The 57,671-nt window shown below is 35.0% G+C and carries 60 protein-coding genes, 1 pseudogene and 1 riboswitch (1 of these 62 running past the window's edge); of the genes and pseudogenes, 21 read left to right on the top strand and 40 right to left on the bottom strand.

What is annotated here, in order from left to right; all coding sequences use genetic code 11:
* From ACZ2V4_RS06335 to ACZ2V4_RS06320, 4 genes are all read right to left on the bottom strand, one after another.
* Positions 1-771, bottom strand: the 5' portion of a protein-coding gene (locus ACZ2V4_RS06335) for a YibE/F family protein (RefSeq protein ID WP_490514650.1). 321 nt of this gene lie to the left of the window's left edge; 771 of the gene's 1,092 nt are visible here — the first part of the coding sequence; its start codon is at positions 769-771; its stop codon lies beyond the left edge, outside the window.
* A 129-nt stretch (positions 772-900) separates the two neighbouring features.
* Positions 901-1,776: an SDR family oxidoreductase gene (locus ACZ2V4_RS06330; protein WP_219493530.1), complete on the bottom strand. Its 876-nt coding sequence runs from the start codon at positions 1,774-1,776 to the stop codon at positions 901-903.
* 125 nt (positions 1,777-1,901) lie between these two features.
* Complete coding sequence (locus tag ACZ2V4_RS06325) at positions 1,902-3,239, bottom strand: sensor histidine kinase (RefSeq protein ID WP_490514637.1); 1,338 nt, start codon at positions 3,237-3,239, stop codon at positions 1,902-1,904.
* Positions 3,232-3,903: a response regulator transcription factor gene (locus tag ACZ2V4_RS06320; RefSeq protein WP_219493528.1), complete on the bottom strand. Its 672-nt coding sequence runs from the start codon at positions 3,901-3,903 to the stop codon at positions 3,232-3,234. The genes ACZ2V4_RS06325 and ACZ2V4_RS06320 overlap by 8 nt, the downstream gene beginning before the upstream one ends.
* A 78-nt stretch (positions 3,904-3,981) precedes the next feature.
* Here ACZ2V4_RS06320 and ACZ2V4_RS06315 point away from each other — a divergent pair, with 78 nt between their 5' ends.
* Entirely contained in the window at positions 3,982-5,004 is a 1,023-nt protein-coding gene (locus ACZ2V4_RS06315; RefSeq protein ID WP_219493527.1) for an FtsX-like permease family protein, read from the top strand.
* A gap of 2 nt (positions 5,005-5,006) precedes the next feature.
* Positions 5,007-5,678, top strand: a complete 672-nt coding sequence (locus tag ACZ2V4_RS06310; protein WP_419956626.1) for an ABC transporter ATP-binding protein — start codon at positions 5,007-5,009, stop codon at positions 5,676-5,678.
* A 79-nt stretch (positions 5,679-5,757) separates the two neighbouring features.
* Here ACZ2V4_RS06310 and ACZ2V4_RS06305 read toward each other — a convergent pair whose 3' ends face one another.
* The 4 genes from ACZ2V4_RS06305 to ACZ2V4_RS06290 form a co-directional block, all read right to left on the bottom strand.
* Positions 5,758-7,305 carry a solute symporter family protein gene (locus tag ACZ2V4_RS06305; RefSeq protein ID WP_219493526.1) on the bottom strand — a complete coding sequence of 516 codons (1,548 nt, stop codon included), beginning with the start codon at positions 7,303-7,305 and terminating at the stop codon, positions 5,758-5,760.
* Positions 7,302-7,613: a DUF485 domain-containing protein gene (locus ACZ2V4_RS06300; RefSeq protein ID WP_086037847.1), complete on the bottom strand. Its 312-nt coding sequence runs from the start codon at positions 7,611-7,613 to the stop codon at positions 7,302-7,304. Before ACZ2V4_RS06300 ends, ACZ2V4_RS06305 begins: the two co-directional genes overlap by 4 nt.
* 134 nt (positions 7,614-7,747) lie before the next feature.
* A complete protein-coding gene (locus ACZ2V4_RS06295; RefSeq protein WP_219493525.1) occupies positions 7,748-9,313 on the bottom strand; it encodes an alanine/glycine:cation symporter family protein in 1,566 nt (521 codons plus the stop codon).
* Positions 9,314-9,411: 98 nt separating this feature from the next.
* Entirely contained in the window at positions 9,412-9,582 is a 171-nt protein-coding gene (locus ACZ2V4_RS06290; protein ID WP_219493524.1) for a hypothetical protein, read from the bottom strand.
* A gap of 75 nt (positions 9,583-9,657) precedes the next feature.
* Here ACZ2V4_RS06290 and ACZ2V4_RS06285 point away from each other — a divergent pair, with 75 nt between their 5' ends.
* Entirely contained in the window at positions 9,658-10,140 is a 483-nt protein-coding gene (locus ACZ2V4_RS06285; protein ID WP_219493522.1) for a pyridoxamine 5'-phosphate oxidase family protein, read from the top strand.
* A gap of 76 nt (positions 10,141-10,216) precedes the next feature.
* On the opposite strand, the gene ACZ2V4_RS06280 is transcribed toward ACZ2V4_RS06285, so the two are convergent.
* From ACZ2V4_RS06280 to ACZ2V4_RS06255, 6 genes and pseudogenes are all read right to left on the bottom strand, one after another.
* Positions 10,217-12,217 (bottom strand): catalase, encoded by a 2,001-nt coding sequence (locus ACZ2V4_RS06280; protein ID WP_283722065.1) that lies wholly within the window; start codon positions 12,215-12,217, stop codon positions 10,217-10,219.
* Between the two features lie 240 nt (positions 12,218-12,457).
* Positions 12,458-13,795 (bottom strand): sodium-dependent transporter, encoded by a 1,338-nt coding sequence (locus ACZ2V4_RS06275; RefSeq protein WP_219493519.1) that lies wholly within the window; start codon positions 13,793-13,795, stop codon positions 12,458-12,460.
* A 346-nt stretch (positions 13,796-14,141) separates the two neighbouring features.
* Positions 14,142-14,879, bottom strand: coding sequence for an SDR family NAD(P)-dependent oxidoreductase (locus ACZ2V4_RS06270; RefSeq protein WP_219493516.1), 738 nt, complete (start codon positions 14,877-14,879; stop codon positions 14,142-14,144).
* 12 nt (positions 14,880-14,891) lie between these two features.
* Positions 14,892-15,329, bottom strand: a complete 438-nt coding sequence (locus ACZ2V4_RS06265) for a MarR family winged helix-turn-helix transcriptional regulator (RefSeq protein ID WP_219493515.1) — start codon at positions 15,327-15,329, stop codon at positions 14,892-14,894.
* A gap of 403 nt (positions 15,330-15,732) precedes the next feature.
* Positions 15,733-16,096, bottom strand: a pseudogene (locus ACZ2V4_RS06260) (hypothetical protein); the annotation flags it as partial.
* A gap of 420 nt (positions 16,097-16,516) precedes the next feature.
* Entirely contained in the window at positions 16,517-18,286 is a 1,770-nt protein-coding gene (locus tag ACZ2V4_RS06255; RefSeq protein WP_219493514.1) for an oleate hydratase, read from the bottom strand.
* Between the two features lie 156 nt (positions 18,287-18,442).
* Here ACZ2V4_RS06255 and ACZ2V4_RS06250 point away from each other — a divergent pair, with 156 nt between their 5' ends.
* Positions 18,443-19,027: a TetR/AcrR family transcriptional regulator gene (locus ACZ2V4_RS06250; RefSeq protein ID WP_219493512.1), complete on the top strand. Its 585-nt coding sequence runs from the start codon at positions 18,443-18,445 to the stop codon at positions 19,025-19,027.
* Positions 19,028-19,073: 46 nt separating this feature from the next.
* Here the strand turns inward: ACZ2V4_RS06250 and ACZ2V4_RS06245 are convergent, their stop codons facing one another.
* From ACZ2V4_RS06245 to ACZ2V4_RS06235, 3 genes are all read right to left on the bottom strand, one after another.
* Positions 19,074-19,613 carry a hypothetical protein gene (locus tag ACZ2V4_RS06245; protein WP_490514636.1) on the bottom strand — a complete coding sequence of 180 codons (540 nt, stop codon included), beginning with the start codon at positions 19,611-19,613 and terminating at the stop codon, positions 19,074-19,076.
* 20 nt (positions 19,614-19,633) lie between these two features.
* Positions 19,634-19,927 (bottom strand): HesB/YadR/YfhF family protein, encoded by a 294-nt coding sequence (locus tag ACZ2V4_RS06240; protein WP_219493508.1) that lies wholly within the window; start codon positions 19,925-19,927, stop codon positions 19,634-19,636.
* Between the two features lie 430 nt (positions 19,928-20,357).
* Complete coding sequence (locus tag ACZ2V4_RS06235; RefSeq protein WP_219493506.1) at positions 20,358-20,705, bottom strand: DoxX family protein; 348 nt, start codon at positions 20,703-20,705, stop codon at positions 20,358-20,360.
* Positions 20,706-21,192: 487 nt separating this feature from the next.
* Between ACZ2V4_RS06235 and ACZ2V4_RS06230 the strand changes: the two genes are divergently transcribed.
* The 3 genes from ACZ2V4_RS06230 to ACZ2V4_RS06220 all read left to right on the top strand — a co-directional run bounded on the left by ACZ2V4_RS06230 (position 21,193) and on the right by ACZ2V4_RS06220 (position 23,597).
* Positions 21,193-22,185, top strand: a complete 993-nt coding sequence (locus ACZ2V4_RS06230) for a D-2-hydroxyacid dehydrogenase (protein WP_283722063.1) — start codon at positions 21,193-21,195, stop codon at positions 22,183-22,185.
* A gap of 147 nt (positions 22,186-22,332) precedes the next feature.
* A complete protein-coding gene (locus ACZ2V4_RS06225) occupies positions 22,333-23,223 on the top strand; it encodes a TIGR01777 family oxidoreductase (RefSeq protein ID WP_283722062.1) in 891 nt (296 codons plus the stop codon).
* A complete protein-coding gene (locus ACZ2V4_RS06220; RefSeq protein ID WP_283722061.1) occupies positions 23,220-23,597 on the top strand; it encodes a DUF1722 domain-containing protein in 378 nt (125 codons plus the stop codon). Before ACZ2V4_RS06225 ends, ACZ2V4_RS06220 begins: the two co-directional genes overlap by 4 nt.
* A gap of 150 nt (positions 23,598-23,747) precedes the next feature.
* Here ACZ2V4_RS06220 and ACZ2V4_RS06215 read toward each other — a convergent pair whose 3' ends face one another.
* Together ACZ2V4_RS06215 and ACZ2V4_RS06210 are read right to left on the bottom strand one after the other, a co-directional pair.
* A complete protein-coding gene (locus ACZ2V4_RS06215) occupies positions 23,748-24,920 on the bottom strand; it encodes an amidohydrolase (RefSeq protein WP_283722060.1) in 1,173 nt (390 codons plus the stop codon).
* Positions 24,921-24,953: 33 nt separating this feature from the next.
* Complete coding sequence (locus ACZ2V4_RS06210; RefSeq protein ID WP_283722059.1) at positions 24,954-25,481, bottom strand: hypothetical protein; 528 nt, start codon at positions 25,479-25,481, stop codon at positions 24,954-24,956.
* Between the two features lie 132 nt (positions 25,482-25,613).
* Between ACZ2V4_RS06210 and ACZ2V4_RS06205 the strand changes: the two genes are divergently transcribed.
* Positions 25,614-26,102, top strand: a complete 489-nt coding sequence (locus ACZ2V4_RS06205) for a GNAT family N-acetyltransferase (RefSeq protein ID WP_219493497.1) — start codon at positions 25,614-25,616, stop codon at positions 26,100-26,102.
* A gap of 26 nt (positions 26,103-26,128) precedes the next feature.
* On the top strand, positions 26,129-26,446 hold the full coding sequence (locus ACZ2V4_RS06200; protein ID WP_283722058.1) for a thioredoxin family protein: 318 nt from the start codon (positions 26,129-26,131) through the stop codon (positions 26,444-26,446).
* A gap of 104 nt (positions 26,447-26,550) precedes the next feature.
* Here ACZ2V4_RS06200 and ACZ2V4_RS06195 read toward each other — a convergent pair whose 3' ends face one another.
* Complete coding sequence (locus ACZ2V4_RS06195) at positions 26,551-27,069, bottom strand: hypothetical protein (RefSeq protein WP_219493495.1); 519 nt, start codon at positions 27,067-27,069, stop codon at positions 26,551-26,553.
* Positions 27,070-27,230: 161 nt separating this feature from the next.
* On the opposite strand from ACZ2V4_RS06195, the gene ACZ2V4_RS06190 reads away from it, so the two are divergent.
* The 7 genes from ACZ2V4_RS06190 to ACZ2V4_RS06160 all read left to right on the top strand — a co-directional run bounded on the left by ACZ2V4_RS06190 (position 27,231) and on the right by ACZ2V4_RS06160 (position 34,631).
* Positions 27,231-28,013: a catalase family protein gene (locus ACZ2V4_RS06190; protein WP_101040405.1), complete on the top strand. Its 783-nt coding sequence runs from the start codon at positions 27,231-27,233 to the stop codon at positions 28,011-28,013.
* 74 nt (positions 28,014-28,087) lie between these two features.
* A riboswitch (SAM riboswitch) is annotated at positions 28,088-28,183 on the top strand.
* Between the two features lie 63 nt (positions 28,184-28,246).
* Positions 28,247-29,524, top strand: coding sequence for an O-acetylhomoserine aminocarboxypropyltransferase/cysteine synthase family protein (locus ACZ2V4_RS06185; protein ID WP_283722056.1), 1,278 nt, complete (start codon positions 28,247-28,249; stop codon positions 29,522-29,524).
* A gap of 1 nt (position 29,525) precedes the next feature.
* Positions 29,526-30,290 carry a homoserine O-acetyltransferase/O-succinyltransferase family protein gene (locus ACZ2V4_RS06180; RefSeq protein WP_490514635.1) on the top strand — a complete coding sequence of 255 codons (765 nt, stop codon included), beginning with the start codon at positions 29,526-29,528 and terminating at the stop codon, positions 30,288-30,290.
* A 112-nt stretch (positions 30,291-30,402) separates the two neighbouring features.
* Complete coding sequence (locus ACZ2V4_RS06175; protein ID WP_219493485.1) at positions 30,403-31,323, top strand: 3-hydroxyacyl-CoA dehydrogenase; 921 nt, start codon at positions 30,403-30,405, stop codon at positions 31,321-31,323.
* 132 nt (positions 31,324-31,455) lie between these two features.
* Entirely contained in the window at positions 31,456-32,406 is a 951-nt protein-coding gene (locus tag ACZ2V4_RS06170; RefSeq protein WP_219493483.1) for a 2-hydroxyacid dehydrogenase family protein, read from the top strand.
* A 215-nt stretch (positions 32,407-32,621) separates the two neighbouring features.
* The gene (locus tag ACZ2V4_RS06165) at positions 32,622-34,109 is read left to right on the top strand and encodes a catalase (RefSeq protein ID WP_490514634.1); all 1,488 of its coding nucleotides are present in this window, start codon (positions 32,622-32,624) and stop codon (positions 34,107-34,109) included.
* A 33-nt stretch (positions 34,110-34,142) separates the two neighbouring features.
* Positions 34,143-34,631 carry a CHAP domain-containing protein gene (locus tag ACZ2V4_RS06160; protein ID WP_219493479.1) on the top strand — a complete coding sequence of 163 codons (489 nt, stop codon included), beginning with the start codon at positions 34,143-34,145 and terminating at the stop codon, positions 34,629-34,631.
* 18 nt (positions 34,632-34,649) lie between these two features.
* Here the strand turns inward: ACZ2V4_RS06160 and ACZ2V4_RS06155 are convergent, their stop codons facing one another.
* The 9 genes from ACZ2V4_RS06155 to ACZ2V4_RS06115 form a co-directional block, all read right to left on the bottom strand.
* Positions 34,650-35,582 carry a ketopantoate reductase family protein gene (locus tag ACZ2V4_RS06155; protein ID WP_283722054.1) on the bottom strand — a complete coding sequence of 311 codons (933 nt, stop codon included), beginning with the start codon at positions 35,580-35,582 and terminating at the stop codon, positions 34,650-34,652.
* Between the two features lie 54 nt (positions 35,583-35,636).
* Positions 35,637-36,827 (bottom strand): NAD(P)/FAD-dependent oxidoreductase, encoded by a 1,191-nt coding sequence (locus tag ACZ2V4_RS06150; protein WP_283722053.1) that lies wholly within the window; start codon positions 36,825-36,827, stop codon positions 35,637-35,639.
* A gap of 195 nt (positions 36,828-37,022) precedes the next feature.
* Positions 37,023-37,721, bottom strand: coding sequence for a cytochrome c oxidase assembly protein (locus ACZ2V4_RS06145; protein ID WP_257886439.1), 699 nt, complete (start codon positions 37,719-37,721; stop codon positions 37,023-37,025).
* A gap of 52 nt (positions 37,722-37,773) precedes the next feature.
* Positions 37,774-38,220 (bottom strand): DUF2243 domain-containing protein, encoded by a 447-nt coding sequence (locus ACZ2V4_RS06140; RefSeq protein WP_420496265.1) that lies wholly within the window; start codon positions 38,218-38,220, stop codon positions 37,774-37,776.
* 183 nt (positions 38,221-38,403) lie between these two features.
* Positions 38,404-39,774, bottom strand: a complete 1,371-nt coding sequence (gene brnQ / locus ACZ2V4_RS06135) for a branched-chain amino acid transport system II carrier protein (RefSeq protein WP_219493472.1) — start codon at positions 39,772-39,774, stop codon at positions 38,404-38,406.
* Positions 39,775-39,864: 90 nt separating this feature from the next.
* Positions 39,865-40,347 (bottom strand): pyrimidine dimer DNA glycosylase/endonuclease V, encoded by a 483-nt coding sequence (locus ACZ2V4_RS06130; RefSeq protein ID WP_219493469.1) that lies wholly within the window; start codon positions 40,345-40,347, stop codon positions 39,865-39,867.
* Between the two features lie 197 nt (positions 40,348-40,544).
* Positions 40,545-41,546: an NADP-dependent oxidoreductase gene (locus ACZ2V4_RS06125; protein WP_219493467.1), complete on the bottom strand. Its 1,002-nt coding sequence runs from the start codon at positions 41,544-41,546 to the stop codon at positions 40,545-40,547.
* A gap of 3 nt (positions 41,547-41,549) precedes the next feature.
* On the bottom strand, positions 41,550-42,215 hold the full coding sequence (locus ACZ2V4_RS06120; protein WP_219493465.1) for an SDR family oxidoreductase: 666 nt from the start codon (positions 42,213-42,215) through the stop codon (positions 41,550-41,552).
* A gap of 22 nt (positions 42,216-42,237) precedes the next feature.
* Positions 42,238-42,921: a type 1 glutamine amidotransferase domain-containing protein gene (locus ACZ2V4_RS06115; RefSeq protein WP_490514633.1), complete on the bottom strand. Its 684-nt coding sequence runs from the start codon at positions 42,919-42,921 to the stop codon at positions 42,238-42,240.
* 76 nt (positions 42,922-42,997) lie between these two features.
* On the opposite strand from ACZ2V4_RS06115, the gene ACZ2V4_RS06110 reads away from it, so the two are divergent.
* The gene (locus ACZ2V4_RS06110; RefSeq protein WP_283722050.1) at positions 42,998-43,348 is read left to right on the top strand and encodes a MerR family transcriptional regulator; all 351 of its coding nucleotides are present in this window, start codon (positions 42,998-43,000) and stop codon (positions 43,346-43,348) included.
* A 222-nt stretch (positions 43,349-43,570) separates the two neighbouring features.
* The gene (locus ACZ2V4_RS06105; RefSeq protein ID WP_157820802.1) at positions 43,571-43,714 is read left to right on the top strand and encodes a hypothetical protein; all 144 of its coding nucleotides are present in this window, start codon (positions 43,571-43,573) and stop codon (positions 43,712-43,714) included.
* Positions 43,715-43,760: 46 nt separating this feature from the next.
* Here the strand turns inward: ACZ2V4_RS06105 and ACZ2V4_RS06100 are convergent, their stop codons facing one another.
* On the bottom strand, positions 43,761-44,114 hold the full coding sequence (locus tag ACZ2V4_RS06100) for a DoxX family protein (protein ID WP_420494048.1): 354 nt from the start codon (positions 44,112-44,114) through the stop codon (positions 43,761-43,763).
* Positions 44,115-44,240: 126 nt separating this feature from the next.
* On the bottom strand, positions 44,241-44,732 hold the full coding sequence (locus tag ACZ2V4_RS06095) for a TspO/MBR family protein (protein WP_490514632.1): 492 nt from the start codon (positions 44,730-44,732) through the stop codon (positions 44,241-44,243).
* Positions 44,733-44,885: 153 nt separating this feature from the next.
* On the opposite strand from ACZ2V4_RS06095, the gene ACZ2V4_RS06090 reads away from it, so the two are divergent.
* Positions 44,886-46,214 carry a sodium-dependent transporter gene (locus tag ACZ2V4_RS06090; protein ID WP_219493459.1) on the top strand — a complete coding sequence of 443 codons (1,329 nt, stop codon included), beginning with the start codon at positions 44,886-44,888 and terminating at the stop codon, positions 46,212-46,214.
* A 148-nt stretch (positions 46,215-46,362) separates the two neighbouring features.
* Here ACZ2V4_RS06090 and ACZ2V4_RS06085 read toward each other — a convergent pair whose 3' ends face one another.
* The 9 genes from ACZ2V4_RS06085 to ACZ2V4_RS06045 all read right to left on the bottom strand — a co-directional run bounded on the left by ACZ2V4_RS06085 (position 46,363) and on the right by ACZ2V4_RS06045 (position 56,285).
* Complete coding sequence (locus tag ACZ2V4_RS06085) at positions 46,363-48,624, bottom strand: ATP-binding cassette domain-containing protein (RefSeq protein WP_283722048.1); 2,262 nt, start codon at positions 48,622-48,624, stop codon at positions 46,363-46,365.
* Between the two features lie 40 nt (positions 48,625-48,664).
* A complete protein-coding gene (locus ACZ2V4_RS06080) occupies positions 48,665-49,057 on the bottom strand; it encodes a hypothetical protein (protein WP_283722047.1) in 393 nt (130 codons plus the stop codon).
* Between the two features lie 163 nt (positions 49,058-49,220).
* On the bottom strand, positions 49,221-50,267 hold the full coding sequence (locus tag ACZ2V4_RS06075; protein WP_283722046.1) for a glycosyltransferase family 2 protein: 1,047 nt from the start codon (positions 50,265-50,267) through the stop codon (positions 49,221-49,223).
* The gene (locus ACZ2V4_RS06070; protein WP_283722045.1) at positions 50,264-51,745 is read right to left on the bottom strand and encodes a phytoene desaturase family protein; all 1,482 of its coding nucleotides are present in this window, start codon (positions 51,743-51,745) and stop codon (positions 50,264-50,266) included. Before ACZ2V4_RS06070 ends, ACZ2V4_RS06075 begins: the two co-directional genes overlap by 4 nt.
* Before the next feature lie 8 nt (positions 51,746-51,753).
* Entirely contained in the window at positions 51,754-52,617 is an 864-nt protein-coding gene (locus ACZ2V4_RS06065; protein WP_283722044.1) for a phytoene/squalene synthase family protein, read from the bottom strand.
* Positions 52,618-52,625: 8 nt separating this feature from the next.
* Complete coding sequence (locus ACZ2V4_RS06060) at positions 52,626-54,122, bottom strand: phytoene desaturase family protein (RefSeq protein ID WP_490514631.1); 1,497 nt, start codon at positions 54,120-54,122, stop codon at positions 52,626-52,628.
* 11 nt (positions 54,123-54,133) lie between these two features.
* On the bottom strand, positions 54,134-55,153 hold the full coding sequence (gene fni, locus ACZ2V4_RS06055) for a type 2 isopentenyl-diphosphate Delta-isomerase (RefSeq protein WP_283722042.1): 1,020 nt from the start codon (positions 55,151-55,153) through the stop codon (positions 54,134-54,136).
* A gap of 20 nt (positions 55,154-55,173) precedes the next feature.
* On the bottom strand, positions 55,174-55,653 hold the full coding sequence (locus ACZ2V4_RS06050; RefSeq protein ID WP_120786309.1) for a glycosyl-4,4'-diaponeurosporenoate acyltransferase CrtO family protein: 480 nt from the start codon (positions 55,651-55,653) through the stop codon (positions 55,174-55,176).
* Between the two features lie 272 nt (positions 55,654-55,925).
* Complete coding sequence (locus ACZ2V4_RS06045; RefSeq protein ID WP_012655949.1) at positions 55,926-56,285, bottom strand: winged helix-turn-helix transcriptional regulator; 360 nt, start codon at positions 56,283-56,285, stop codon at positions 55,926-55,928.
* A gap of 102 nt (positions 56,286-56,387) precedes the next feature.
* On the opposite strand from ACZ2V4_RS06045, the gene hxlA reads away from it, so the two are divergent.
* Both hxlA and hxlB read left to right on the top strand, forming a co-directional pair.
* Positions 56,388-57,023: a 3-hexulose-6-phosphate synthase gene (gene hxlA, locus ACZ2V4_RS06040; protein WP_099482777.1), complete on the top strand. Its 636-nt coding sequence runs from the start codon at positions 56,388-56,390 to the stop codon at positions 57,021-57,023.
* On the top strand, positions 57,010-57,558 hold the full coding sequence (gene hxlB / locus ACZ2V4_RS06035) for a 6-phospho-3-hexuloisomerase (protein ID WP_219494790.1): 549 nt from the start codon (positions 57,010-57,012) through the stop codon (positions 57,556-57,558). The genes hxlA and hxlB overlap by 14 nt, the downstream gene beginning before the upstream one ends.
* The last annotated feature ends 113 nt before the right edge of the window (positions 57,559-57,671 follow it).

The raw sequence follows: 57,671 nt of genomic DNA, 5'->3' as shown, positions 1-57,671 counted from the left end.
CGCTATATCCATAACAGCTCCAAGGGTTCCGATAAGGATGGTCGTCAAAAATACTTTCTTTGGCGGAATCGTCAAGTAAGACATTGTTTCATAGCGAATTCCTTCAGCTGAGGTTAAATATATCACGCTTTGCACAACGAGCAATGTTACTAAAGTGGCTGCGAGTGTGCTGACAATCGCAATCCATGTTTTCCTCGTAAATCCATTAATGAATGTGAGTGTGAGTATTGTACATAATACAACTGCAACACTCGCTATTAGTATCATCGGAATATGTTTATGTGATAAATAGAAATTAAATACAAATAACGTAATACAGAAATTTAAAATTAAACTGATTAATGAATAGAATCCTTTCTTACCGACCATAATGATAAGCAGTAGCGTAAACACAGAAAGCGCAGTCACTAAAACTGTATCCCTCTTCTCACCTATAATTTGCGATTTATCTCCGGCTTTTATAAATACTTTCTGACCTTTTTTATATTGCTCATCATAAGCACTACTTTTAGTATATGTATTCGTAACAATGAACCTTTCACCTTTATGGTTATGATTCGTACCTATCATTTCTACAACTTGCTTATATACAATATCTTTGCGGTGATTCGCATCAATTGTACTTTCTTTCGATATAACTTCCACATGAGTCACCTTCGCAATTGTTTGCTTGTAAAGTGCATCATTATTAAGCGTGAATACAATTACTCCAATACATATGATTAAAGTCAAACTGTATGAAAACCACTGTAATCCTGAGCGTTTCAACATATTTTTCATTAAGACCATAGGGTGTTCCTTTCAAATCAATAATGGTTTGATAATACAGTATATCGCAAAAAATCAAAACTGATACTATATAAGTATATTTGACAAAAAAATCTCCCTTAACGGGAGATTTTAGTTGATTGGTGAGCCACCGGTAATACCATAAACTTGTCCGGTAATATAGCTTGCATTGTCACTTGCAAGTAAAACATAAACATCTGCGAGCTCTACGGGTTGCCCTGCTCTACCAAGCGGTTCTTTTTTACCGAATTCTGGGATATTATCCTGTGGTTGACCTCCACTTATTTGAAGTGGTGTCCACACTGGCCCAGGCGCTACACTATTCACTCGAATGCCTTTAGGTCCAAGTTGCGCTGCCAAACTCTTTGTCATAGATATGCTACAGCTTTTCGTCATAGCATAATCAACAAGATGTGCACTTGGTTTTACACCTTGAATTGAGCTTGTCATGATAATGCTGGCACCAGGTCTTAAATGTTTTAATACACTTTGGATTGTAAATATATTTGAGAAAACGTTCACTTCAAACGTATCTCGTACTTGCTGTTCATCTAATTGCTCAATATCATATTCGAACTGCTGCATACCTGCATTTAATACTAGTATATCTAATCCGCCTAATGCTTCATATGCTTTAATTGCTACTTCACGCGCAAATGTTGCCTCGCGTAAGTCACCGGGCAATAACACACACTTTCTGCCTACAGCTTCAATGACACGCTTTACATCTTCTGCGTCTTTTTGTTCATCTGGATGATAGTTGATTGCGACATCTGCACCTTCTTTAGCATAAGCAATTGCAGCTGCTCTACCAATACCTGAGTCTCCTCCGGTAACGAATGCTTTCTTGTCAGTAAGCTTATCTGTCCCTTTATATGAATGTTCGCCACAATCTGGTACCGGCTTCATTTCACTCTGAATACCTGGGTATGCTTGTGGTTGCTTTTCATAAGACGTATTATAATATTTATTTAATGGATTTGACATAGTATGACCTCCTTGATTTGTATAATTACCTATACCCTATCGTTGCTTGTTTAATTATCCAGGGTATAAAACTATACATCAAAGAGATAGAGAAAGTACCAGATTATTTATCAATCTGGTACTCTTTATGAGAGCTTAATCGTAATTATTGTCCCTTTATCTAATTCACTCTCCACTTCTATTTCAAAGTCATGTAGATCAGCAATTTCTTTTACAATTGCCATCCCAAGACCATTAGACGGTGCTTTATCTTCATGTACTTCAGCTTTATAAAATCTTTCAAACAATAATTCCTTAGTTTTATCAGACATACCGTAACCTTCATCTGAAATCTTTATGTATTTGTACGTTCCCTCTCCTAATTCAAACTTAATTTGAGTATCTTCAGGGCTGTATTTAATCGCATTAGAAAGTAGGTTGCTTATCATTTGATAACATAAATCTCGATGACCAAGTATTTCAATATCTTTAAGTTTCGTTGTAACAAAAATTTCTTTTTGATCAAGAGCATACATATGATTACGTATAACTTCCTGAATGAGTGTTTTTCCATTGAAAGGTTCTTTGTCGATTATAGTATCAGTCTTCTCAAGAGAAGCGAGCATCAGCAATTGTTTCGTTAGTCCACTTAAACGTTGTGACTGGTGTTCAATGTCATCTAACAAACTAAAGTCTTTCGTTTGTCTGAGTTGTTTAATTTGTCCAAGTAAATTAGTTATAGGTGATTGAATTTCATGACTGACATTTGCAACAAAACGTTGATTCATTTCTTCGTGATGCAGTATTTTAGCACTCATTATGTTCATCTCATGTGCTAATACACCGATTTCATCCTTACGTTTTACTTGCGTCTGATAACCACTCTGATCTCCAATTTTGCGGGCTGCTTCCTTTAGCTGAACAACAGGACGCACGATATATTTAGATGAAATAAATACAAATAAGATGGAAAATACAATAATACATAGAAACAGTATTGCAAGAAAAATTCTAAATTCATGCATACTCGCTCCGACATCTGGTCTAATGTAAACATCATATATTTCATTATTAACTTTCATCGGCATACCGACTGTATTTCTAGTCTCATTATCAAAGAATCCCGTAATAAATACATTAAATGGCCGTTCTTTAATTCCATGATACGTTTCCGTTAACGGGCTATTATCCGGTAAATTTTTCACTCTAAACGGTGTACCATAGAAAGCTTTCTTATCATCCTTGACTGTTACTACTTGAAAATTTAAATTTGCGAGTTGTGTGAAAAATGCTTCCGGTTTTATTTCTGGATGTGATTCGATATATTTCTTCTGTGTTATTAAAGTGTTCGTTATACGTGTGTCGTTCTGTTCTTTTAGCGTTAAGTGATAATAAATGTTTGCGATGATAAACGAAAGTAATGAGCTGACGAGAATGACATGGAATGTACCCATTATAAATCGGGTAGACAGTCTTTTAAACATGATGCACCTTATACCCTACACCGCGTACAGTCTGAATTTCTACACCACTGTCAAATGCACCTAACCTTTTACGAATACGTTTCACATGTACATCTACTGTTCGTTCATCTCCATCAAAGTCATATCCCCATATCTCTTCTATAAGCTGTTCTCTCGTTGCAACTTTCGGATAATGTCTGACTAAATAATATAGAAGTTCAAATTCTTTTCTTGGAAGATATAAAGACTCGTCTTCCATCATCACTTCATAACTTTCTGCATCGATTATCAGCTCGCCGAATTCAATCTTCTCTACCGCCTTCTCATAACGCTTTAATATTGCTTGTGCTCTAAAGATAACTTCCTCTATCTCAAACGGCTTAGTAACATAATCATCACTTCCTGCTTGAAACGCAATCCTCTTATCCCCCAATGCATCTCGTGCAGTAAGCATTATAACAGGCAGTTGATAGAGCTGTTTAATTTGCTCGCACAGCTGGAATCCGTCAATACCTGGCATCATAATATCGACGATACATAAATCGATACTTTCATTATCCAGCAGATTAATCGCTTCATCACTGTTCCTAGCCTCATACACTTGAAAATCATGGTGCAAAAAACCTTCTTTAACTTCGCGACGAATAGCCATTTCATCATCTACAACTAATATATTATTTTGCACAATATGTCCTCCGTTCATATTCCGTTCATATTCAACCTTTAATATATGTATTACAAACAAAGCGAAAGGTTGATCATTATGAACTTAGCATTAAAAGAAATTAAATATTATAAAGTGAAATACTTGCTGATTGCAGCAATTATCTTCTTACTCTCATTCTTAGTATTATTTGTATCTAGTTTAGCACAAGGACTTGGAAAAGATAACGTATCATTCATCGAACAAATCGATGCAAGTCATTATGTAATATCTAAAGATGCAGATAACAATCTAATGAATACACCTTTGTCTAAACATGACCAAAAAGTATTAGAAGATAAAAATATACCGTTACTTAAGTTACAACCGGTAAAGGCACAAAAAAACGAAAAGTTTCTATTAGCAACAGTAACTGAAGACTATATGAAGCTACCTGCTGACAACACAGTTAATCTTGATTCACATGCTTCAAAGACATTTAAAGAAAACGATACTTTAAAACTTAAAGATCAAGACAAACAACTAAAAATTTCAGAATTCACACGTCACCAAATGTTTGCACATATGCCTGTCGGACTCGTTTCACAGGAAACTTATAACAACTACTTCAAAGAGGCCCCAGTAAATGCCGGTATTATCAAATCAATGTCAAAGTCTGATATGAATCAGCTTAATGATGACTTAAAAGATGCAAAACTGATTACACCTGATACAGCGATGAAAGGAATACCAAGTTATGAAGCAGAACAAATGCCGTTAAACTTAATGGTTATCTTCTTATTCTTAATCTCAGCAATCGTGATTACTGTATTCTTCTATGTCATCACAATTCAAAAAACAACAGAGTACGGTATCTTAAAAGCCATTGGCACAAGTAATAGAAAGCTTATCTTCAAACTTATGCAGGAAGTTATCGTTGTTGTAATGGTTAGTGTGCTCATAAGCATCGGCGTTATTTATATCATCAACATGAATTTACCGGCAACAATGCCGTTTTTCCTGAATCCTAACCTTATTTTCTTACTTATCGGTTTATTCTTAGTGGTCGCATTAATCGGTGTAATGCTTTCAATATATAAAGTACTAAAAATTGATCCAATTCAAGCAATCGGAGGAGAATAATTATGATAGACGTAAAACATATATCTAAATCCTTTAAACAAGGAGATACTACAACCGAAGTACTAAAAGATATTAACTTTACAGTAAATGATGGGGAAGTTGTATGCTTGTACGGACCCTCTGGTTCTGGTAAAAGTACACTACTTACGATTATCGGTGCACTCCTTCAACCCACGAGCGGTGAAGTAATTATCAATGATAAATCGTTATCACACTTATCAAAAACCGAAATTACAAAGATGCGCCTTGATGATATTGGATTTATCTTTCAGGCCTCTCATCTTGTCCCCTTCCTTACTGTGAAAGAACAACTCTTACATGTGGCATTAGAAAATGGTATGGATAAAAAAGAAGCGATGAAAAAAGCAGATGATTTGCTCGAAACATTTGGGTTATCACATCGTGCGAAAGTTTACCCTAAGAGCTTATCAGGCGGAGAGAAACAACGTGTCGCGATTGCACGTGCGTTTATGAACCATCCTTCTCTCATCTTAGCAGATGAACCGACAGCGAGTTTAGATTTTGAACGTGCTGTACAAGTTGTTGAAGTAATCAGAGAACGTGTGAAAGAGAATAACAGTTCATGTATTATTATTACACATGACGAACGTATCTTTAAATATGCAGATCATATATTAAGATTAGAAGGCGGAAAATTAGTAAAAGAAAGATAAAGTATAAGGGTGAAATTGGCATGGCGCCAAATTCACCCTCTTTTTCTTGCTCGAAATTGGCACGGTGCCAAATTTACGCTTAATGTGTCACTTCAGAATGAGCAATACCTGTCACAGACTTTACTTCAACTTCTCTAAACTTATCTTCAGATTCCGCTTTACCTAAATACGTTCCTAAGAACGCTCCGATAAATCCTGCAGGTACAGATATGATTGCAGGGTTTGCTAACGGAAATATAGGATTCGCTGTAATAAATGCTGTTCCATCAGGATTCATAACATTCGGGCTCAATATTACTAAAATCAAAGAAGTAATCAATCCTGTCAGTAATCCTGCAATCGCACCTTGAGTATTAAACCTCTTCCAGAAAATCGTAAATACAATTACCGGTAAGTTTGCACTTGCTGCCACACAAAAAGCAAGTGATACTAGAAAGGCAACATTCATATTTTGAGCAAACAAGGCAAGTAATATCGATAATACGGATACAGCTAAAGAAGCAATTTTTGCTGCTTTCATCTGTTCACGTTCTGATATATTACCTTTCTTAATAATTTCGCCATAAATATCATGTGCAAAAGCAGAAGCACCTGATAATACAAGTCCTGCAACTACTGCAAGAATTGTAGCAAACGCAACAGCACATACAAATGACATCAAGATATCTCCACCTAGCTTATCCGCAAGAAGGGGTGCCGCCATATTTCCTGCAGGGTTTGCTGATATGATTTCTTCACGTGTTAGTAAGCTTGCTGCGCCAAACCCTAAAAATATTGTAAGGATATAAAAAATACCAATAAGCCATGTTGCCCACATAACCGAAGATCGTGCGGTCTTTGCGTCATTTACCGTGAAGAAACGCATGAGAATATGCGGTAATCCTGCTGTACCAAATAATAAAGCAACGATTAAAGAGATATTATCTAATGGCGATTTCCCTTGTGACCCCGGATTAATATAGTCACTCTTAAGTTCAGGTGCATCAATGGACTTCATCGCACCAAACATGTTGGCGATACTAAAGTTAAAGTGCTTTAATACAAGGAAAGAAATAATAATCGTTCCAATCATTAATAAAACTGCTTTGACCATTTGAACCCAGCTCGTTGCTGTCATGCCACCAAATAGTACATAAATTGTCATCATAATTCCAACGATAATAACCGCCCATGTATAAGGTATATTGAATAAGAGCTGAATCAGTGCACCAGCACCTACAAGCTGTGCAAGCATATAGAAAATAACAATCGTAATCGATGATATTGCAGCCGTTGCACGTACTTTCTTCAGTTCAAATCGAGCAGCAATCATGTCTGCTAGTGTATACTTCCCTAAGTTTCTTAAAGGTTCTGCAACGATATATAATACGATTAAATATGCCGTTAAATATCCGATACTATAGAAAAATCCATCAAATCCCCATAATGCAATAGCTCCAGCGATCCCTAAAAATGAGGCTGCTGAAAGATAATCTCCTGCAATGGCCAGCCCATTTTGCCAGCCTGTCAGTCCTCCTCCTGCTGTGTAGAAATCTTCAGCAGAATTTGTTCTTTTTGAAGCAAAGTAAGTAATAATTAATGTTAAACTCACAAAAAACAAAAACATAATAATTACAGTTGTATTCATAGCTCATTCCCCTTTCGATATTCATTGATAATTGCTTCTGATTGAATATCAAAGTGTTTCGCTCTAGACATGTAGAGTGTTACAAGCGTCCACACCATAATAAATAGCATAAATGCATAGATCCATGCCCAGGAAATATTCCAGAATGCTTCTTTATTCAGAAATTTCGTATAGCCTGTAAGAATTGGAAATAAAATTGTCGCTACAATAAAAAATAATGAGATTGGAAATATAAAAGATTTACGTTCTTTCTGCAATTTCTTGAAACTTTCACTTTGTGCAATCATATTATACTCATGTTGTTCCATCTACTCATCCCCTTATACATTGTGTAATTATGCACCCTATTTCATTCTATTGATTTGTCAGAATATTGTCAATATTTAATTAATAAATTTATGCATAAAAAGAAAGGAGTATAAATACTCCTTCCCTTCTCTAACTACTCTTCAATCTTCTCTTCTTTTAAACGTTTCGGATAATCTTCTAACCAGAATTTCGCATTCGGTAACTCATTTGGATTCGGTTTATAAATCGCATATTTACCAGAACCTTTCTCTTTCTTCTGCATCTCAAAGTCTTTTAGCGCACGTATTGCAGGTTTGTGTAAAATCCAGATCGCAATAATGTTACACCATGCCATAAGTCCTACACCTAAATCACCCATCGCCCAGGCAACGTCTGCTGTTTTTATTGCACCATAGAATGTTGCACCAACAATAATTAAACGTGTGACGTTAATTAAAAACTTATTTAAAGATACACTACCATTTTTCGTCAAATAAGATACATTGGTTTCTGCTATATATGCATATGCTAATATGGTCGTAAATGCAAAGAAGAACAGTGCAATAGCAACAAAATATGAACCAATACCCGAATATGCCGGATCAAATTGATAACCACTTCCATGGAATGCTTTATCAATACCCGCTTGAACATACATTGCTGTTCCAGAGTAGTCCTTCTCTCCATCAGCATTTAGTGCATATACACCGCCATCTTTAATTAAGTTCGGCATATCACCCTTCATCGAGCCGTCCGTTGTATTGAATGTACCTGATAATAAAATAATTAATGCTGTTGCTGTACATACAAACAGCGTATCAACATATACCGAGAAAGCTTGAACTAAACCTTGTTTAGCAGGGTGTGATACTTCTGCTGCTGCCGCCGGATGAGGCCCTGTACCTTGACCAGCTTCATTAGAATAAAGTCCACGTTTAACACCGATTTCAATCATTGCACCAAGTATCCCACCAAACGCTGATTCCATATTGAATGCTGACTTGAATATTAATGCAAATAAACCAGGGACTTTATCAATATTAAGAACAATAATAACAACCGCTAATAAAATATATAAGATTGCCATAAAAGGGACTACTGCAGTCGCTACAGATGCAATCCAGCGAACTCCTCCAAAAATAATTAATGCTAAAACCACTACAAGCGCTATACCGATAATCCATCCTTCGAATCCAAAAGCATTCTTCATAGAACTTGCAATGGCGTTAGATTGAATACCAGGTAATAATAATGCTGTTGATACTATTGCCAGTATTGCGAATAATATCGCATAACCTTTCGCAAATCCGCCTTTCATTCCTGCTTCAATATAATATGCGGGACCCCCTCGATACTCACCGTTAATCTCTCTCTTATAAATTTGAGCTAGTGTAGATTCGATGAATGCTGAACTCGCACCCAAAAATGCAGTCATCCACATCCAGAATACAGCTCCCGGGCCACCGATATAAATTGCTGTTGAAACACCGACTATATTACCCGTCCCTACACGTCCAGCAAGCGATAAAGCAATTGCCTGGAAACTAGAAATTCCTGTAGGTGACTTCTCCCCTTGAAACATCAGTCGGATCATCTCTTTTAGATGCCTGACTTGAAAGAACTTCATTATTAATGAAAATGAAATCCCTGTAATTAACAAGCCGTAGACTAATGGTTTACTCCATACAATCTCGTTTAAAAAGCTTATAATCCCTTCCATACATCCAACCCCTTAAATATAATAGTGAAGTGATACACTTATTAATTATATATTCACTAAAGACGTATGGCAATGTATTTATAGATTATTCTGAAAATTTAATTTATGTATTCCCTTTTTAACTTCTCTATATCCTTTTTCCAGAAAAATCGTTCTTTCTTTGATTGGTAAGCAACCTCAATCAGACTATTCGTCATCCACATCGAAAACAACGGATAAGGAACTCCCATCTCAATAATGTCGTCAATCGTTACAAATTCCCTTTCCATATTTAACCTCTTTCTATGCATAAAGTACTAATCTTAAGGGTAGTTATAATATATAAAGATAATGGAGGCGATAATATGAATCAAAAAGAAATCTATGATAAGTTATTTGAACTGATTGAAAAGAATGATATTGCAATGATGACAACCATTCAAGATAATAAACTCGTTTCACGACCAATGAGTTATCAAGATGTAGATGCGAATGGGGATATTTGGTTTATGTCAACACGCACTGAAAAAACTGAAGAAATTGAGCAAGATAATCGTGTGAACTTATCATTCGCTAATAAAGGATATGTATCAATCTCAGGAAATGCCTTTATCGTAAATGACAACGACAAGATTAAAGAATACTGGAGTAAAGGAATAGAAGCTTTCTTAAAAACAAATCCTGAAGATCCAAATGTCGTGCTTATTAAAGTAGTTCCAGAAACTGCTGAATACTGGGCAACAGATGAATCAGTGAAAACTGTTGTTGAAGGCATTAAATCACTTTTTTCCAAAGAAAAAGGTAGTAGAGAAAACAGTTCATTGAATGAATCACTTAATCTTAAATAATATGTAAACACAGTAGATTGCTCTACTGTGTTTTTTAAATTCAAAATTAAAAAGACCTCACGTAGAGGTCTTGAATTTATGGTTGTCTATCCCAATGTCTTTGTTTTACTAATGCATCAAGATAATTGTTTGCAGAGGCATCAATTTCAATGATACCTGGCTCATCTTTTTTCACAGATGTTGCATCGATTGCTGCTTCAGCTTGTTTACTAAAACCAATTGTCTTAAAGTGGCGATTTGCTGCTTCAATATAGTCTTTCGCTGGTGGCAAGAGGGGTACTTTTGCATCCAGTACGATAATACCGTCAAAGAATGTAGAGTGCACTGTATCAAATGTTTCAGATACTTTAAATGCTCCAATTGTCATTGCTTTCTCAGCAACAAGTTTAAAATTAACCTTGTTATCGCTTAAGTTTTGCACGATGTCTTTAATCTCTGCTTCTTTTGAACTTGCAGTAACCATAATAGCGACAGATAATGTGTCTAACTTCTTAATTGTGTTTTCCATGCTAAGTGCCGGTGATTTCTTATCTGATTTCACTTCTTCATCTGTTGTAGGGGCTTGAACGCCAATTTTATCTGCAATTTGAGTCGCTAAGTCTTTATCGACTTTATTAATATTGGCAATTGCATTTTCTTTAACGAAATCATGCTTACATTTACCTAATTCAAAAGCAAATCCATCTCTTAGATGCTCTTTTTCAGGCTGCGTTAAGCTATTATAGTATAACTTTGCTTGTGAGTAGTGATCTTTAAAACTTTCACTTCTGGCACGCACTTTATGTGCATCAATCTTCTCATGGTAAGATTCAAATCCACCTTCTTCAACGGGTGTCGTATGGGGATTATTATTATTGATTGCATTCTTATGGTAGGATGTTTGTCCTTTATGCACAAATGATTGGTGCATACCATCACGTTGATTATTCGCAAACGGGCATACAGGTCTGTTGATAGGAATTTGGTGGAAGTTTGGTCCACCTAAACGAGATAACTGTGTATCAGTATATGAGAATAATCGCCCTTGTAATAATGGATCGTTACTAAAGTCAATTCCCGGTACAAGATGTCCTGGATGGAATGCAACTTGCTCTGTTTCTGCAAAGACATTATCTACATTGCGATTTAAAGTCATTTTACCCACACGTTTAACTGGCACTTCTTCTTCTGGCCATAATTTCGTTGGATCTAATATATCGAAATCAAACTTAAATTCCTCTTCTTCTGAAATAATTTGTAGTCCTAATTCCCATTCTGGATAGTCACCTTTTTCGATTGATTCATATAAATCTTCACGGTTAAAGTCAGAGTTTTTCCCCGCGATAATTTGCGCTTCATCCCATACTAAAGAATGTGTGCCGAGTAGAGGTTTCCAATGAAATTTCACAAAGTGTGACTTTCCTTCTTTATTGATTAAACGGAATGTATGCACACCGAACCCTTCCATTGTACGGAAGCTCTTCGGAAGGCCTCTATCACTCATCGTCCACATCGTCATATGTGTTGACTCGGGGTTTTGTGCAAAGAAATCCCAAAACGTGTCGTGAGCTGTTCCACCTTGAGGAATTTCATTATGTGGTTCTGGTTTTATTGCGTGTACTAAGTCCGGGAATTTGATTGCATCCTGAATAAAGAATACAGGAATATTGTTACCTACTAAATCATAATTACCTTCTTCAGTATAGAATTTAGTCGCAAATCCGCGTGCATCACGTACTGTATCATTTGATCCTTTAGAACCTTGCACTGTCGAAAAACGTACAAATACAGGTGTCTTTTTAGATGTATCTGTTAAAAATTTCGCTTTAGTATAATTACTTAAATCTTCATATACTTCAAATTCTCCATGTGCACCATAGCCACGAGCATGTACAATTCTTTCAGGAATTCTTTCATGGTCAAAATGCGTCATTTTTTCTCTGAAATGGAAGTCCTCTAATAAGGTTGGTCCACGTTCTCCAGCTTTAAGCGAGAATTCATCTTCTGCCATCTTTAATCCTTGGTTTGTCGTAAGTGCAGTATCTTCTGAGTGGTCTCTACGAAATGCTTCTAATTGCTCATCTTTTTTATTAGTCATTATCGTTCCCCCTATAAGTTTTTATACATTTGACAATTCCCTATTTAATGCATTCAAAACATTAAGGAATACTAATATTAAGCAAAATAATGCACAAAAATATTCTCTGAAATGAAATTTCAGAGAATAAACCAATAAAAAACTATTTAAGAAGCTGGTTACCTTATGTCTAGCGGTCGTGCCAAGAAGAAACGAAACGTTATATCATCGTTCAACTTACATAAAGAAATGGCTAAGCATTTACTGCACCAATTGATTGATAATCACCAATAATATGACCAGTGGAATAACATATCGCAGTAATATGATCCATACATTAAACAGTTTATTCTGATATGGCTTCTGGACGAAGTATGCTTTCATTATCTTTTTATCTAATACGTAACCTGAGAACAACGTATAGCATAATACACCAATTGGTAACATGATATTGGATACAAGGAAGTCCATATTATCAAAGAATGTTCCTTTTAGGAACTTCATGTCACTTATCGGTCCAAATGATAGTGCGCATGGAATACTTACAATGAAGATACCTAAAATAATCACAAGAACAGACTTCAGACGTTTCGTATTATCATTCTTTGTCATATTTGAAACATTGATTTCTACAAGATTGATGGATGACGTAATTGTTGCAAAGAAAAATAGCAATAAAAAAATTAAATAGAACATCGAACCAAATGGTAGCTGATTAAAGACATAAGGTAACACGATAAAGAGTAAACCTGGGCCTTGTGCATTATCTATGCCCAAAGATGCCGTGGCTGGAAATATCGCCAATCCCGCTAATAACGTTACTAAAATGTTAAGTAATACAATATATCCTCCTGCTTGCACAAGATCAGTTCCTTTTTTCATATAAGAAGCATAAGTCAACATCCCCCCAAACCCTACAGATAAAGAGAAGAACGATTGTCCTAACGCAAATAAAACGGCTTCTTGATCTAGTTTATTAAAGTCTGGATTTAAAAAGAATGATACACCTTCCATCGCATTTGGTAATGTTATTGATCGAATGATCATAATGAGAAACATTACAAATAACATCGGCATCATAAACTTAGAGACACGTTCAATACCATTTTGCACCCCTTTAATAACAATAATGCCCGTTAATGCCAGGAACAAAATAACCCCTGCAATTGTATTCAATGGATTTGATATGATACTACCAAATAACACTGTATAATCTTTGGTCGCATCTCCAGTAAAAATCACTTTTATCGTACGAATAATATATATTAAGATGAAGCCGCCGATAACGCTGTAAAAACTCATTAATAAAAATACCCCGATATTACCAAGATAGCCGATTAAATCATACTTCTTCTTACCAGATAACTTACTAAATGCTCGTGTACTATAAGTCTCCCCAGCGACGCCCATCACAAATTCACTCATTAATATTGGTAATCCAATAAATAAAGTGAAAATGATAAACAAAATAAGGAATGCTGCTCCTCCATTATCAGCCATCACATAAGGGAATTTCCACATCGCCCCCAACCCTATCGCTGAACCTGCACTTGCTAGTATAAAACCTAATTTTGATGTGAAACCTGATTGCCTCTCCATATAAATCCCTCCTAAAATAAATATAAAAATAAAAAAGAGACCGTGTGTACACACGATCTCTTAAGTATAGAGACCGCTCATACATCGGCCTCTTAAGCGAATGCTAAGGAAGCCGTCATAGATACTTATACCTATGACGGTTATAAGTATCAGGACAGCTGCCACCAATTATTTAACTGTAGCTTTGTGTTTGTCATAATACTAACTCCTTTAGCGTTGAATTGATTTAATATTATCAGATTTCATTTTTTATGTCAATTTATTTTCTGAAAATTCTGTGCGATATTTATAATCAAGTTAGCCACCTGAGATGGAAGTAAATCAAACAATTTTATCAAAATTTCTTCTAAACAGTGGCTGTTACACCACCGTCAATGACAAATTCTGAGCCTGTTGAATATCTTGCTTCATCTGATGCCAAGAATATGATCATATTTGAAACTTCTTCAGCTTGCGCTACACGACGCATTGGAATCATTTGTTTAAATTTATCCACCGCTTCTTTTACGCCAGGTTGTTCAAGCATCGGTGTATGAATAACACCAGGGTGCACAGAGTTTACTGTAATATTAAACGGTGATAATTCTCTTGCTGCTGCCTTTGTCATACCTCTTACCGCAAACTTCGTATCTGTATATCCAATTGCGCCGCCGGCAAGACCATTCATAGATGATATATTAATAATCGCACCTGAATTTTGAGCTTTCATAGTTGCGGTTACTGACTTAATACCTAAGAACACAGAAACTTGATTAATATTTACAATCTTCATATAGTCATCTAAAGTAATTTCTTCAATTTTCATATTATATGTAATACCAGCATTATTAACAAGCACATCAATCTTACCCCAATATTCAAGTGTCGTCTGTACAACATTTTCCCAATCTGATTCACTTACAACATTATGTTTGATAAACAATGCATCTGAGCCTAATGTCACTGCTACAGCTTGCCCCTTTTCCTCATTTATATCTGTAATCACTACTTTAGCGCCTTCTGCAATTGCACGCTCTGCATGCACTTTCCCCATACCCTGAGCTGCACCCGTAATAATAATTACTTTGTCTTTTAAACGTTCCATTTTATTTCCTCCTTACAATGTTTTGATTGATGCTACATGATTTAATAATTTTTCCTGAATCTGTTTCATTTGTTTAAGTTCTTCTTCAGATAATATATCATATACTGCATTACGTACTTGCTTTCCAACACTTTCTGCTTCTTCCAACACTTTCAAACCTGTTTCAGTTATATTGAGCATTACGACACGTCTGTCACCTGAATGATTAATACGCACGACATATTCCATTTCTACAAGCTTGTTTGTCATTGTCGTAATTGCACCATATGTAAAACCTAATGCTTTTGCAATGTCTGAAGGCTTTGCATGACCATTTCGCTTAATATATTCGAGTAATATTACTTGGGAAATGTTAAGTTTATGGTCAAAGTGCTTTAAAAATAACGATATCATCTTATAGCTAAGTTGATTCCCATCATGAACAAGTCTGAAGAAGTTAGATTCTTCCATATATACACCTCTATATCATTAATTTATTATTAAATAATTTAACACTAAACTATTTAATAGTAAATTAAAATACTCAAAAATAAAGATACTTGCCCACCTCTTACGTTAATTACATCTACTCCTTGTTACTGCACGCTTACCTCTCATACCTGATTGGTAAATCATATATATTTTCTGTGCCTTTGTAATTCTCAATGTAATTTAGTGGCACATTCTTTGCGCCTTTAATGTAACCTATCTTAAATTCACCTGGTATTCATGGATATTTATAAGACAATCGGAAATAAAGATGAGAATATTAAACAAAATGAACAACTCCTCAATCTCTACAACAAAGACAAACAATAACCGAAGCATACATTATGTACTCCGACTATAAATTCAACCATTTTTAATTAGCTAATTATTTCGTACGCGCAACAAATTCATAAAATCTTCTACATTGTCTAAGTTTTGGTTACACTTCACAGTATTGTGACAAATACAATCCCCTTTCTTCGTGTAAGTCTCATCACTCTTATTATGTTTCGTTTTATTTAAAACTAGCACAACATCTAATTCCGCATTACATATATTACAGAACCCTTTCACTTTATTCGTTGAAATTTCACTATAAATATCTTCAAACTGATCCGTTTTATTTTTATATACAATATATTTTCTATTCGTCGATACATCATTACATTCAAGGCAAGATGTTTCTTCAGCATAATCGCATTGATATCAAGAGTTTTTTGTTTCTTCATTTTACTAAATAGTTTACTTAATTATGCTGGTGTCGGCATTTCAAAGTCTTGAACATGCACTTTAACAGTTTCTAATAAATAATCTGCGTTCTTCTTCGTAAACTATACATCGTCAATTGATTGAATGAACAGATTGGCATCTATTCTATACGATTGAAATATATCTTCTATTTCAGGTATTGATTATATTCAAATAGCAACAAATGATTATAAATTTCACAACAGATTATTTATAAACTTATAGGAATATGAAAGTGCGTTCTCCAAACAAAATAAATAGAGGCCTATTACTTTAGGCCTCGTTAAAAGATGTTATACAGATTTTCATATTATGATCTCAATAGCAAACATACCAAGGAAACCCTCATAGATGCTTACCCATTTTTATAATCACTGTAATGAAACCAGTTTTCACTAGAGATATCAAACGATAAAAATCTATTATATTAATTTAGCTTCTTCTAATAATTCTTCAATGAATGTACCAGATGCTTTCTTCAATAAGCGTTTTTCTACCAATCTTTCATAGAATGGCATATCAATTTCATCTAGTTTCTTGCCATCATTCAGTACAGATAACGCATGTAATAAAATTCTCACATCGTATACTGAAGCGAATACTTCAGGCACTCCACGGTCTACTTCTAGAAGTTTATACACCGCTTCCATAGCAGTTCTTACTGAATATTCTGTTGTAAATACGGTATCTCTTTCTGTTTCTGCAAAGTTACCTATAAATGCAATATTCTTTGAACCATGTGGTACTACTAAAGGACGGTCTCCTTCTTTACGTGGCATAAAGTAAGCAGTAATGTACGGCATATAGCTTGGAATTGTATTACATTCTGCTGCTAGTGCTGAAATTTCTTCTTCAGGAACACCCATATGATAAAGCCATTCTTCACAAATTTCTTTACCAGAACACTCAACAATTGTTTTATTCGTACGTTCTCCACGTTCATCTGAATAAAGTGCGTAAATCCACACACTCACTTGATCATCCGGTTGATTTTTAAACTGCTGTTGTCGGTTTAACGTAAAGCTTAACTGCCACTTTGAATCATCTACAGTAACGATACCACCAGTTACTGTACGGCCTGATAATGGATCACGTTTACAAATTTTTTGAATATAATCTATAACTTTTTTATTATTTGTTGTTGCTGTAGCAGAAACGAACCAACTTTTCTCTGGTAAATCTTTATAGAATTTAGACGGATTACCGAACTCATCACATTGTGCACTTAAATTTTCCCATAATTGCCATGCACCTCCAGGTTTTGTTGTAGGTGGGGCAGGTGTATCGTTATCTCCATAAGTAGTACTTTCAGTGATGCTGCCATTTGTTACAAATACTAAATCATTTTCTGTTAAAGGAATTGATTCTTCATTACCTTTACGCACGATGTCTATTGCCTTTGCAACTTTTGACTCTTTTGAACATTCAACTTGTATATTCTTAACGGTTACACCATATTCAAATGTTACATTGTTCGCTTTAAGATGCTCGATCAAAGGCATAACAAGTGATTCAAATTGATTGAACTTCGTAAATTTTAGAGCTGAAAAGTCTGCAAGTCCACCAATATGATGGATAAAACGCATTAAATATCGACGCATCTCCATAGCAGAATGCCAAGGTTCGAATGCAAACATCGTTTTCCAGTAAATCCAGAAATTTGAGTCTAAGAAGTCTTTACTGAAGACATCAGATATCTTCACATCATTCAGCTGTTCTTCTTTCATTAAGCAAAGCTCGACGATTTCTTTATTCGCTTTTTTTGTTAGAGTCATTTTTCCATCTGATTCTAGGCGTTGTCCACGATTTTCTATTACGCGGCACTTCGAATAGTTTGGATCTTCTTTATTTAACCAGTAGAATTCATCAAGGACAGAAGCATCTTCGACTTCCAATGATGGCACCGAACGGAATAAATCCCATAAACATTCAAAATGATTCTCCATTTCACGACCGCCACGCATTATATAGCCACGTTCAGGATTCAATATTCCATCCAAACTTCCTCCAGGAAGATCAAGCTCTTCTAATATATGGATATTTTCACCTTTCATTCGCCCGTCTCGTATTAAAAAACTCGCTGCTGCTAATGACGCTATACCAGAACCAACTAAGTATGCAGACTTATTATCTACCCCTTCTGGCTTTTTCGGACTTGCAAATGCTTCATAGTTTCCATTACTATAATACATAAATACCACTCCATTCGATATATATAATTTAAAGTTGCATGCTTGCTTTATATTCATTACTCTATCGCATTATTTTTCATATTCAGAGAATTTTATAAATAGTTTTGTCACTTATGTGACATTATGTATAAATATGTCTCAAAAGAAGGTGTACATATGGATAAAAAAGACTTAAGAGTTATCAAGACTGAACAGGCGTTACGGAATGCACTACTTGAATTAGGAAATGCTAAAGATTTTGATTCCATCACCATTAACGAAATTTGTGAAAAGGCATTAGTCAGACGTTCTACATTTTATCGTCATTACGAAGATAAATATGATTTTTATCAATGTACAATCATTCATCTCCTCAACATTTATAATGAAAAAAATGATGTACATTACAATCACTATCATCCTGAAAAATTTTATGCTGCTATGATTCACGATGTATTATTATTTTTAGACCAAAATAAATCGCTTGCAAAATCTGTAATATGCAGTGAAATCTATGGTGTCATCTCAATGATTATTTATAAACAACTTTATTTAATTATTGAATCTCATTTAAATCGTGAGATGGAAAACGGCTATGTTTTTAACCAAGACATCAATCTGCTTGCAGAGTTTTCCGCTGGGGGTATAATGCGCATTATATTTAACTGGTTACAAGCAGGCGGCAACAATGTCGATCACCTGTCTAGTTCACTAGAAGAAATGTTAAACCAATTCTGGAGCAAAATGAGATTTCAAAAGTAAAATAAAGAACTAGGAAGTATTCTCCTAGTTCTTTAATCGATATAAATTAATTTGTAATCTCTTTAATAAATGTCGCTATATTTTCTGAGCTTTCATAATGCTCTATTGTCATTGGATCAAAATGGATAAATGGTCCATTTTCAATATTAATATACTCTCCATCTTCTGATCCAATGCCTCCGAAATAGTAAGAAGTATCTCGTGCATCATAATATGTCGCTAACTCCTTTTTCAAAGTTTCACGTGAATTAACTGCTTGTCTAATTTCTGTATTTTCATAAATGTAAACGCCAACCTTTGATGTTCCATTCACAAGCCCTTGAGTCGTATTAATATGAGCAATTTCGTTCCATACAACATAGATCGTGTCCTCCCCTGTAAAAGCATAGCGAGTAAATGGATAGATACTTCCACCAAACTTAACTTCGTAATAGGCAGGAATTTCGTCATATAATAACACCGTGTTCCCGTATTTATCCATTTTTATGAAAGGAACCGAGGCGATCCATTGCTCAATATCTGATTCCTTGTCAAACACACCAACCACTTGCCTATAACTTTGTTCCGTTATTTCTAATAGATACAATGTACTTCACCTCAAGTGCATTATTTTTTATAATCGTATGCAACTTCTTCAAGTTGTTCATCGTACTCAATATATAAATCATGACCATCAAAAAACCATAAATCTGGCTCATTCACATAATATACTATGCCATCTGCAGTAATAGCTGTCACTGCTTTATCATCATCTGCATCTATAGTAAAAGCTAGCGAGTAATTCTCCTGAACTTTACTGGATCCATAGATTTTACTGTAAAATCTAACTTTGTCACCTGATCCTAGTCCTACTTCTTCTTTGAACCATTGATTAGCTTTGTCCGTTATATATATATTCATAATTATTCTCCTATCTATTGTTTATTGCAAATATTTTACAACTTTATCATTCAAGATAATCTTTAAACGATTCATACGAAACTGCGAACAATAGAAATCAAATCGATCATCTATTTTCCAGCATATAAATAGTATAATAAACATATCACATATAAAGAAATTAGTGGAACAATATGAAAAACAAGCCCGAATGACGATGTAAATGTTCACCATTTACTAGCATCATTCGGGCTTTATTTATTGTGGTGTTTCAAATGTGACAATATTACCTAGTTCAATATTGTTCTGACCAGCAAGCTTACTTGACAATTACCAATTTGACCTGTGAAGATGTCCTATATCTACTCATCCACTTTGTGAAAATAACTGTAATTCCATGCTTATTTTGATTGATAGACACTAATCTAAGGGCATCTATCAACGTTAAACATTATTTTCTAAAAGAATCAAATAATGTAACCATATTTAAACCAAAGTACTTACCTGCCGCGCTTAATGATTTTACTCCATGACCTGCTTTTAGGTGGTTATACATTGCACCTAACATAATAACATTGATTAGCATTGCACCGATTCTTGCAAATTTTTTATTAAATACAGATAACATCAAGAAGATTGAACCGATTAATTCAAAGTATCCTGCGACTTTCATCATACTCGGAGATAGGTTGAATCCTTCTTTGAATTGCTGAGCCATCGCCTCATCATTTTTCACTTTCGGTAAACTACTTTTGAGAATGTCTTTTGCTACGTATCCATTTACAATATGTTTATGCATTTTATTGCCTCCTAAATTTAATATATTAAATATACTATAATATATTTAATATATCTATAGTCCATTAGACTGATTTTTCATTTTTGGGATAGCGTAAAGATAATACTAATCCAAATAATGAAAGTATGAACATGCTTATATAAGTAATATTCATTTGTATTCCCGATTGTACTGACAAATTCATTATCGTAATAAATATTGCAGTTCCGATAGCATCCGCTACAACAGGCAGAAAGAAACCATTAATTTTCAGTCTCATTGTCCATATTGCACTCATGCTGGTGAACGGCGCAGTACCAGTCTTCACACTTACAGGTTTCGGACTTATCTTGAATGCAAAGATTACTGCATATCATCAATTTTAAAAAATAATTTAAATAATCAAACAATTTAAGCATTTGCCGTGAGTAATGAAAGCAATATAGGTACAATATAATTATTCATGCACATATGACATACATAACAATATGAACAGGAGCGATGCACAATGAAATTAATCATGTTTGGGACGAGAGAAGACGAAAAAAAGGCGGCATTAAGCTGGGCCGAGAAGAACAATGTAGAAATTACCTTTAATCCTAGTCCGTTAACTTTAGAGAACGTACATTTATTAGAAGAATACGACGGACTATCAACAAGTCAGACAGCACCATTTGAAGATGATATTTATGAAAAAATTGCAGCTCAAGGTATAAAGCAAGTTGCCCAGCGTTCTGCTGGCTTCGACATGTTCAATCTTGAGAAAGCAACTGCACACAACCTAATCATATCGAACGTTCCTAGTTATTCTCCAAATGCAATTGCAGAATATGCTGTAACTGCAGCCATGAACATTATTAGAAATACTGAAAAGATTCAAAATAAAGTAAAGCAACATGATTTTACCTGGAACAAATCCATCATCAGTAAAGAAATCCGTTCAATGACTGTTGCCATTATTGGGACTGGACGAATCGGTACGATTGCAGCTCAAATATTTAATGGCTTTGGTGCCAAAGTCATCGGCTATGATCTAGCTCCAAATGAAAAAGCAGAAGCATTCTTAACATATACAGACTCACTTGAAGAAGCAATTGGAAATGCAGATTTAATTTCAATACATATGCCACTTACAAAGGAAAATACGTATATGTTTGATAAGTCTTTATTTGCAAAAATGAAAGATGGTGTATTCATTGTCAATACTGCACGAGGAAAGATTGTAAACACTAAAGACTTGCTGGATGCATTAAATTCAGGAAAAGTAGCTGCTGCTGCCTTAGATACTTATGAAAATGAAGCACCTTATTTCCCGAAAGACTTTAGCGATAAATCAGTAGAAGATGACGTACTGCTAGAACTCATACAGCGTGAAGATGTTCTCATCTCTCAGCATATCGCTTTTTATACAGAAACTGCCGTAATGAACTTAGTAGAAGGTGGTCTTGATTCTGCAAAACAAGTCATTGAAACAGGTAGCTGTGATAATCGAGTAAATTAAAAGGAGGCGTATCCCTAGAATGTCATTAGCTCATACACAGAGCGCCATTAAATTTTAATTCTATACGTACTACCGAATTTTTATTCATTAAAATATTAATAAAAGGGTATAAGTATATAAAATACAATTTTAAAAGGGAGTGCTGTTATGACTAAAATATTAATGACTGGTGGAACCGGCCTTGTCGGAAACGCTTTACAACAAAAGTTTTCTTCTGAAGATGAAGTGTATATCCTTACACGTTCGGATAAAGAAAACCATGACAATATTACATATATCAATTGGGACAAAGAAAATTATGAGCAGAATATTCCTGATGTCGATCTCGTCATCAACTTAGCAGGAGCTTCTCTTAATCAACGATGGACGAAAGAACACAAAGAAGCGATACAAATCAGCAGAATCGAGTCTACAAAGAAATTGTTGCCTATCATCGATAACATGCAAAGTGTACCTCTACTCATTTCTGCAAGTGCGGTGGGTTATTATCCACCTTCAATTGAAGCAGTATATTCTGAACAAGATACGATTTCACCCTTTGATTTCTTATCTGAAACCGTGCATCTATGGGAAAAAGAGGCCAAAAAAATAGAGCAAAATGGAGCTGATGTTGCTTATGTACGTTTCGGCGTAATATTCTCCGACAAAGGCGGTGCACTACCGCTTATGATTAAGCCTTATCAATTATTTGCAGGGGGACCTATAGGTAAAGGTACACAACCTTACTCATGGATTCACCTGGATGATTTAGTCGATGCAATACTTTATATATATAAACATCGTTTGACAGGTATATATAATTTAACTGCACCCTACCCTGTAACGCAGCAGCAGCTTGGAAAAGTGATTGCTGAGACGATTCATCGTCCACATTATTTTGTTACCCCAACTAAATTAATCGAGCTTCTATTAGGCGAACAGTCGATCATGGTGACAAAAGGTCAAAGAGTATTACCAGAAAAATTATTAGCTGATGGTTTTAAATTTTCATATCCTAATGTCAAAATTGCACTATCAGATCTATTGAGGCAGTCATGAATAAGGAATCACGCAAACAAGTAGAACAATTATGGAAGCAAGAGAAATATAAAGTAATGTATTATAGTCAAAGACAATATCTATTGATTCGTCAAGAACTAAATAATGGATTAGATGAACCTCAGGTATTAGAGGACATTATTGAAGAGACTTACAATATGCAGCCGAGTGAAGGTTCAATGCGTAATAGCTTTGAACATATGTGGGGGTATTTTAAAAAGATTGCTGCCGAAGAGGAAAAAGCATATTTTTTCAGCCTTCTCACTGATGTTTCACGTAACGATAGAGACATTAAAAGCTATTTATTGTTACTGGCAACTCGGTATCGTGTCTCATACTTATTACAAAGTTCTATTCTTAAGGAAGCGGCTTAACGTTTCACATTTCTTCTTTAATCTATAGAGTTATTAATTATGCTCCTTATAAAGCTTTCACTTTTAAGTGTCTACTTTATAAGGAGTATATTAATAAATTGCCTTTTCAAGTGTGACAATACTTTTTGCCTATAAGGTATTTATTCCATTTTAAGCTTTTAAATAATCAAGCACAGCTACACCGACTGATTTTGCAGCTATCAGTAGTGCACTTTCATCGATATTAAATTTTGGATGATGATGAGGATAAACTTCACCATTTACGGGTGCTGCTCCAACATAAATAAATGCGGATGGCCGTTCTTTTGCGTAATACGCAAAATCTTCACTAGAAGGCTGTGGCTCTGTTAACTCTATAGGGATATCCTGCAAGTGGGTTCTAATACTTCTGGCTACCGCTTCAGTGAGTTCTGGATCATTGTATAGTGCAGGATAATCATCTAAGTAATCTAAATGACACTGCACACCATACATGACTTCTAGTCCATATGTAATTCTTTTGATTTCTGCTTCTATCTTCTTCTTTGTAGTATCCGTCAGTCCTCTGACATCGCCTTGTATCAATACACTATCCTTGATGACATTAAACTGTCCTTGTCCTTCGAACGAGCCAATGGTCACAACCCCCGTTTCAAACGGACTCAATCTTCTTGATACAATTGTTTGTAACGCATTAACATAGTAACTTGCAGCAACAATCGCATCATTCGCTGTATGTGGCGAAGAGCCATGGCCGCCACGCCCTTGAATTGTGAGTTTAAAGGCTGCACTGCCTGTTTGTGTATACCCTGGACGATAATATACTTTACCCGCTTCTAAATCTGAAATGACGTGTAGGCCAATCATATGGTCTATCTCATCAAGTATATTGTCATTAATCATCGCTAACGCACCACCAGGCGGAACTTCTTCTGCTGGTTGATGAATAATAACAATCTTGCCTTTCAATGTATCTTTAAGTTCATATAATGTTTCTGCTAGTACTAATAAATATGCCGTATGGGCATCGTGGCCACATGCATGCATTACGCCGGGATTATTCGAAGCGAAAGGCAGCCCAGTTTCTTCTTGAATGGCGAGTGCATCAAAGTCTGCCCGAATACCAATCGTTCGTCCCGGAATTCCACTATCAATCGTTACCTTTATACCTAAACCACCAATATTTGTTTCAACTGAAACATCCATATCTTCATAAAAATTTGTAATATATTCCGCTGTATTATCTTCTTTATATGAAAGCTCTGGATTTTCGTGCAAATATCTTCTGATTTCTATCATTCTTTGTTCTTTATGTTCGAGCTTTTCGATTAAACGCGCATGCATAAGACTCTCTCCTTCATTCACGACATTACACCATTACTTGCCAATAACCTTTTCAGGATAAACGACAAATTCTAAATCTTTTCCGTCATCCATAATTAAGTGACCTTCTCCAATCAAGTTATCCGACTTTGGTCCTAAATATGATTTGATAATATGGTTGTTAAATTTAAACTCATCAAGTACAGGTTTCATATCTGAACTAAATCTTATACCATTTTTTCGTACATCTGCTTTATACCCTTCACCCTCTGGTATTAAATAAATAAATGTTCTATAAGTCGCATCACTTCTTTCACCAGAAAATGAACTTAAAATGACGAGTGGGAGTTCCTTCTCCTCTACAACAATGCTTGTAGTAGCACTGGAAGCAATTTGTTTGTTGTCTAATTGAGCAAGATGACGATTCAATTCATCGGTATCTTTATAATGCTTACCTTCAATTTTCTTAATATCTGCTTTACTCAATTCAGGGTATTGATAATTCCATTGCCACAAAATAATAATCGCTGCTGTGATTACAATTAGGGTTATAAAACTTATTAGCTTTTTTTGGTTGTTCATATGCATCCACTCCTTTAACATTAGTTTACACTATCATTCCCTTATTTTAGAAATATATTTTAAATCATATTATTATACGTAATATTATAAATACGTTATGCTTTTAATATTAAAAAATTGTGGAGGTTTATAATGATTAGACATGCAACTCAGAATGACTTACCGAAAATATTGGACATTTATAATCATGCCATTTTAAATACAACAGCAATATATACTTATGAAAAAACGAGTTTGCTGGAACGTAAACAATGGTTAATGGAAAAAGAAAAGCAAGGGTATCCAGTGTTTATCTTTGAAATTGATGGTCGTGTAGCTGGTTTTGCTACTTATGGTCCTTTCAGAAACTTTGCAGCTTATCAATTTACCGTAGAACACTCTGTATATGTCTCACCTTATTTCAGACATATGGGTATCGGAGAAAAACTGCTGAGTCATATTATCGATAGTGCACGCAGCGAAGGTTACAAAACAATGGTAGCGGGTATCGATTCAGAAAATAAAGGTAGCATTTATCTACACAAAAAATTTAATTTTAAATATACAGGCACTTTAAAGGACGTTGGTTATAAGTTTAATAAATGGCTTGATCTTGATTTCTATCAGTTACTCTTGAAATAAATAATAAACTAGCAAGGAGATTTCACATGAAACAGATTCATACATATGATGAATTACAAACCTTTTTACAAAACAACGAAAAGGCACTTGTATACGTCATGACTACTGGTTGTTCAGTATGTCATGCAGATTATCCAAAAGTTAAGGCTCTTGCAACAGATATAAATATACCGTCTGTATATCTACTCGCAGACGAAGTTCCAGAAGCTGCGGGCCAGCTCAGTTTATTTTCTTCACCTGTCGTCATTTTATTTAATCATGAGAAAGAGTACCATCGACAAGCTCGTATTATCGATTTTGATATGCTAAAGCTACGTATCAATCAACTACTTCAAGAATATTAATTACCTTTACTCCATCTATCATTGAACCTGAACGATGCAGAAATAATATTTTCTGCATCGCTCAGGTTATTTAATAGCGTATATGCCCTTCTTATAATCGTACTCTATTCTACCTGGAACGCCACTTCTATACTATCGTCTACAAAAGAATGTCTGATACTATCTGCAAATGGGTTATCAAGTGGTGTGCCTACATAAATATGCACTTTATTCTCACCTATTTTTATACTGTCCTTAATCGGTTGCATCCCATCATATGTTTTTATTCTAATATCAGCAAGCTCTAGTTTATACTTCCCATTTTCCGGTACAACAAAAGCAAACCCTGAGTATGTCTGCTTATTTTCTTTGTATGAAACTTGTATAACATAAAATGGTGTCTTCCATTTTTTATTCGGCGTATAGATTGCGGATACAAGATCATCACTTTTAATCACATCGTTCACCAATGCCTTTTGCGCTTCTTCCATAGAATTGTAGGTGCCTTTTTCTATCGCCTTAATTTCTTTCGTCTTCACTTCATGTTGCGCTGTATCCTGCGGTAATTTCTGCCATACAATCAGTGAAAATAAAATAATTGCTAGTAAACATCCAAACACCAATACTTTCTGGTGGTTATTCATATAGATTCCCCCTAACATTTAACATCTCTTAATACCATTATATCGAAAAACAAGAGATAAAGTAAGCGTTTTCAAATATGTTTGAGGAATAAAAATTTGTATGTAGTATTATATATTTAAAATATGGATAAACATATTAAAAATAACAAGCAGGTGACTTTATGGATAACGCTACTTTTATCGTTGATACAATTGAACGCTATGCAACTACAACACGAGGTGCTAAAAGAGCACATGCTAAAGGAAACCAATATATAGGGAAACTACAGTTAAATGAGATGGGAAAACGGATATTCAATTTAGACGATACACAATTAGATGTGATTGTCAGACTTTCAGACGCACCTCCCAATAGAAATGTACCTTCTAATCTAGTACCACTTAAAGGACTTGCGTTGCATATTAAGCAGGCACATATTAATCTTGTGATGGTAACATTTCCGTACTTCCCCTGGACAAAAGAGGTCTCTATAGTGAAAATCGCTCAATACATACATGCCATTCATAAAAGTGAAAGTAAATTATTGAAAATTAATTTATTAAGACATTTATTAAAAATTGAAGATTTCAATAAGCATCTTATGAAGTTTATTCTTAATCAACCGATCAAGACAACTATGAATCAAACATTTCATAACTTACATTATTTTAAATACAATGAACAATTTATAAGATTTCATGCACGTAAGAAGTACAATCAAATAACATTATATGCCGAAATTTATGATGAGATTAAACCGATTTCAGAATTACGGAAAGACGCTGTTATTGAAGAAATTGCTCATATTGAACTTACATCCGAAACAAGCGAAACATATACTACGTTCGACCCGTTGCAAACTGGATCACTGGATGCTGTCTATGACGAAATATTAAATTTACGTTCAGAGATGTATAAAATATCAAATCAACATAGAAACGAAGAAGGCATAACCTTAGAATAAAATATTTTAAAAATTCAAATTATAGTTTGACAATTTTTAAAATGCGTTATATTATACTAATTAACAATTTCATATGCTTATCCAGAGTGGTGGAGGGACTGGCCCTATGAAACCCGGCAACCTATTAATTTAGGTGCTAATTCCAGCAGGTATATCCTGAAAGATAAGGTATTTTATGAGTCTATCTTTTAGGTAGACTCTTTTTTTATATTAATTTACGAGGAGGTCATCATATGACAAATTCATTCCATTTTGAAACCATTCAGGTTCACGCCGGCCATTCAGTTGATAGTGCATCTCATTCACGTGCTGTGCCTATCTACCAAACTTCTTCTTTCGTGTTTGATGACACGGAGCATGCTGCTAATTTATTCGGTTTGAAAGAAGCAGGTAATATTTATTCAAGATTGACTAATCCTACAAACGCAGTCTTAGAAGAACGTGTTGCCCAGCTTGAAGGAGGCGTTGCTGCTGTGGCAGTATCTTCGGGCATGGCCGCAATTACGTATGCAATCTTAGCACTTGCATCAAGTGGAGATCATATCGTTTCATCTGCATCACTATATGGCGGGACACATACATTATTCAGTCACACTTTACCGAAATATGGTATTGAGGTTGATATCGTAGACACTTCAAATATCGACAATATTAGAAATGCTATTAAAGGTAATACTAAAGCTATCTTTATTGAAACGATTGGTAATCCTGAAGGTAATATCGAAGACTTCGAACAACTGTCAGCCATCGCAAAGTCAGCAGATATTCCACTGATTGTAGATAACACATTTGCTTCCCCTTATTTATTCCGTCCAATTGAACACGGTGCTCATATCGTTGTGCATTCAGCCACTAAATTTATTGGTGGACATGGTAATTCTATCGGCGGAATTATAGTAGATGGTGGGAACTTTAATTGGGATAACGGCAAATTTAAAGGGCTTTCTGCACCTGATGCATCATATCATAACTTAGTATTTACAGAAGCCTTTAAAGACGCTGCATATGCTGCTAAGATTCGTACTACATTATTACGAGATACTGGCGCATCACTTTCACCATTTAATGCTTTCTTACTAATCCAAGGACTTGAAACACTTTCCTTACGCGTAGAAAGACATGTAGAAAATGCTCAGAAAGTAGCAGAGTATCTTGAATCACATCCAAAAGTTGCATGGGTGAAATATGCCGGATTATCTTCAAGCAAATACTTTAACTTAAAACAAAAGTATTTACCTAATGGTGCTGGATCTATTTTTACATTTGGTGTTACTGGAGGTTATGAAGCTGGTAAGAAGTTCATTGAATCACTAGAATTATTTTCATTGCTTGCAAATGTCGGCGATGCTAAATCACTAGTAATACACCCTGCAAGTACCACGCATGCACAATTGACTGACAGCGAGCAACTTGAAGCTGGTGTTCGACCAGAAACCATCCGTTTATCTATCGGGATTGAGCATGTTGATGATATTATAGCTGATTTAGAGAAGGGACTCTCTGCAATATAATATGACAGTACGTCTTCTCATCATCAATCTCCTGCCAGATAAACAAGCAACAGAACAACACTTTAAAAGAATAACAGATGCATTAAGTTTTGATATTAAGACTGAATATCTCTATCTGACTTCACACCATTACAAAAATACGAGCATCTCCTACTTAAAGCAGCATTATAAGTGTTTGAAAGATATTAAGGATACTGATTATGACGCCATGATTATTACTGGTGCAGCGCTAGAGCATCTGGAATTTAATGAAGTTACCTATATTGATGAACTCAATAAAATTATAGAATGGTCCAAAGAACATATTAAAAAAAGGATTTTCATTTGCTGGGCAGCACAGTATGCCCTCTATAAGAACTACGGTATCAAACCTATAAAAAATGAGAAAAAGTTGTCGGGAATATATCTTTATAACATTAATCCATCCCATCCCCTTTATAAAGATAGAACATACTATTATTCACCTCAGTCTAGGTACATGCAAATTAACCCCGAAATAAAAGCAATTAATGATCTGAGCTTAATATCGTATAAAGGAAATGATATCGACATAATAACGAATAAAAAACATACTGATTATTACTTTGCCGGACATTTAGAATACAATCAATATACATTAGCTAAAGAATATGAACGCGATTTAAAAATAAATAGTGATACCCCTATCCCTGAAAATTATTTTATAGATGACTCTATCACACCTTTAGAAGCAAGATGGTATAGTAGTGCTGAAGAAATCTATAAATTTATTCTAAAAAAAGAATAAACGTCAAATTCACATCATTTGTCTTTTATCATACAGATAGCCATTAGCCGTCCTTTTATATTCAGAATATTGTGATATATTAAAAACAATAACATATTTAGGAGATGGTGATATGGATATTAAAAACGTAACCGTCGTCGGAGCAGGCGTCTTAGGTAGCCAAATTGCTTTTCAAGCTGCATTCTTTGGATTTAAGGTCACGTTGTATGATATAAATGATGAGGCTGTTAAAGCAGGACGAGAGAAATTACAGAAATTAGTACCAATATATGCTGATTATTTCAATAATGAAAAACTGGCACAGGAGACCTTGAATAAAATTAAAATTACATCTGACCTAGAGGCATCTCTTAAAGATTCAGATTTAATGATTGAAGCAATTCCTGAATTATTCAATATTAAAGTAGATTTCTACAAATCTGTGGCTAATCTTGCACCAGAAAAGACTATTTTTGCAACGAATTCATCTACAATGATGCCAAGTCAATTCAGAGAATATACAGGAAGAGAAGAGAAATTCCTCGCGCTGCATTTCGCTAATGAAGTGTGGAAAAATAATACGGGTGAAGTTATGGGACATGATAGAACTCATGAACAGTATGTTCAGGATGTCCTAACTTTCGCTGCTGAAATAGGCATGATTCCAATACATGTAAAAAAAGAACAGCCTGGATACGTATTAAATTCTCTGCTTGTACCATTACTACAGGCTGCAGAACAATTATACGCTCATGGTATTGCAGATATCGAAACGATTGATCGTACTTGGATGGCAGCAACCGGCGCTCCTCTAGGACCATTTGCTATTTTAGATGTCGTAGGTTTAAATACCGCTTATAATATTGCTACTGCTTCTGCTAGTGCAAATCCAGCTATGCATGCAGTTGCTGAAATGCTAAAAAAAGACTACGTCGACAAAGGGAATTTAGGTACTTCAACTGGAGAAGGATTTTACAAATATCCTAACCCTAGTTATAGAGAAGAAAGCTTTGTTAAAAAAACTATGAAAAAAAGAGATAAGGGTGATGCGTAATCCCCTTATCTCTCTTTTTATATAAACCATCTGCAGTTATAACCATAGTTATGAAATGAATACCATATAATATGAAACTACATTTTAATTTGTTAAGATAAAGGTAAATAAAAGTTACGGAGGGGATCATATATGAAAGTATTAGTAGCAGGTGAAATTCCAGAAAAAGGCTTAGCCTTTTTAAAAGAGCATTTTGAAGTTGATTTGTTTGAAGGAGAAAAACTCATCACAAAAGAAGAGCTCATTGATCGTATTAAAGATAAAGATGCACTCGTAAGCCTATTATCTACAAATGTTGATAAAACAGTAATTGATGCAGCACCCAATCTTCAAATCATCGCTAACTACGGTGCAGGATTTAATAATATTGAATATAAGTACGCACGTGAAAAAGGCATTGATGTTACCAATACACCAAAAGCTTCAACAAATGCGACAGCCGATTTAACTATGGCTCTACTCTTAGCAAGTGCGCGTCGTGTTGTTGAAGGAGATAATTTATGCCGTACAACTGGTTTTAATGGCTGGGCACCTCTGTTCTTTCGTGGCCGAGAAGTATCCGGAAAAACATTAGGAATTATCGGGTTAGGTGAAATCGGACTAGCTGTAGCAAGACGTGCGAAAGGTTTTGACATGAACATTTTATATGCGGGTCCAAATCGCCATGAAGAACGCGAAAAAGGAATTGATGCAACATACGTTTCTTTAGAAGAACTACTTAAGCAATCTGATTTTATTACAATCAACGCTGCATACAATCCTTCTATGAAACATATGATCGATAAAGAACAGCTTGAAATGATGAAGCCTACTGCATATTTAATTAATGCTTCTCGTGGTCCCGTCGTACATGAAGCAGCTTTAGCAGATGCTTTAGAAGACAAAGTAATTGAAGGTGCCGCACTTGATGTCTTTGAATTTGAACCTGAAATTAACGACAAGCTCAAAACATTAGATAACGTTGTGATTACACCACATATTGGCAATGCAACATTTGAAGCACGTGATATGATGGCTGATATCGTAACACAAAATATCTTTAAAAAGCTTAATGACAAGACACCTGAATATATTATCAACTAACAGACCTATAATATTCGTATTACACCTTAAAAACGTGCAGTTCAGTAAAACTTTACTTACTGTACGTTCTTTAATTTTCATAATTATAAGTGGCAACACTTTCTACCAATTGTTATTATCTATTTAATAATAAATTCATCGTTCTAGTTGCATTTATCTTTTTTGTAAATTATAATAATTATTAAGAAATAATTATTATAATTTGGGAGGTAACTATGGAAAATAACAACAAAAAATTACGTGGTTTATTTGGTGCACCTGTTGGAGATAGAGAAAATTCAATGACTGCAGGTCCTCGTGGTCCATTACTAATGCAAGATATCTACTTCTTGGAACAAATGGCGCACTTTGACCGTGAAGTCATTCCTGAAAGAAGAATGCATGCCAAAGGCTCCGGTGCATTCGGGACTTTTACGGTTACACATGACATTACACAATATACAAGTGCTAAGATTTTCTCAGAAATCGGTAAACAAACTGAAATGTTTGCACGTTTTTCTACTGTATCTGGTGAACGTGGAGCAGCAGATGCTGAACGCGATATCAGAGGATTTGCCCTTAAATTTTATACAGAAGATGGAAACTGGGATTTAGTAGGTAACAATACACCTGTATTCTTCTTCCGTGACCCTAAATTATTCGCAAGTTTAAATCACGTTGTGAAGCGCGATCCAAAGACTAATATGCATAACCCTGAAAGTAACTGGGATTTCTGGACTTCACTTCCTGAAGCGTTACATCAAGTAACAATTCTAATGAGTGACCGTGGTATTCCAAATGGCTTCCGACACATGCACGGGTTTGGTTCTCATACATACAGCATGTATAATGACGCCGGTGAACGCGTATGGGTGAAATTCCACTTTAGAACTGAACAAGGCATTGAGAACTTAACTTCAGATGAAGCAGATGCTATTATTGCAAGCGATAGAGAATCAAGTCAGCGCGACTTATTCAATGCAATTGAAGAAGGTAATTTCCCAAAATGGAAAATGTATATTCAAGTCATGACAGATGAACAAGCAAAAAACCATAAAGATAATCCATTCGACTTAACAAAAGTATGGTACAAAGGTGAGTATCCATTAATTCCAGTAGGAGAATTCGAATTAAATCGTAATCCAGAAAACTATTTTGCTGAAGTGGAACAAGCTGCATTTGCACCTACTAATATTATACCTGGACTTGACTTCTCTCCTGACAAGATGTTACAAGGGCGTTTATTCTCATATGGAGATACGCAACGTTATCGTCTAGGGGTTAATCACTTCCAGATACCAGTGAACCAGCCAAAAGGCCTAACAGGAGGGGGATGCCCATTCTCTCGTGATGGACAAATGCGTGTCGATGGTAATTTAGGAGGTCATACTAACTACTATCCAAATCAGTATGGTGATCACCAAGATGATGCACGTTATAAAAAACCTGCATTAGAACTTGATGGTGCAGCTTACGAATGGAACTTCCGTGAAGATGATAATAATTATTTTGAACAGCCAGGACGTCTGTTCAACCTATTATCACCTGAAGAACAACAGCGTTTATTCGAAAATACTGCAAATGAAATGGCGCCAGTTTCAGAACATATTAAACATCGTCACATCAGACATTGTTATAAAGCAGATCCGTTATACGGACAAGGTGTTGCTCAAGCAATGGGCATTAATATTAACGATGTAGATTTAGAAGCTGAAGATAAATAATCATTAATTTAAATCCACATAATGGAGATTGTAATGAAAAGATTCATAACAATGATATTTGTAATCATAATTTTAAGTGCTGGTCTATATACGTTGTTAAACAAACATGAACTGGCTAATAAATTTGACGAGATTACTCTTTCCCTCTTGCCAGATCCAATGGCTTTAAATACTTACACGGATGGACAATGTACTGCCTATGCATTCGATAAAGTGAAAGAGAATGAAACAATGATTGAACGTGACTGGCATGACGCAAAATATTGGGCTGATGCAGCACAAAAAGATGGTTATCTCGTCAACAAAACACCTAAAGAAGGTTCCATATTACAATCTTCAAGAGGGTCATTGGGCCATGTTGCATATATTGAGCATGTATATAAAAATGGTAATTTTAAGATATCAGAAATGAATTACTCAGAGCCTTTCAAAATTACGAGTAGAATATTAACTCCACAAGATGTGACACGTTATAATATTATTCATCCTAAAGTTAATCCTAAACAAAAAGAAGCTTCCTAAATTTAGGAAGCTTCTTTTTTATGCATATTTCATTTCCAACTGATGAATCAAATGCGTAATTAAGTCATTTGTAGGTGTTTCAATACCGAGCTCATCACCATATTTAGCAATCTGCCCGTTTAAATAATCAATTTCAGTCAGACGTTTATTCGTATAATCTTGGTGCATCGACGGATGATGTAATCCCTGCGCTTCATTAGGATAAGTAGCCTCAATCTTCGCTAGCAACGTTTCAAATACAACGTTCGTACCACGTGCATTTGCCACTGCAACAAGTTCTTTTAATATTGGCGTTAACATTTCACGTGCATCTTCATATTCACCAAACTCTCCAATCGTTTTATCAAGGATTGTACATAAAGGATTCAGCACACTATTCACTGCTACTTTAGACCATATTGAGAAGAATACATCGTCACTAATCTTAGCATTTAATCCTGCGTTATCTAATACTTGCACAATCCTTTCAGTACGTTCATCAGGTTGTCCATCTGAACGTTGACATTCTATACCACCTTTCCCTTCAAGTAACAATTGACCAGGTCCTCTAAGACCTGCTGTCCACATTGTTACCGCTAAGAAAATTTGAGACTTTGGAACATACTTCGACAAGTAATCTGCATGTCCTAATCCATTCATCATTGAAAGAATTGCCGTGCTTTCAGTAATTGCACCAATGTCTTTTAATGCTTTTAACATATCATCTGCATACATTGCTTTCGTTAATAATATAATTAAATCAAATTTTTCTTTAACTTCTTCCGGTTGCATCGCTGGTATTTGAAGCGTATATGTTTCTGTTTCTGTTTGAATTTCCATACCATTTTTGTTGATTTCATCGATGTGATCTTGCCAACGATCAATCAACACCACGTCTTCACCGTTTTGCTTTAAATAAGTTCCAATTCTACCACCCATTGCACCTGCTCCGGCGATTGCGATTTTATACATATGAATTCCTCCTTAAATGTCTTCTTATTCTTCGTTCTGATACCAAAAATCCATCTATCTTTTCAATTTAAATATCTCGCTTAGAGGATTGTACTTCCCGTCTATCATATCCAGTAGCAACTTGCTGCCGAAAGATGAATACACAGTCCCATTTCCTCCGTAACCATATAGACCATAAACTTCAGCATTATCTTCTAGCTTGCCGATAAACGGTTTCCCATCTTTTGTTTCACCAAAGCGTGCTCCATATGCATAATCCATCTCTACTTCTATATTAGAAAACAACTTATTAAATGCTTTTATTAATTGTTTCCCTCTTTTGTCAATATGTCGCTTTGATGGAATTTTATCTGTAGACTCATCTAGACCGCCAATCAACACTCTATTTCCTGGGACATGTCTTATATATAGATATGGTCTGGCAGATTCCCAGATCATCACTTTATCTTTCCAGAAATTATTATGAATCGGTTTTGTTACTACAGCATAACTGGCTACAAATGCTTCTCTATGAATATATTTTTTTGTTATCTTATTTTTAGCATAGCCAGTTGTCATTATTAGATGTTTTGCCAATACTTTTCGGTCCGCAAGTTTACATTCAATAATATCATCATATGCTTTATAAGAAGTAAGTTCACAATGCTCAATACAATGGAGATTGTAATGTGTATGTGCATATTTAACGAGTTCATTAACAAATATATATGGATTAATCTCAGCATCTTCACGAGTTATCAGTGCGTTATGCTTATTTATTCCATATTCTGATTTCAACCGTTCATCTGCCACATATTCCGCCGGAAAACCATAGCGTTTCAATGCATTGTATTCATCTATAATCGTTTGTCGATGTTTTTTCTTAGATGCATAGAATAAACTATCCCTTTGTATAAAATTAACATCCGGATGCAGTAACTTTGAAATCTCTCCGATGTCTTGTAAACCTTCTTTACTCGCTTTATAAAAATGATAAGCTTCTAATACTCCAAAATCCTCAACACATTCATGCAGCAGTTTATCACTCATATATTGCATTAATCCTGTATTTGCAGCACTACTACCGCTACCTATTTCGTGTTGTTCAACAATAAGCGTGCGATATCCTGCTTTCGAGAAACGGTAAGCACAAAGTGCACCACTCATCCCTCCACCGATAATCACAACATCATATTCCGCTTCTAAACTATCATTATAATCTTCTTTCACATATGTATGGGGCCAATACAAATTTCCGTTATGCATATCGATTACCTCTTTCCATGTAGTTATGATAATATTTAGTTCATAATTTATGATATTCCCAATTTTATAAGTCAAATGCAAAACGACAACATCGATAGTGAGTTAGCGGTTGTTAATGATTAATAATTTAAAAGTGAGATGATTAAACTCCGCTAAGCTTTATTAGAATAATAATCTAGAAAGTATTGACTGCTCTCATCTATCTTCAGGTTTTCTTTGTATTATTAAATGTTTATTGGGTCTCACAGAGTAATACCAATTTCGACATAACAGATAGATGATAATAAGTTCTATGACATCTCCTCCATAGTACATAATCATCGCTCCTTTTTCTGCATCTATCTTCTCGACGCCAACAGGAGGATAAGGATAAAACGACTTAGATAATATCTGATGTAACGCAATAGATACGATGAGTACAATAGATCTCAACTTAAATGAATATCTATGCATCATCGGTTCGAAAGCAAGAATCACACTTGTAAAAAGATAGCCTGCTAAAAATATATGAAGATGTACCAGATAATAAACTAACATCGATTCATGCATAAGAGAAAATAATGGGGTACGATAGAGCACCCATAATCCGCCTATATTAAGTATAAGCGCAGTCACTGGATGTGATATAAAAGAAACGTATCTAGATTGCATCAAACGCGACACTTTTCTACTAAAGTTAACAGAACTCGTCTTTAATAACAGCGTAACTGGTCTGCTAAGTACAAGTAATAGTGGTGAAAGCATCCCAAGCAATAAATGACCGTACATATGATAATCAAAGCGATGGTGCATCATTGAAGCAAATGGTTCTACCATAACACTCGCTCCAAAAATAAGACCAGCTATCCATAATAAAAGTCTGTGTAATGGCCAGCTTCGATCTTTTAAGTACATATTGCTATACCAAAGCGCAAGGATTAATCCAATTACAATAAAAGTAGCACTATTATGTTGCATGTATGATGTCTCTTTTTCTTGAAAGTAAATATCCGATTAAAATCATGAGACCCCCTGTAATCAACCAGACAATGTCATATGTAATTACATTATCTACATACCTTATTTGATGCATTCTTAATACTTTATGATTAATAATTCCATCATATACTTGAAATGATCCCATACCCATTAATGCTCTACCTAGCCAATAACGCCAGTTAACCTTTACTTTTCTACGTGCATCAGACAGTAAGAATAAACCGAATATTATAAAGAAGCCGCACATTGCATTAAGTATTCCATCTGAAATCAAGCCAACTTTATTTGTCATCTTGTCATAAAAGTGATGCCACTGCAAGAACTGATGAAAAATAATCTCATCAATAAATCCAGCCAGTCCGATACCGAACATAAAACCTGACCAGCGATATGATTTTATCTGTTTATCTACCATAAAAACCCTCCTTTATATTCTTCTTTCACATACCCTCTTAAACAAGAGTTAATGAAAAAAAGATAATAAGTCAGAAATTTTATTTATCTTCAATTATTAAAGAAATACGGAATTGAATGATTTCTATCTTTCATAATTTTAAAACACCTTACAGATTTCCTGTAAGGTGTTTCACGTGAAATATTAAGCCTCTGTGATGGACTTCTTCCCTCTTGCTAAATAAACGATACATCCAATCACAAATCCGATTACTGCCGGCAATACCCATCCCATCCCAATCGATGAGAGGGGCAAATAGTGATCTCCAAAGTTCACGATTCCTTTGGCGAATGCTGTATTCGCAATAAACTCAGGACTTGCTTTTAAACCATCCACAAACGCTGCAATCATCGTAAAGTACGTTGTAAATTGATAAACTGTACGTGAATGATTAAAATACTTACTGAATAACGTCAGTAAAATAAGCGTGATCGCTAATGGATATAAAAACATTAATACTGGTATAGAATATGTAATTATCTTTGTTAATCCCACATTAGCAATGACGAATGAAACGATACTCACAACTGTTGCAAACATTAAATAGTTACGTTTTGGGAATAATTCTGTAAATGTTTCTGAGAATGCTGTAATTAATCCAATTGCTGTCTTTAAACAAGCTACAATAATGATTAATGATAATAAAATAATACCGTAATCACCTAAGTAGTAATGTGCAATTTGAGCTAATGCAATCCCACCGTTTTCACTCACTTTAAACTGGCCTAAACTCATCGTTCCCATAAGGGCAAGCAATGTATAGATTAGTCCCATAAGTATAATACTGATAAATCCGGATTTCACCGTTTCTTTCGCGATATGCGCAGGGTTTGTAATCCCTAATTTCTTAATTGTCGTTACAATAATAATACCAAACGCAAGTGAAGCGAGCGCGTCTAATGTGTTGTAGCCATCGATAAAACCTTTAAGTACGGCGTTGGATTGATAGTCGGCCTGTACAGGCGCGCTTCCAATGCTTCCCATCGGTTTAATAAATGCAAGTAACATTAAAATCCCTAAAAGAAATAAAAAGACAGGATTTAAGAATTTACCGATATAATCCAATATTTTAGAAGGTTTACGTGAGAACATCCATGCAACTAAAAAGAATAATAAACTAAAAATAAATAAAAACAATTTTCCGTTTTGTTCTGTCACGTATGAAGAAAAACCAATTTCAAAGGATGTTGTGGCAAGTCTTGGCAATGCAAATAACGGTCCGATCACTAAATATAGAAGGATCGTGAATATGTATGCATATGAACGGTTAACTCGACTTGAAATATCAAATACACCATTTGTTTTAGATATACCAATGGCGATTATACCTAAGAATGGTAAACCAATCGCGGTAATGAGAAATCCTAAGTTTGTAAGCCATACATTGCTACCTGCTGTTTGACCGAAATGAATCGGGAAAATTAAATTTCCAGCCCCGAAGAACAGTCCAAACAGCATTGATCCGATAAACATATTTTCTTTAAATGTTAATTTCGTTTTAGCGTTAATAATCATACACTCCTTCATTGTGAATTTAGTTTTTAATTATATCACTTTAAAGTATGTTTGAGTATATGAATTTTCTGATTAATTAAAAAAGTATATTTACTTTTTCCTTTTATATTGTATAATATTACATCTAGGTGCAATTGTATCGTTCTCCCATTTTAATTCAAGGAGTCGTTTATAAGCTTCATATACTTCATCACCATATAATTTATCATCACCATATACGTAAATCGGCGGTAGTGGTGATGGACTAAACTTAGTTTCATACTGCACTATCTGGTTTTCTAAAACCTTCAAGTCTTCCCTAAAGTTTTGAGAACGTTTGCCACCTCTTCTTAGATGCTCTTTATCCATTGCTTCAAGCATTTTAAACGTGTCCATAATATATGGCTGTCCTTCATTATAGACATGCTTTACTATTGGATGATGCAAGTATCTGGTGTTTCCTTCAATAAGTTTCATCTCTGCGAGACACACTCTAATAATTTGATATAGTTCAAGCACTTGCTTTGATAACCGTCTATTATCTAAATATCGTGCACTTATTTCATGCTCTGGATGTACTCTAAAGATCTGCATAATAATACTCCTTAATTTTTATTTACTTTATCATACCTTATTTGTATCAAATCCATAAAAAAATCGTTTTGTGGATGATAGCCACAAAACGATAAGTCCATATATTCAGTTAAAGTAATTGCTGTAATCTTTACATGATTAACGCACATACTTTGTACTGAGCATAATTTCGATATTAATATTCTCATGTCTTTCCTTTATTCTTCTGCCACCTTGACAATTTGTTTCCCAAAGTTTTCTCCTGTAAATAGCTTTCTGAAGGCTGATGGCAGCTGATCAAATCCTTCATCAATCGTTACTTCTGATTTAACCTTACCTTCTGCTACCCATTGCGCTAATTGTTCACTCGCTTCTTTAAAGTGTTCAGCAAACTGCGCTACTACAAAGCCTTGCATAAGTGCCTGACTTTTTACTAACGTACCTTGGATTCTTGGTCCGATATCTTCTTTACTATTGTACGTTGAAATTGCACCGCATACAGGAATTCTAGCAAATTTATTTAAATATTTGAAAACCTCGTCTGACACTTCTCCACCAACATTTTCAAAATACACATCTATACCGTCTGGTACCGCAGATTTTAGCTGCTGCGTGAAATCATCTCTTTTATAATCTATTACAGCATCAAAACCTAGCACATCCTTTAAATATGAGGTCTTCTTTTCCCCACCTGCAATACCCACAACTCGTGCACCTTTAATCTTGGCAATTTGTCCCACAACTGAACCCACAGCACCTGAAGCTGCAGAAACCACTACGGTTTCACCTTCTTGTGGCTTTCCTATTTGCAATAGTCCTGTATACGCCGTCATACCAGGCATACCTAATACACTTAAGTATAAGTACAAAGGTACAGATTCAGAAGCAACTTTGGTTACTTTGTCTGCACTAATCGTATTCACTTTCTTCCAAGGTAATATCCCTGTTATATAATCTCCACTTTTATATTGTGCATGCTTTGACTGAATAATTTTTCCGACGATATGTCCATGAATCGGGGCATCGATTTCATAAGGTTGAACATAGCTCTTTGTATCATTCATTCGTCCTCTCATATAAGGATCAACTGAGATATAGATAGATTCTACTTGAACTTCACCCTCTTCAGGCGCTGTTATCTCAATCGGTTCATATCGAAATACATCAGCTTGTGGTAGTCCTTCAGGACGTTTAGCAAGTACAATTTGTTCATTATTCATTCATTATTCCCCCAAGTATTTGATGACTGCATCATCTAGATTTAATTCACCATTGATTATCTGGAACTCTCGACCTTTGAGTCTAGTATCTGTTAGTACTGAAACTAAGGCTTCTGCAACATCTTCTCTTGTAATCGACGGGTGTTTAACATCTGTAAACTGACTACTAATATCGAATAAACCTATAGCTGTATCATCGGTTAATGCACCTGGATGAACAATCGTATATTTTAATTGAGTACTTCTTAAATATTCATCAGCATAATGTTTTGCTATTGTATATGGTTTTAAATCTCCTGATGCATCGAAAGCTTCTCTACGTGAGTCATAAGTTGATACCATAATAAAATGTTTGTCTCCTGCAATTTCACTTGCCTTTATCGCTTTTACTGCACCGTCTAAGTCCACGATGATCGTCATATCAGCACCAGTATTGCCACCAGAGCCCACAGAAAATAAAATTTGGTCATATGATTTAAATAGTGCTGCTAATTCCTCTATCGATTGTTTTTCAACATCAACATATATTGCATCCATACCTTCAGACTTCAAAGCTTCTACTTGTTCTTCTTTTCTAACACCGGCAGTAAAGTCAATATTACGTTCATTCAATTTACGTACGAGATGTTTACCAACGCCACCATTTGCTCCAATGATTAAAGATTTCATTTTCATCACTCCTAAAATTTTATTATTGATTATCTAATATCGCTAATACTTTCTCTGCAACTGCATGGCCAGACTGCGGATTTTGTCCAGTAACGACGTGACCATCTACTACTGCATAAGCACTCCAGTCTGCTTCCTTTTTAAAGTTAGCATCAATATTCACAAATTCATCTTCCAATAAATAAGGCATATGCTCAATAGTTCCATTTGCAGATTCTTCACTATTTGTAAATCCAGTTACTGATTTACCTTTTACAATAAATTCTCCATCTTGCTCAATATTAAGTAAACCAACTGCACCATGACATACTGATGATAAAACCCCATTATTATTATAAATACTTAATGCAATATCATTCAACTGCTTATTATCTCTTAAATCCCATATGACACCATGCCCTCCAGCAAAATAGATTGCTTGATAATCTTCAGCTTTAATCTCTGACGGCGATAATGAATTTCCAAACTTATTCATATACTCGTGATTCGTATAGTATGCCCAGTCTTCCTCAGACATCATTTCAGCATTTAAACTTACTGGATCTAAAGGAACATATCCTCCATTAGGGCTAACAAAATCTATTTCATATCCTGCATCATAGAAATCCTTAGCAAAATGCGTTACTTCTGAAAACCATGCTCCTGTAGCTCTCTCTATAGTTTCATACTTCGCAATATTTGTTACAACAATCAATGCCTTTTTCATTGTATTTTCTCCTCTATAATGTTTATATATATACGATATCAGTTAAACCTTGGTTTAAGAGAAGGGATATGCTCATATGGAAAAATATTATATAGAACATGTTGCAGAATACTGTGATATACCTAAAAGTAAGTTACGTTACTATGAAAAGAAAGACATATTGAAATATATAGAAAGAGACAGTAATAACAAAAGATTGTATACAAAAGATGATATTGAAATGATCAAATTTATTAAGTGTTTAAGCAACTTAAATATGCCATTAAAAGATATTCAGACAAATACAAATATGCTATATGAAAATAAAATAGATGTTGAAACGATATTAAAAGCGCATCTTGAGTTTCTAAATGAGCAAAAAAATCTTATCAGTTCCCATATCGATATAATCGAAACCGAACTACAAAAAGAAACTGCTCCTTTATAATCTTTAGTTCGCTCCTCAATATGCGTTGCTTTAAATAACATCTACTCTGCTTAAAAATAATTTACCTAATATTTATTTGATATATTAAATCAATTTCTTGATTATTTCTAATGATATCGTTAATGTCTGATTACATTAAACAATAATATGATCAAAAGAGTATAATTTATTCAGCGATTCCTTATTATGGTATAATATACCAAAAGAAAGGTGTTGGACTAAATGGGGAATACTATTATTGTAATTATAATAATGATCATGTTTTTCTTATCATTTATGGATATCTATAAAATCAGAAGGAATACGGATGAAATCGTTAAACAAAATAAACAACTAATTGAATTACAACGTAATAATAAAGGATAGCCAACGCTTATATTTGCTTCGGCTATCCTTTATTGAATATATTTTACTACAACCACTTTATCAATTTTATCAATACAAACTGTAATGGTAATCTGCCATACAATGCAGACTGAGATAGCTGCTTGTCACCAAGCGAGAGTTGCTTTCTCGCCATATAGACATTTGCAGGAAATACTGCCAGCAAGAAGCGGTTGATCCATTTCTTCGCGCTAACACTTGGGCGTTTCAAACATAAATATATCCCCATCATCACTTCCATAATACCTGTAATATAGGTGATTTCTTTCTTTAATGGAATATACGAAGGAATAATCTTCGTGAAATTTGGTTCACGCAAAAAATGTAACACTCCTGCTGTTGTAAACAATGTGCCAAGAATCATTCTAATAATAAATTTCATAGTTTCCTCCTTTATCTTATCAACATTCGTTACCACTCTACTATACTTCTTTTGAGCAAGGCAATATACAAATATACTCGGATATTATATCTCCTTCAAATAATTGCATATTATATATTTTCATTGTTAGTCTCTAGAGTAACCTTCTTTATCCTTATTTAAAATCCAGTTGCCCCCGTTTAAATAACTCGCATAACTCAACCACATAACATAAGGAACCATCAAATGTCCTGCAGTTCTGTCCATCTTATAAAATTTTGTAGCAGTAATACTCCCTGCAGCTAATAATGCATAATTTTCTAGTAATGATGCTTTTCTGAATTTTAGATTAAAATATAACATAGACCATACATAATTCAAGCCAAGCTGGGTATAATGCGCACGCTTAAGTTCACTGCTTTCAGTCTCATTTTTAGCGTTAGCCATTGCTCTTTGATACGCCACACCCATTGACGTATATAATATTGGCCAAATAATTGGAAAAGCAATTGCAGGTGGTGAAAATGGTGGTTTTCTATAATGTTTATAATCATCTTGCGCCTTAGCTGTTAGCCTTCCAACGATTAAACCTCCAGCGAGTGGTATAAGTGTTCTAGTTATTTTCTTAGTATTTATCATTTTGTTCACCTCTATAATACTTATACCCAAAATTAAGGATATAAATAATGAAACACCGAAAGAAGCATTCACCTTTCATTAATACTATATTGCAGTAAAAAAGGATATTTGATACAATGTCACTTTACAGCGTTAAAACGAAGGGGTGTAATTATGCACAAAAATAAACATTGGAATTCTTCTCTTGGATTTATCCTTGCAAGTGCAGGATCAGCAATCGGCCTTGGTGCCATTTGGAAGTTTCCTTACATAGCAGGACAATACGGTGGCGGAGCATTTTTAATTCAATTCATTTTGTTCACTTTATTAATTGGACTTCCATTACTTATCGTTGAATTTTATATTGGGCATGCCGGCAAGACTTTTTCATTAACAATCTTTAGCAAACTATCAGGTTCAAAATTCATGAACTTAATTGGTCTTTGGGGAAATATTGCTGCTTTCATTTTATACGCATTCTACAGCGTTATCGGTGGATGGATTATTTTATTTATAGGCTACTATTTAGGGATTATTTTGAATATCTTTGAACTTCAATTAGATTATTTTGAGCAAATGATCGCCAATCCTTTATTATCTATTCTCGGTGCATTGCTATTTATAATGCTCACAGAAGTGATCGTATCTTTCGGTATTCAAAATGGTATAGAGAGAGCTTCAAAAATAATGATGCCATTATTATTTTTGTTATTTTTAATTATTGTCGGACGTGCACTGATGTTAGAAGGAGCTATCGAAGGACTAAAATATTTTTTAATTCCCAGATTTGAGGATTTATCTATAGAAGGTACTCTTTATGCTATGGGTCAGTCTTTCTTTGCTTTATCACTCGGAACAACCGGTATGATTACTTATGCATCTTACACTAAAGATGATACAAACGTTATTCGGTCTGCATTATGGATTGTAATAATGAACTTACTAATTTCTATTCTTGCTGGTCTCGCAATTTTCCCAGCTGCAAGCGCATTAAATATTGAAGTAGAAGCAGGTCCTGGATTATTATTTTTAGTATTACCAAAATTGTTTGAAAAAATGACTTTCGGTTTTGGCTTCTATATGTTATTTTTAATACTCTTTTTATTTGCTGCTTTGACATCTTCTATTTCACTATTAGAACTGAATCTTTCTAACTTAATTAAAAATAATGAAAATAAGCGCAAAAAATATGCATTACTGCTGAGTTTAGCTGTATTTATCACAAGTATTTTTCCTGCTTTATCATTTGGTATTTATAAAGATTTTACGTTTGGTGCAGGAACAATATTTGATAATATGGACTTTCTAGTATCAAATATTATGATGCCGCTTGGTGTATTATTTACAACGTTATTTTGTGGATTTGTACTAAACAAACAATTATTATTCTCTATATTTATGCGTGATAATCAACACAGCAAATTATTTACCTTATGGTATACCTTAATAAAATATATTCTGCCTATTGTCATTATAATTGTGTTTGTAACACAGTTAATTTAATCTCATAGTGCTATATTCATGTGTTTTAATGACAACTAGATTGAGGAATAATAAGAAACGCTTAAAATATAAAAAAATAAACAGGCATTGTATTATTTATACAATGCCTGTTTTATATCTTAAATTTACTGTCTATGTGCAATATGCTTTAATTGCTATCATCAATATATTTCAATAAATGTTTGCCAGTTAATGATGTTTCTTCATGGACAATTTCCTTCGGCACCCCACTATAGAGTACTTTACCTCCGCCTAATCCTGCACGAGGTCCAATGTCTATAATCCAATCTGCATAAGTCATCATTGTCAAATTATGTTCTATCACAATCACCGTATTATCTTCATCAATTAAATAATCAAAGATGCGTTTTAAATTATCTATATCTGCTTCATGTAAACCTGTCGTAGGTTCATCAAAGATAAATATCTTATCTTTCACACCATCGTTAATATATCGACTAAGTTTTACTCGCTGACTCTCCCCACCTGATAAAGTATCTAATGACTGTCCTAAGGTCATATAGTCAAGTCCTGTACGCTTTACACTCTTCAACACTTGATTAACGTTGTCTATCTGAAAGAAATCGATTGCTTCTTCTACAGAAAGCTCAAGCATGTCTGCGATAGAGTATCCTTTTACTTTTGCTTCCAATACTTCTGGTCGATAACGTTTACCATGACATACTTCACATTGTTGAACAAAGTCAGACATAAATGCAAGCTCCGTTTTTATTACGCCTTTTCCACTGCAGTTTGGACATGCACCTTCTGAGTTGTAGCTGAACATCCCTTTTTTAAGACCTGTCTCTTTGCTATAGTATCCTCTAATATCATCAAAGATATCAAGGTAGGTCAGTAGATTTGAACGATTCGTCGCATGTACAGGTTTCTGATCGATATAAACTACATCTTCTCTTTCGCGAAGTCCTGTTTGTATTAACGTACTTTTACCTGAACCTGCAACACCGGTTACAGCAGTTAACACATGTTCAGGAATATTAACCGATACATCTTTTAAGTTATTCTTCGTAATATTTTTTAGTGCTATATAATCATTTGATACCCTTACTTCCTCTTTAAAAGCATGTGGTTGTGATAGCGCCTTACCTGTTGGACTATTACTCTTAAGTAATTCATTATATTTCCCAGTAAATATAATCTCTCCTCCACGCTTACCACTTCCCGGACCTATATCAACACAATAATCCGCAATCTTAATTACATCAGGATCATGCTCAACAACAAGCACTGTATTACCTTTATCGCGAATTGAAAGCATGATTTGATTAATATTTTCTATATCTTCAGGATGTAGACCAATACTCGGTTCATCAATAATATAGACTAAATCCGTAAGCGGACTATTTAAATGACGAATCAATTTGATCCTTTGAGACTCTCCCCCTGATAAAGTTGTCGTTTCTCGACTTAATGTCAAATAACCTAAACCAATTCGTTTTAATGCTTCTAATTGTTTGACTAACGGTTCAATAATATACTGTGCTTTATCATCATTAACTTTATTCAAAAACTTAATCTCATCATCTACTGTTAGATCACAAAATTCAGCAATATTTAATCCATCTATTTTGCAACTTAATATCTTGTCATTCAGACGTTTACCTTCGCAATCTGGGCACACTTGTTTTGTGACGATACGATTTACGTCTTTAATAAACTTCTTCTTTTCAAATGTATCGTTGATTAGAAAAGATCTTCTAAATCGATAAATTAACCCTTCATATTTAGCCGTCTTCGGCCAGTTTGATGGAGGATTTTTTAATTTAATAGGTTCTTGATACAAAAGTGTATCCATCTCTTCTTTAGAATAGTCTTTCAATTTCTTATCATTGTCAAATAATCCCGTATTTAAATACCGTTTACCACGCCAAGTATTTGGAGCAAAAGAGGGGAATTTGATCGCATCTTCATTTAATGAACGATCGAAATGTAATAACTCATTTAAGTCAATATCTTCTACATAACCTAATCCATCACACGTTTTGCACATGCCATTCGTATTGTTAAAAGAAAAGTCCATAGAATATCCTACAAATGGCTGTCCAATACGTGACCACAATAATCTCACACCAGAATAGATATCTGAAATTGTTCCTACAGTTGATCTTGAATTCCCACCAATTCTATCTTGTCCAATGACCATTGATACAGGCAAATTCTCAATACGGTCGACAACAGGCTTATCATAATGGTTGAGTTGGTTCTGTATATAAGTACTATATGTTTCATTCAATAGTCGCTCACTCTCCGCGGCAATCGTATTAAATACTAGCGATGACTTCCCAGAACCCGAACGCCCTGTAAAGACAGTCAGCTGGTGTTTCGGTATCTCCAGTGATATATCTTTTAAATTATTCTGCTTTGCTCCAATAATCTTTATCGGTTTCATTGAATCACTCCTCACTTCTGTTAATATACCCTATTTCACTCTAACTATAAGCATGCTTAATCATTAGATGAACTATGAATAAATAGAAGGTATGACCTAATAACCATACAAACATCAGCTTTATAGTCAAGTCATAATGAATTGTTAGTGATAGGTATGACAGTATAAAGAATAATCCAATAAATACTACAAATAAAACGATATAAGCTGCAATATACAAACCCTTATAACGAAACAATCGCGATAAACTAAAATATAATATAATACTTACGAGCAGATGTAATGTGACCTCCAGTAAAAACGGCGAGGTCGCTTGACCCGTTATAAAATCGATATTCAATAGCAATCGCTCGGTATTCGTCTTAAATAGGATATCTAGTGCCACTAATAGAATGTATAATGCTAATCCTGAAACTATCCCTTTAAATAACATAGCAAAACTCCTATCATAATAGTAATCTACTTTTAATCTTTCTAGTACTTATATGTGGTATTTCAACAGTTAGCTCTTGTATAAATCCAATCTTCAATAACTAGATAATCAAGATTAAAGATTCTTTTAGACCATAAAAAATCACTACGAAAGGTAGTGATTTTTATAGTTTTATATTACGATCTTTCCATTTTACTTCTTTTCTTATATAGATTGCTACAATTGATTTCAAAAATACATATACGAAATATACAAGTACAACTGGGTAGCACATTGCAGTGAGCAGCTTAAAACTTCCTACGATACAGGACATCCTGTAAAGCAATAAACTATATAACATATAAACAATCAAAATTATTGTGTATTGTGTAGGATAGATGAAGATTAATAGCGGTAAAAATGCGCCTGAAATCCAGCATATAATAAGTGCTAATACACGCTTATCCGTTCCAGCAGAACCTGCAGCAAAATGCTTCATCCAACCGCTCGTCATCGCACCTAATCCTTTAGGATACATACGAAAGTGAATTATATTTTTCCCAATATAATTATACAGATTAAGATGATGTGCCTTAAATGCTGCACCTAGACCAAAACCTTCAATCAGTTGACCGGCAGCTGCACGGTGCCCATCCGTTATAAAGTAATCCTCCTTACTACATATCACACACGGTCCGAATACGCCTTCTTGACCTTTAAAGACGGAGGTAGCATTCAGTCCTAATACTGTAAGGAGATTAAAATACAATGACCCTTGTTCATACCATTGTTTCATTTCATGATAGGGTTGTATGGACATCAACCCTTCTTTGTACGTACCAGCAATACGTTGAATTGATTTTTTGTCATAGAACCATGTATCAGCATCTATAAAGAGAAGAATTTCTCCATCAGCCGCTTCAGCACCTTTATAACAAGCCGCTGATTTCCCTCTCCAATCCGAATGATCATCTGTACGAATGACTTTAGCACCTAAAGATTGTGCGATTTGAGCAGTATGATCAGTTGAACCATCATCTACTACGATACATTCATATACATCTGATAAATCAAATGAATGAAGCAATTTCTGTAAATTATGCGCTTCATTTCGGGCGGGTATAATCACACTAATTTTGCGATTCGCTATAGGCTGTGCATTAACTAAGGGCCTACGAACAAACAATAGTAATCCAGATAGAATACTTAATGATACCCATAAAATAATCATCGTTCTTGTTCCTTAATCATTCTCCCTACCTGCTGTCCACTAAGCGTAACCATCGGCATACCACCTCCAGGATTGACCGTGCCACCGACAAAATAGAGATTATCATAATGTTCACTATGTTTTCTATGCTTAAATCCATTATTACTCTTGCGATCAGATAATGTGCCATAAATTGCACCACGATGCGAGAGATAAGTCTCTTCAATATCATGTGGTGTCCACATATCCTCTGTCACAATATGACGACGTAAATCCTTAAGTCCCATATTCTCAAGTTTTACAAGTACATTCTGTCTTAGCTCCTGATACGCGCTTTCTGTGAATGGATTGTCTTGTATATAAGGGATATGCGGCAAGATTTTAATATTTTCGTGCCCTTTTGGTGCTTGTGCTTTATCTGTTTTATTGGTATTTACAACATAAATTGTAGGGTCCACTGGCAGCTTTTTCTCATGAAAAACATGCTCAAAATTTTTCTTCGAATCATTAGAAAAGAAGAAATTGTGATGCTGTAGCTGAGGGTACTCCTTATTTACACCAATGTGTAAAACCAGACCTGAACTTGCAGGTTCAAACTTTTTCTTCAGTGCATCTAAATTGCGAGGAGGGTCCACTAATTTTTCATACAAAGGAATCACTTCCATATTAGATACAAAGTAATCTGCTGTTACGCGTTTTCCATTCTCTAATTGCATCGCTACGATTCGTTTGTCTTCGGTTTCTAAACTTACAATTTCGCTATCTGTATAAAGATGCACACCTATCTCCTCTGCAAGCTTCACAATTGCATCTGCTAATAGATGCATACCACCAGGAACATACCACTCTCCTTGCTCATGCTGCATATGGCTCATCATATTAAGTACAGCAGGAGCATCGTAGGAAGAAGAGCCAACATACTTGATGAAATACCCAATCATATCTCTAAATTCTTCATTAGAAATATAGCGGTTAATTGCCTGTTGCATCGTACTGAAATAATCAAAACCTTTAAGTGCCTTAACTGGCCCATGATATTTGACGAGCTTTAGCTTCGTATCTATTCCACGCTCAAAGTAACTATCCTTTGTCAGCTCGTGGATACGTCCTGCGTAGGCCAGAAAATTTCTGTACTCCTCTATATCCTGTGCTGTTAGATACTGATTATTCTCTTGCATCTCTTGAAGGTCTCTATACAGATCATAGATGTGACCTGATGGAAAGAAGCACCTCCATTGCAAGGGCAGCTCAACGATATCTACATAATCTTCCATACGCTTTTTACTACCCTTGAATAAGTTTTCAAAAATATAGGGCATCGTAAGGATAGATGGGCCAAGGTCAAAACCAAATCCATCCTGCGTGAGACGATTCAATTTTCCACCTAAATGATTGTTCTTCTCATATAAGGACACATTAAATCCAGCTTGTCTTAAGGTAATTGCAGCAGATAAGCCTCCAAGCCCACCACCTATCACCACAATATTTTTATTATTCATGTCCTTCCTCACTTTCTTTTCAGATATGAAATAGCTTCTTTCTTCAATCGATATTTATCTAGAAGAGAGACATGATTTCTTTTTGTAAAGCAGTCATAGTCATTTCTTCTAACCTCATTTAATATCTCTTTGTACACTAACATAGAAAGTAATAACGGCATCCTCGCCTCTTGTTTATAATGCGTAATAGAGTGACAAAATTCGTCATACAATCTTTCTGCGTATTGTGCAAGAGTCTCCCACATCCCCACAAATGCAGTATTGACTTTATGAGATTCAAGTTCCTGTTGTGTATAGTTCCATTGACGCATTATCTGTACTGGGAGATAGATACGTTGATGAACTTTAAAGTCTTCTCCAATATCTCTCAATATATTAGTAATTTGCATAGCAATACCCAATTTTTCTGCATTTTGCTTCAATTCCAAAGTAACATCTTCAGATAGGATGGGTAACAACATTCTCCCCACTGAACCTGCAACATATCGACTGTAATGCTCTAAGTCCGCCATTGTTTTAGGTTGTGTATACACCAAGTCCATCTGCTGCCCTGCTAGTTGCATCTTAAACGCAGAAATTTCAAGAGGATACCGATGACGAACATCATCTAGTGCACGCCACATCGGCTGGTCGATTATCACGTCTTGCTCAAACTGTGTAAATTGATTGCTCAGCCTATCGAGCTCTGCTTTTCTATATTGAACTGATCCTTTCTGATCCACCATGTCATCGGCTATGCGACAAAAAGCATAGACTGCATAGACCGCCTTTGCATCAGTCTCAGGAAGCTGCTTGAAACCATAATAGAAAGATTTTGAATGATGTTTAATAATAGCCTCGCAGTATTGGTAATCTTTATCGATTGTACTCATAACTTCACCTACTTTCGATCATCTAATATCAATTCACCTACAGCAATCTTAGATGATAACAGTACGATTGGTACACCTGCTCCTGGATGCGTACTACTACCAGTAAAGTATAAATTCTCACAGTGTGTCGCTTTACTTTGAGGACGAAGATGATTACTTTGAAATAGTGTAGGTTGTAAGCCGAATGTCGCACCATTATAAGCATTAAAGTTTTTCTTGAACTCAGCTGGTGTCATCATCATTTCAGTGATAATTTCATCTCTGATATTATTCATGCCAGGCAATTTTTCAAGTTTGTCTAGAATTTTCTCTTTATAAAATGACCTTGTTGCGTCGTTCCATTCATATTGGGCAGTAGAAAGTTCTGATACTGGCATCAGCACGTATAACCCGTCTTTACCCGGAGGTGCAAGTGATGGATCGATTTTAGAAGCGATATACATATAGATTGAAGGGTCTTCTACCTTACGACCATCAAAGATTTGTTTGATGTTGTCATCTAAGTCCTCAGAGAAAATAAAGTTGTGAATATTATCAATCTCGTGATATTTACGGTCAACACCGAGATAGAGGACAAAGCATGAACATGAGTAGTCTAGTTTATCTATCTTCTCATCAGTATACTTACCTTTTGATTCTTTTGATGTCACAAGTGACTTCATAGCATATGGAAAATCAGCGTTACACATAATATAATCAGAAGGTATCAATTCATCATCCACTATAATTCCTTTAGCGATGCCATCTTCTATCTTGATTTCTTCCACTGCTTTACCATAATGAATTTTACCTCCTAGTTCTTTGAATAGACGTTCCATCGCTGTTGCCATCGTATGCATACCGCCTTTAATGAACCAAATACCATACAAAAATTCAATCATAGGAATAATTGTATATAATGATGGACTCTTAGAAGGTGAGATACCGATGTACAGTGTCTGAAAGCTGATCATATCTCTGAGTCGCTTATTTTTTATATATTTGTTCATCGTGCTCTCTGCATTGCCAAGCGTTCTTAACTTTAAACCTTGATTAATCATATTAAGGTTGTAGAAGTCTTTCTTAGTTCTGAAAGATCTTTGCAAAAAATAGTTCTTAGCAATATTGAAACGGCTGTACAAATCACTGATGTACCTTAAAAATCCTTCAGCGTCTTTTTCGCTCGACATCTCAAAGAGCTGCATGAGTTCTACTAGATCATTGGAAACATCAATCTTTTCACTGCCATTGTTAAAAAATCCCGAGAACATGGGATTGAGCTTCTGCATCGGTATATAATCGTCTGGATTTCTACCTGCAAGTTCAAAGACTTCACGATACAACTCGGGCATCATTACAATCGTCGGACCTACATCAAAAAAGAAACCCTCCTTTTCGATTTGATGCATTTTCCCTCCAGGCAAATGCTCTTTTTCATAGATTTCAACTTCGTATCCCTCGTGTTGCAAACGTATTGCGCTTGCAAGCCCTGCAACCCCTGCGCCTATAACGATAACTCTTTTCATATGGTCACTCCCTATCCCTTTCTTTGCTGATGCCATGCCCACACATCCTTTTGAAGCACATATTGGACAGTCTTCAGGTCTTGAATACTTGTCTTTCCAACCATGGTGCTCAGTAGTATAAGCTGCTCATTAAGATAATCTATATACTCTATGGTTGCTTCTATACCACTCTCTTGCAATTTAAGTAATATAGGTCTCGATAACCCTACAGCTTGTGCACCAAGTACAAGGCACTTTAATATATCTAGGGGGTTTCTAATGCCGCCACTAGCTAAAGTTTCTAGTGCTATATTCTGACTTTCTATAAGTGAGATAGCAGTAGACTGACCCCAATCCTTCAAATAGTCAAATTCTTTCATCGTTCTTCTTTCATTCTCAATATAGATAAAATTTGTGCCTCCACTACCACTCACATCTATAGTTTTTACACCGGCTGCTTTAAGCTCCAGCATCGTCTCACGACTCATTCCAAACCCTACTTCTTTAACGATGACAGGCACACCTATAGATGTAACAATAGCTTCAATATTTTCAAGCCATCTGCTGAAAGTTCTATTTCCTTCTGGCATAACAAGTTCTTGTGGTGCATTAACATGAATCTGCAGCGCATCTGCTTGCAATAAATCTACGGCCCTTTTAGCAAATTCTAACGATACATCGGCCCCAACATTACTGAACAAAGGCCCTTTATAGATTTCTCGAACAATAGCGTAAGTTTGAGCTAAAGTACTATCTTTCAAAGCAGCATGTGTTGACCCTACAGCTATTGCGGTATTTGTTTCACGTGCAACTATTGCAAGCTTCTTATTAATTTCTCCTGCCCGCATACTCCCACCTGTCATCGCATTGATATAAATCGGTGTTGCGAGTTTAATACCTTGAATTTGCGTTTCTAAATTAATATCCTTAACATCACATTGTGGCAGTGATTGATGAATCAGTTTAATAGAATCAAAATCAGACTGAGATACACTAGGATGGTCCAGCGCTAATTGAATATGCTCATCCTTTCTCGCAGTTCGTTTATCCACTTAATCTTCCTTTCTTAACGTTATTTGTGCTTTAGTTGCTTGTAATAATAGAGTCTCTCCATTTTCGGTCTATTATATCGCTGCGTTATGATAAATGGAAAATTACTACAAACTGCATAGATGACATTGATCCATGCTGCAAAACGTGGATTAAACAAGAAAAATAAAGGCGCAGGCAATATTGATATCCAATGTGTGAACTCTGCACGTCGCATTTCTATAATAAACTTGCTTAACGTGTTCATATTAAAATCAGGTAATGTCTTTTTATTATAATTTCTTTTCATAAGTGAAGCACCGTCTGGTAAATATACTTTCCATTGCTTAACTTTAAATAAATGATTCCATATTTCTCCGGAACGCTCAAATTCAAACGACTTAAATAATCTGCTGTTTCGATGAAAAAAGTCATCTGATATTCGTGCCGATAATGAGGCGATAATAAGGTGAGCACTTAGCCAAACAATACTATTTTTAACGATTAATTTAATAGACCTCATATGTCCTCCTTTACAAAAAAACCAGCTGTCACGCAGCTGGGCCCGTAGCCGGTAACCACTATCCCGTTACCGACTGTTATTTTAATTTTATCACTGTAAAATTATACAGCAAGGTATTATATATAATATTAATATATTTTTATACTAGCACCGATATTCTTACGCACAATAGCTATAGAGTTAGTAGTGTCGCTTTCAACAAGTAACTCAGCATATACCTAATGCCTATCCAGTTATACTATAATTCCGAGAAATCTTTAAACGACGCAGCACTATGTTATCTTATTATGATTATCACCTTTAATCACCTGCAAAAACTCATCTCCCCAATTACAAATCGAAAAAACTACTCCATCAAGTTTCAACCCTATTTCTGTCAATTTGTAATCTACCTTAGGAGGCACTACTGGGTACACTGTTCTTTCAATGATTTTGTCTTGTTCCAGCTCGCGAAGTTGTCTGATTAACATACGCTGATTGATATCAGGAAGTTTATTTTGTAACTCACTTAATCTTAATCTGTCCTCATGCAAAAGATGATAGATGATTGCAATTTTCCATCTACCTCCAATTACAGATAACGCCAAATCTTTCGATGTATAAAATTCTTTATTATTATATTCAATTAACAATTTAAACCCTCCATTTATTTATAGTGACTAAAATGTCAGTATTGTTTTTTTGTTTAAATAATACCATAATGGGTACATAAAAGATAGAGAGGGGAAATTATTATGAAATTACAATTAGCAATCGATTTATTAGATCAAGTAGAGGCAGCAAAGCTAGCTCAAGAAGTAGAAGAATATATTGATATCGTAGAAATTGGAACACCTATTGTTATAAACGAAGGGCTATCTGCCGTTGAACATATGAGTAAATCAGTTAATAACACACAAGTATTAGCAGACTTAAAAATTATGGATGCTGCAGGCTATGAAGTAAGCCAAGCGATAAAGTTTGGTGCTGATATCGTAACAATCTTAGGAGTGGCTGAAGATGCTTCAATTAAAAGCGCTATTGAAGAAGCACACAAACACGGTAAAGAACTATTAGTTGATATGATCGCAGTTCAAAATTTAGAACAGCGCGCAGCTGAATTAGATAAAATGGGTGCTGATTATATCGCAGTTCACACTGGATATGATTTACAAGCTGAAGGTGTATCACCTTTAGAAAGTTTACGTACTGTGAAATCAGTGATTTCAAATTCTAAAGTAGCTGTAGCTGGAGGTATTAAACCTGATACAATCGAAACAGTAGCAGCCGAAAAACCTGACCTAATTATCGTAGGTGGCGGTATCGCAAATGCTGATGATCCAAAAGCTGCTGCTAAAAAATGTCGTGAAATCGTTGATGCACATGCATAATCACTTTGAATTAATTTTAAATGAAATAAAGCAGACATTGTCAAATGTTGATGTAGCAGAATCAGAGAAATTTTCAAAAGATCTTATGGATGCATCATCAATATTTGTAGCTGGTAAAGGCCGTTCAGGTCTTGTCATTAAGAGCTTTGCCATGAGATTAAATCAATTAGGCAAAAAAGCTTATGTCGTGGGTGAAACAACTACACCATCAATCCAGAAAAATGATGTCTTTGTTATAGCATCAGGTTCAGGATCTACAGCTCATTTAAAATTGCTCGCACAAACAGCGAAAGATAATGAAGCATATGTATTATTATTATCAACAAAAGACGAATCACCAATTGCTGATATTGCAGACTTAACCATCGTATTACCTGCTGGTACAAAATACGATGCAGAAGGTTCAAAACAACCTTTAGGGAGTCTCTTTGAGCAAAGCAGTCAAATCTATTTAGACAGTATCGTGTTAACGATTCAAGAATCCCTAAATGTTGATGAAGAAACAATGCAGAATAATCATGCAAACTTAGAGTAATAATAATTTGAAATAATATTAAAACATCTCTCTATAATTTGCGCTAACCCCATGATATGGGAGTAAAATAAAAACACTTTCGTTGAATTCATATTAAAATGAATTTATACGGA

The sequence above is a fragment of the Macrococcus sp. CoH-51_TC_04 genome (assembly GCF_058188655.1).
Note: the sequence above shows the minus strand (reverse complement) of the source record. Positions and strands in the feature narration are given on the sequence as shown.

Coding starts and splice junctions, on each gene's coding strand:
- ACZ2V4_RS06305 (WP_219493526.1), bottom strand. CDS start 7,305: ATGAATACAACTGTAATTATTATGTTTTTGTTTTTTGTGAGTTTAACA.
- ACZ2V4_RS06265 (WP_219493515.1), bottom strand. CDS start 15,329: ATGGAAGAATCTAACTTCTTCAGACTTGTTCATGATGGGAATCAACTT.
- ACZ2V4_RS06235 (WP_219493506.1), bottom strand. CDS start 20,705: ATGCATAAACATATTGTAAATGGATACGTAGCAAAAGACATTCTCAAA.
- ACZ2V4_RS06050 (WP_120786309.1), bottom strand. CDS start 55,653: ATGAGGTCTATTAAATTAATCGTTAAAAATAGTATTGTTTGGCTAAGT.
- ACZ2V4_RS06315 (WP_219493527.1), top strand. CDS start 3,982: ATGAACTTAGCATTAAAAGAAATTAAATATTATAAAGTGAAATACTTG.
- ACZ2V4_RS06240 (WP_219493508.1), bottom strand. CDS start 19,927: ATGAATATATATATAACGGACAAAGCTAATCAATGGTTCAAAGAAGAA.
- ACZ2V4_RS06110 (WP_283722050.1), top strand. CDS start 42,998: ATGGAAAAATATTATATAGAACATGTTGCAGAATACTGTGATATACCT.
- ACZ2V4_RS06275 (WP_219493519.1), bottom strand. CDS start 13,795: ATGGAGAGGCAATCAGGTTTCACATCAAAATTAGGTTTTATACTAGCA.
- ACZ2V4_RS06225 (WP_283722062.1), top strand. CDS start 22,333: ATGACTAAAATATTAATGACTGGTGGAACCGGCCTTGTCGGAAACGCT.
- ACZ2V4_RS06215 (WP_283722060.1), bottom strand. CDS start 24,920: ATGCATGCGCGTTTAATCGAAAAGCTCGAACATAAAGAACAAAGAATG.
- ACZ2V4_RS06130 (WP_219493469.1), bottom strand. CDS start 40,347: ATGCAGATCTTTAGAGTACATCCAGAGCATGAAATAAGTGCACGATAT.
- ACZ2V4_RS06070 (WP_283722045.1), bottom strand. CDS start 51,745: ATGAATAATAAAAATATTGTGGTGATAGGTGGTGGGCTTGGAGGCTTA.
- ACZ2V4_RS06105 (WP_157820802.1), top strand. CDS start 43,571: ATGGGGAATACTATTATTGTAATTATAATAATGATCATGTTTTTCTTA.
- ACZ2V4_RS06095 (WP_490514632.1), bottom strand. CDS start 44,732: ATGATAAATACTAAGAAAATAACTAGAACACTTATACCACTCGCTGGA.
- ACZ2V4_RS06330 (WP_219493530.1), bottom strand. CDS start 1,776: ATGTCAAATCCATTAAATAAATATTATAATACGTCTTATGAAAAGCAA.
- ACZ2V4_RS06255 (WP_219493514.1), bottom strand. CDS start 18,286: ATGTATTATAGTAATGGAAACTATGAAGCATTTGCAAGTCCGAAAAAG.
- ACZ2V4_RS06230 (WP_283722063.1), top strand. CDS start 21,193: ATGAAATTAATCATGTTTGGGACGAGAGAAGACGAAAAAAAGGCGGCA.
- ACZ2V4_RS06140 (WP_420496265.1), bottom strand. CDS start 38,220: ATGGTAGATAAACAGATAAAATCATATCGCTGGTCAGGTTTTATGTTC.
- ACZ2V4_RS06120 (WP_219493465.1), bottom strand. CDS start 42,215: ATGAAATCTTTAATCATTGGAGCAAATGGTGGCGTTGGTAAACATCTC.
- ACZ2V4_RS06290 (WP_219493524.1), bottom strand. CDS start 9,582: ATGGAAAGGGAATTTGTAACGATTGACGACATTATTGAGATGGGAGTT.
- hxlB (WP_219494790.1), top strand. CDS start 57,010: ATGCACATGCATAATCACTTTGAATTAATTTTAAATGAAATAAAGCAG.
- ACZ2V4_RS06185 (WP_283722056.1), top strand. CDS start 28,247: ATGACAAATTCATTCCATTTTGAAACCATTCAGGTTCACGCCGGCCAT.
- ACZ2V4_RS06195 (WP_219493495.1), bottom strand. CDS start 27,069: ATGAATAACCACCAGAAAGTATTGGTGTTTGGATGTTTACTAGCAATT.
- ACZ2V4_RS06175 (WP_219493485.1), top strand. CDS start 30,403: ATGGATATTAAAAACGTAACCGTCGTCGGAGCAGGCGTCTTAGGTAGC.
- ACZ2V4_RS06155 (WP_283722054.1), bottom strand. CDS start 35,582: ATGTATAAAATCGCAATCGCCGGAGCAGGTGCAATGGGTGGTAGAATT.
- ACZ2V4_RS06085 (WP_283722048.1), bottom strand. CDS start 48,624: ATGAAACCGATAAAGATTATTGGAGCAAAGCAGAATAATTTAAAAGAT.
- ACZ2V4_RS06190 (WP_101040405.1), top strand. CDS start 27,231: ATGGATAACGCTACTTTTATCGTTGATACAATTGAACGCTATGCAACT.
- brnQ (WP_219493472.1), bottom strand. CDS start 39,774: ATGATTATTAACGCTAAAACGAAATTAACATTTAAAGAAAATATGTTT.
- ACZ2V4_RS06065 (WP_283722044.1), bottom strand. CDS start 52,617: ATGAGTACAATCGATAAAGATTACCAATACTGCGAGGCTATTATTAAA.
- ACZ2V4_RS06180 (WP_490514635.1), top strand. CDS start 29,526: ATGACAGTACGTCTTCTCATCATCAATCTCCTGCCAGATAAACAAGCA.
- ACZ2V4_RS06205 (WP_219493497.1), top strand. CDS start 25,614: ATGATTAGACATGCAACTCAGAATGACTTACCGAAAATATTGGACATT.
- ACZ2V4_RS06125 (WP_219493467.1), bottom strand. CDS start 41,546: ATGAATAATGAACAAATTGTACTTGCTAAACGTCCTGAAGGACTACCA.
- ACZ2V4_RS06145 (WP_257886439.1), bottom strand. CDS start 37,721: ATGTACTTAAAAGATCGAAGCTGGCCATTACACAGACTTTTATTATGG.
- ACZ2V4_RS06200 (WP_283722058.1), top strand. CDS start 26,129: ATGAAACAGATTCATACATATGATGAATTACAAACCTTTTTACAAAAC.
- ACZ2V4_RS06285 (WP_219493522.1), top strand. CDS start 9,658: ATGAATCAAAAAGAAATCTATGATAAGTTATTTGAACTGATTGAAAAG.
- ACZ2V4_RS06300 (WP_086037847.1), bottom strand. CDS start 7,613: ATGGAACAACATGAGTATAATATGATTGCACAAAGTGAAAGTTTCAAG.
- ACZ2V4_RS06170 (WP_219493483.1), top strand. CDS start 31,456: ATGAAAGTATTAGTAGCAGGTGAAATTCCAGAAAAAGGCTTAGCCTTT.
- ACZ2V4_RS06280 (WP_283722065.1), bottom strand. CDS start 12,217: ATGACTAATAAAAAAGATGAGCAATTAGAAGCATTTCGTAGAGACCAC.
- ACZ2V4_RS06080 (WP_283722047.1), bottom strand. CDS start 49,057: ATGTTATTTAAAGGGATAGTTTCAGGATTAGCATTATACATTCTATTA.
- ACZ2V4_RS06270 (WP_219493516.1), bottom strand. CDS start 14,879: ATGGAACGTTTAAAAGACAAAGTAATTATTATTACGGGTGCAGCTCAG.
- ACZ2V4_RS06210 (WP_283722059.1), bottom strand. CDS start 25,481: ATGAACAACCAAAAAAAGCTAATAAGTTTTATAACCCTAATTGTAATC.
- hxlA (WP_099482777.1), top strand. CDS start 56,388: ATGAAATTACAATTAGCAATCGATTTATTAGATCAAGTAGAGGCAGCA.
- ACZ2V4_RS06060 (WP_490514631.1), bottom strand. CDS start 54,122: ATGAAAAGAGTTATCGTTATAGGCGCAGGGGTTGCAGGGCTTGCAAGC.
- ACZ2V4_RS06115 (WP_490514633.1), bottom strand. CDS start 42,921: ATGAAAAAGGCATTGATTGTTGTAACAAATATTGCGAAGTATGAAACT.
- ACZ2V4_RS06075 (WP_283722046.1), bottom strand. CDS start 50,267: ATGATTATTTTATGGGTATCATTAAGTATTCTATCTGGATTACTATTG.
- ACZ2V4_RS06220 (WP_283722061.1), top strand. CDS start 23,220: ATGAATAAGGAATCACGCAAACAAGTAGAACAATTATGGAAGCAAGAG.
- ACZ2V4_RS06250 (WP_219493512.1), top strand. CDS start 18,443: ATGGATAAAAAAGACTTAAGAGTTATCAAGACTGAACAGGCGTTACGG.
- ACZ2V4_RS06150 (WP_283722053.1), bottom strand. CDS start 36,827: ATGCATAACGGAAATTTGTATTGGCCCCATACATATGTGAAAGAAGAT.
- ACZ2V4_RS06090 (WP_219493459.1), top strand. CDS start 44,886: ATGCACAAAAATAAACATTGGAATTCTTCTCTTGGATTTATCCTTGCA.
- ACZ2V4_RS06100 (WP_420494048.1), bottom strand. CDS start 44,114: ATGAAATTTATTATTAGAATGATTCTTGGCACATTGTTTACAACAGCA.
- ACZ2V4_RS06325 (WP_490514637.1), bottom strand. CDS start 3,239: ATGTTTAAAAGACTGTCTACCCGATTTATAATGGGTACATTCCATGTC.
- ACZ2V4_RS06295 (WP_219493525.1), bottom strand. CDS start 9,313: ATGGAAGGGATTATAAGCTTTTTAAACGAGATTGTATGGAGTAAACCA.
- ACZ2V4_RS06160 (WP_219493479.1), top strand. CDS start 34,143: ATGAAAAGATTCATAACAATGATATTTGTAATCATAATTTTAAGTGCT.
- ACZ2V4_RS06165 (WP_490514634.1), top strand. CDS start 32,622: ATGGAAAATAACAACAAAAAATTACGTGGTTTATTTGGTGCACCTGTT.
- ACZ2V4_RS06310 (WP_419956626.1), top strand. CDS start 5,007: ATGATAGACGTAAAACATATATCTAAATCCTTTAAACAAGGAGATACT.